The sequence below is a fragment of the Streptomyces sp. NPDC057697 genome, from assembly GCF_042799335.1.
Taxonomy (GTDB): domain Bacteria; phylum Actinomycetota; class Actinomycetes; order Streptomycetales; family Streptomycetaceae; genus Streptomyces.
Window position 1 is genome coordinate 344,417 of record NZ_JBHVJA010000004.1, and the last position, 57,671, is coordinate 402,087.

Here is a 57,671-nt window from a genome sequence, read left to right on the forward strand (position 1 = left end):
GGTACGAGCCGATGTGGCTGGAGAACCTCGGCTTCGCCGACGAGGGCGAGGGCTGGAAGCTCACCGAGTCCGGCGTCACCGAACTCGACGGCGATCTCCCGGTGAATCCCTCGGGCGGGGTGCTCTCCACCAATCCCATCGGCGCCTCCGGCATGATCCGCTTCGCCGAAGCCGCACTCCAGGTACGGGGAAGGGCGGGCGAACACCAGGTGCCGGGAGCCCGTAAGGCGCTCGGCCACGCGTACGGCGGCGGAGCGCAGTTCTTCTCCATGTGGCTGGTCGGGGCCGAGCCCCCCACGCGCTGAGGCCCGGTCGTCCCGGACCACCGCAAGCCCCCTCCGCGCCCTGTCCGGGACCGCCGGGGATGGCTACGCTTCGGCCCGGGACGACCGATGGAAGGAGCCGACGTGGCGGAGCGCACCACGGCCCAACAGCCCTTCGCGGGCTGGGACAAGCCGGACCTCGACCTGAGCGACGCGCAGTGGCGGTCGGGCAGCCGGGGCGCGGGAGACGTCCAGATCGCCTTCGTCGAGGGATTCGTCGCGATGCGCCAGGCGGGCAGACCCGGCAGCCCGTCGCTCGTCTTCACCCCGGCCGAGTGGCGCGCCTTCGTGGTCAACGCCCGCGACGGCGAGTTCGACCTCACCTGAGCGCCGGACGGTGGCGCCCCCGTGCCGGGCGCGTCACCGCACACCGTGGGTAGCGTGGTCGTCGTGGAAGCCGAACGCGATCTCAGAACCCTGCTGGGCGGAATGCGACCGGAGCTGAACCCCGGCCGCTATGTCTTCACGACCGTGCCCGGCGACGCCGTGCCGGCCGGTGTCCGGCCCGTCGTCACGGTCGCCGAGCCCGAGGGGCTGACCCTGGTCCTCCCCGAGTCGGAGGCGGTCTCGGCCGGGCTGGGCCACGACTTCACGGCCGCCTGGATCACCCTGCGTGTCCACTCCGCACTGGACGCGGTCGGGCTGACCGCCGCCGTGGCCCTGGCGCTCACCGACGCGGGGGTGAGCTGCAACGTGGTGGCGGGCTTCCACCACGACCACCTGTTCGTCCCCTGCGACCGGGGTGAGGAGGCCCTCGGCGTCCTGGAGGCGCTGGCCGCGGAATCCGCCCGGGAGCCGGGGCGCGGATCGCGCTGAGCCGGGCGCGCGAAGCCGCCCGGCTCCGGTCCGGGCACCCGTCGGCGCCCCGGCCTGCGCGGACCCGGCTCCGCAACGTGAGCCCGGACACGTAACATGGCTGCATGTCCTTCCTCCGCCGCCGTAGCGCCGCCACACCCGCGGGCCCCGACTTCGACGTCCTGGCCATGGACCCGGGGGACTGGCCCGGAAACCTCGGCGCCGGTCTGCTGCCCGCCCCCGACGGAAGCTGTCAGGGCGTCTTCCTGCGCTACGACCTCTTCGGCGGCCGCGGCCCCGCGATGATCATCGGCAACCTCCCGGAGGGCTCGCCCGCCCGGGAGACGGAGGAGGGCCAGGTCCCCTTCGAGGTCGCCCAGCTGCTGCTCGCGCTGGAGAACGACGAGCCGGTCGAGGTCACCGGCACGGAGGACATGCCCGTGATGCAGGGCGACAACCTGCTGATCGTCCGCCGGGTCAAGCTCTCCGAGAGCCGGATCTCCTGTGTCCAGTTCGACCGCAGCGACGGCGTGCTCGTCACCATCGCCAGCTGGGACCGGCCGATCACCGACGATCTGTACACCCTGCTGAAGCCGCTGCCCGCAGAGCTGTTCCAGCAGGGCTGAAACGGTCCTGCCCGCAGGCCGTCCGCGCGTTCCGGGCGGCCGCGGGGCGTGCGCCCCACAACTGTCCAAGTGCTTGCGGCCTCCGTCCAAGAGGCCGCTTTGTCATGCTCCTTGTCCCGCCAGTCGTCGGACCTTTACCGTCGCCGCATGACTTCCGGGATTACGCGACGCACCACAGTGAAGACAGCGATCGGCGCAACCGGTGCCCTGGCACTGGGAATTCCCACTCTTTCCGGCACGGCGGTCGCCGCCGGTACCTCCGATGAATCAGCGGGCGTCACCCGCTCCAAGCGACAGCTGGAGCCGACGCTCCGGTACGACGCGCCCGCCGCGAGCTGGGAGAGCGAGTCCCTGCCCATCGGCGGCGGCGCACTCGGCGCCAGTGTGTACGGGACGCTCGCCTCCGAGCGGCTCACCTTCAACGAGAAGACGTTGTGGACCGGCGGCCCCGGCTCCGTCCAGGGCTACGACTTCGGGAACTGGACCGCTCCCCGGCCCGGCGCCCTCACGGGCGTCCGACAACGGCTCGACAGCCGGGGCAGCCTCGACCCGGACGCCGTCGCCGCCGAACTGGGCCAGGCACGGCGCGGCTACGGCGCCTACCAGGTCTTCGGCGATCTGCGGCTGGACCTGCCGGACGCGCCGGCCGCCCCCGACGCCTCCTACCGTCGCACCCTCGATCTGCGCAACGCCCTCGCCACCGTCGCCTACACCCATCAAGGGGCCCGCCACACACGGGAGTTCTTCGCCTCCCACCCGGGCCGGGTCATCGCCGGGCGCCTCCGCGCCGACCGCCCGGGACGGGTCTCCTTCACCCTGCGCCACACCTCGCCCCGCAGCGACTGCGCCGTCACCGCCGACCGCGGACGGCTCACCGTCCGCGGTGCGCTGGCCGACAACGGACTGCGCTTCGAGGCCCAGGTGCGCGTGGTGACCAGCGGCGGCACCGTCACCGCAGGGGCGGACGGCACCCTCACCGTCACCGGGGCCGACAGCGCCTGGTTCGTCCTCGCCGCGGGCACCGACTACGCCGACGTCCACCCCACCTACCGGGGCGACGACCCGCACCGGGCGGTCGCCGCCGCCGTGGACTCCGCCGCCCGGACCTCCTACGAGAAGGTCCGCGACACCCACGTACGCGACCACCGCGCCCTCTTCGACCGGGTCGCCCTCGACATCGGCCAGCAACTGCCCGACCTGCCCACCGACCAGTTGCTCGCCCGGTACACCGGAGGCGCGAGCCCCGCCGACCGGGCGCTGGAGGCCCTGTTCTTCCAGTACGGCCGCTATCTGCTGATCGCCTCCTCGCGCGCCGGATCGCTGCCCGCCAACCTCCAGGGCGTCTGGAACAACTCCACCACCCCGCCCTGGTCCGCCGACTACCACAGCAACATCAACCTCCAGATGAACTACTGGCCCGCCGAGGTCACCAACCTCGCCGAGACCACCGCACCGTACGACCGCTGCGTCGAAGCGATGCGCGCCCCCGGGCGGCAGACGGCGAAGGAGATGTTCGGGACCGCGGGCTGGGTGGTGCACAACGAGACCAACCCCTACGGCTTCACCGGCGTCCACGACTGGTCCACCGCCTTCTGGTTCCCGGAAGCGGCGGCCTGGCTGACCCAGCAGATGTACGAGCACTACCGCTTCGGCGGCTCCACCGACTACCTGCGCTCCACCGCCTATCCGGTGATGAAGGAGGCGGCCGAATTCTGGCTGGCCAATCTGCGCACCGACCCGCGCGACGGGCTGCTCGTGGTCACCCCCAGCTACTCACCCGAGCACGGCGACTTCACGGCCGGCGCCGCGATGTCCCAGCAGATCGTCCACGACCTCCTCACCAACACCCTGGAGGCCGCCCGCACCCTGGGTGACGCGCCCGCCTTCCGGGGCCGCCTGGAGAGTGCCCTCGGACGGCTCGACCCCGGGCTGCGGATCGGCTCCTGGGGCCAGCTCCAGGAGTGGAAGGCCGACCGCGACGACCCGGCCGACGACCACCGTCATGTCTCGCACCTCTTCGCCCTGCACCCCGGCCGGCAGATCGAGCCCGGCACCGAGTGGGCCGAGGCGGCCAGGGTCTCGCTCGGCGCACGCGGCGACGGGGGCACCGGCTGGTCCAAGGCGTGGAAGATCAATTTCTGGGCACGGCTGCGCGACGGCGACCACGCCCACAGGATGCTCGCCGAACAGCTGAAGAGCTCCACCCTGCCCAATCTCTGGGACACCCACCCGCCCTTCCAGATCGACGGCAACTTCGGTGCCACCTCGGGCATCGCGGAGATGCTGTTGCAGAGCCAGCACGACACCGTCGACGTCCTCCCGGCCCTCCCGACGGGCTGGCCGGACGGATCGGTACGCGGACTGCGGGCCCGGGGAGGCTTCACCGTCGACATCGAATGGGCCGCGGGGCAGGCCCGCCGTGTGGTGATCACGGCGAGCCGCAGCCGTGAAGTGACCGTCCGCAGCACGCTGTTCGCGAGTGGAGAGAAGGTCTTCAGGGCTCGTGCCGGCAGCCGCTACACGCTGGTCGCCGAGGGCTGAGCGAACAGGGCGGTCACCCGCGCCGCCGAGATACCGAGCCCCGTGGGACCACTGATGTGCCACGGGGCTCCGGTGCCGCGCAACAGGTCCTGTTCGCGGTAGCGCCGACAGCCCCGGTGCCAGATCAGGATGCCCGCCAGCCAGTGCCGGAGCTCCCGAACATATCCGTCCAGCACCTCCCTGGCCTCCGCGTCCAGCCCGAAGTCGTCGTAGAGCACCGGGAGTTCCCGCTCGGCGACATGGAGGAACTGCCGCAGCCGCGACTTCATCAGATCGTGGACGATCGCCACCCCGGTCGGATAGTCCACACCGAAGAAGTTCTGCACGACCAGGACGCCGTTGTGCACCTCGCCCTCGAACTCGATCTCCTTCTGGTAGGAGAACAGGTCGTTGAGCAGACACGCGTAGTCCGCCGCCGCGTTCTCCAGCGAGCGCAGCGGGCCGCTGCGGTAGATCTCCGGAGGAACCTTCCTGCCGTGACCCAGCCGGCACAGGCTCATCGTGAGGTCGGAGCCGAAGGTCATGCGCCGCATCTCGATGTAGTCCACCGGGTCGGGGATACGGTTCTGCACCTGGTTCGCGAGCTCCCACACCCAGCTCGCGGTCATGTCCTCGACCGACTTCCGGAACGCGCGCCGGCCGTCGGCGTCCATCGGGGCCGAGGTCCGCGCCCAGAGATCGCCGAGCCCCCGCTCCAGGGCGTTGACCGGCTCGGGCGTCACGGCCCCGTCCAGGGGCATGAACAGCGACAGCCGCTCATTGGCGCGTTTGGCCCCCGCGAGGTCGCGGGCCCGCCCGTGCACCACGGGGAACCAGTCGTCGCCGTACGTCCCCCAGGTCAGCCACTGCGAGGTGAGGTCCAGTTCCTCCGGTGTCGCGTCCGGGTGCAGACCCGCCGCGCAGAGCGGCAGATCGGCCGCGAGGAGCCGTGCCTCGTCCCAGATGTGCGAACCGGGCACCCCTGGCTGCGCCTCCAGAAGGCCCGTGCGCCGCGACCAGTCGACGATCCGTACCCGGGCCCCGGCCAGATGCGGGCTGAGCGTCGTACCGAAGGGCAGCTCGAAGTCGGGCAGCAGGGAGGGGCCGACGCGCCGGTACGGCGTATGGGAGTGGCTCCGCAGCCGGGCCGTCTCCGAGCGCCGGGTGAACCGGATCGACGCCGCGGCCATGCCGAAGCCCGTCGTGGCCGCCCCGACCGCGCCGTCGTTCATGTAGCGGCTGGAGCGCAGGTGCCACTCGTGACCGCCGGACTGCCAGTCCTGGAGCCCCTTGACGTACGCGAGCACCGCAGCCGTTCCGGCGGGATCGAGCCCCTTCTCCGCGCAGAGCGGCCCGAGTTCGGTGAGGGCGGTGTTCTCGAACTGCTGGAGCCGGGACGTCAGCAGATCGTTCACCGCTTCGGCGGCCTCCTGGGTGGTGCAGCCGAGGAAGTGCTCCAGGACCAGCACACCGTTGCTGTTCTCGCCCTCTTCCTCGACCTCCCGCTGGTACGAGAAGAGGTCGTTGCGCAGGTGCACGGCGTCGGAGAAGGCGTCCCGCAGCACCCGCAGCGCGCGTTCGTCGGCCACCGCCTCGGGGACCTCGGCGTTCGCCGCGTACTCCACGAGCCCCGCCGACCAGGGCGCCCCGCCCACCTTGCGGCGCATCTCGATGTACTCGACGGGGTTGGCGATGCGGCCCTCGTCGATGTTGGCGAGCTCCCACAGGGACTCGTTGAGCAGGTTCTCCGTCGCCACGGCGAACCTGGCCCGCCAGGCGTCGGACATGCTCGGCACCGTCCGCCTCCAGAGGTCGGCCAGCCCCGCCTCGACCGGATTGGCCGGCTCGGGCATCGGGGCCGCGCGGTCCATCGGCATGAAGGCGGGCAGCCGGTCCAGGTACCGCTTGGCGGCCTGGCGGTCGGGGGTGCGTTTGAAGAGCTCCAGGAAGTGGTCGTCGAAGAAGAAGACCCACACGTACCAGTCGGTGACCAGGGAGAGGGCCTCGGCCGAGCAGTCGGGGTGGGTGTACGCGCACAGCAGCGCGTAGTCGTGGGAGTCGATGTCCTTCTCCTCCCAGATCCCCGACCCCTCCACCATCCCCAGGCCGCGGGCCCACCGCTTGGTGTGTACGCGCGCCTCCTCGACGTGGGCGTTGAGCCGTGCCGGATACGGAACGTAGAAGTCCGGCAGGGTGAAGGGCTGAGCCATGTGCGTCCGGCCTTTCCTGGATCTCCGCGCGCATGCCGCGCGGAGGCGAGGGTGTCGGCGCGAGCACTACCCTTCGGCCGTTCGGGGCACGCATATCTCAGATTAGTCAGATAAAAGGTGTATTCATGGGCCGCGCTCCGAAGGGGGGAGGAGGACGCCAGGCCACCCCTCCGAACCCGGGCAACGAGCCGTCGAAGTCGACCGGTTGAATCTTTCCGCCGCAGGTCAGGAACGCTGCCAGTGGTCTGGTCCACTGGCTCGGCCCGCGACCTCCACGGATCCCTTGACGTGCTGTCATCTCAGGTCGGAGAGTGTGCGCGCACAGCGGAACAGCGGAATCGGATCACGCACGGCTCCATCACGCACGGCTCCAAGAAGGGTTGTCATGACGTCCAAGCAGAGGACCGGACTCGCAATCGCGTTGACAGGTGTCGGTGCACTGAGCATGGCGCTGCTCAGTCCCACGGCGCAGGCCGGTGCGGACGGGGTGCGGCCGGAGTGCCCGCGCTCCCTCCGCTGCGACTGGGTCCCGGCGGCCTACCAGCAGACGGGCGACCCGGCCGACAAGGAGACGTACGGGAACTACGACACCGCGGACCGGCCGCACACCAACAAGATCCGATTCATCGTCCTGCACGACACCGAGGAGGACTTCGACACCACCCTGAAGATCTTCCAGAACCCGCTGAAGCAGACCTCCGCCCATTACGTGGTGCGTTCGGCCGACGGCCATGTCACCCAGATGGTCAAGGGCAAGGACGTCGCCTGGCAGGCGGGCAACTGGTACCTCAACAGCCAGTCCATCGGCATCGAGCAGGAGGGCGTCGCCGTCGACGGTGCCAAGTGGTACACCCCCGAGATGTACCGCTCGACCGCCGCGCTGGTGCGCTACCTCGCGGCCAAGTACGACATACCGCTCGACCGCCAGCACATCATCGGCCACGACGGAGTGCCGCCCACCAGCGCGTCCGGGACCAAGAACATGCACTGGGACCCGGGCACCTACTGGGACTGGAACCGCTTCATGGCGCTGCTCGGCAAGCCCACGGTGCCGACCGCCCCCAGGAGCAGCAAGCTGATCACCGTCAGCCCGGACTTCAAGAAGAACCGGCAGGCGTTCCGGGACTGCGAGAAGGGCGTCGACCTGCCGGTCCAGGGCTCCAGCGCCGTACCGCTGCACACCGCGCCGTCCGCCGACGCGCCCCTCTTCTCCGACCCCGGCCTGCACACCGACGGCTCGCCCGGCACGAACTGCGTCGCCGACTGGGGCAGCAAGATCAGCGCCACCCAGCAGGCAGTCGTCGCGGACCACGCCCCGGGCTGGACGGCGATCTGGTGGTACGGCCAGAAGGCCTGGTTCGAGACCCCGGCCCACAGCCGGAACACCACGCCCACCGCCGGGTACGTCGTCAGGCCGAAGCCCGGCCGCGCCGAGGTGCCGGTGTACGGGGTCGCTTACCCGGACGCGTCCGAGTACCCCGCGGACTTCACGGACAAGCGGGTGGGCTCGCCGCTCCAGTACACGATCAAGGCCGGTCAGTCCTACCCCGGCGGCGGCGAGGCGCCGACCGGCTTCTTCTACTCGCCGACGATCGATGCCTCGTACCCGCTCGACCACGCGTACTTCCGTGGCAAGGAGAAGTACGTGACGGTGCAGATCGGCCACCGGATCGCCTTTGTGAAGGCATCCGACGTGGACATCGTGCGCACGCGCTGAGACCGCAGCCGACGGCGGCCGGGCCGTGCGGTACCGGCGCGCGCTCTTCCTGGCGCGCGCCGGTACCGCACACCGGCGCGCTGCGGGGCCGGTGTGTCGGCACCGGACCCGCAGCGCGCGTCCCCCCGGGCAGGGTCAGCGCGTGCCGACCGCGGCACGCACGGCCCTGCGGGCCATCGCACAGTCGTCGTGGAGCCGGCGCAACAACAGCCGCTGCTCCTCGCTCGACGACAGCGCACCCGGACGGTCCTGTCCGGATCCCGATCCCGACGAGTCACGCATGGCCCGCTGCACGGCCGTCTCGTACGTGCGGATCTCCCGGGTCAGCACCAGCATCAGGTTCACCAGGAAGGCGTCCCTCGCGGCCGGTCCGGCGGCCTGCGCCAGCTGGCTGATCTGACGCCGCGCCGCCGGTGCGTCGCCGAGCACCGTCCAGAGCGTCGCCAGGTCGTAGCCCGGCAGGTACCAGCCCGCGTGCTCCCAGTCCACCAGCACCGGGCCCGTGGGCGACAGCAGGATGTTGGAGAGCAGCGCGTCACCGTGGCAGAACTGGCCCATGCCCTGACGGCCGCCCGCGTGCGCCAGGCCGTGCATCAGCTTCTGCAGATCGCCCAGGTCCCGGTCGGTGAACAGCCCCAGCTCGTGATAGCGGGCGACCCGTGAGGCGTAGTCGAGCGGGGCGTCGAAGAGCCCCGGGGCCGGACGCCAGGCGTTGACCCGGCTGATCGCGCCCAGGGCCGCCCGGACGTCGGCCCGGGGCGGAGCCTCCGACGGATGCCTGGTCAACGCGGCCACCCGGCCGGGCATCCGTTCGATCACCAGCGTGCAGTTCTCCGGATCGGCCGCGATCAGCCGCGGCACGCGCACCGGTGGGCGGTGCCGGACGAACGCACGATATGCAGCTATTTCGTGGCGGAACCGCTCCGACCACGCCGGGGAGTGGTCCAGTAAGCACTTGGCGACCGCGGTCGCGCGGCCGGTGGAGCCGACGAGCAGCACCGAACGGCCGCTGCGGCGCAGCACCTGGACCGGGTTGAACTCGGGGCAGATCCGGTGCACCGAGGCGATCGCCATTCTCAGCTGGGCGCCCTGCGCGCCGGACAGGTCCAGCCGGCCGCTGAGCGGCGGGCCCGCGAGACTTCCCGGACGCCGCGGCCGGACCGCGCCGGACGCCGGTGCGGCGGCATGCGGAGCGAGGTACGGTCCGCCGCCGGCCCCCAGGGGACGGAGCGGCCGGGGCGGGGCGGTCACGGAGGACGATGCTGTGTACATGGGCGAGACAGATCCCTTCGCGCGCCGACAAGTTGCGTGCACCGCCCCGGCCGGCGGCCGATCGGCACCCTGGGGAGTACCTAGGGCTGCCGGGCGGGGTGGCGCTTTCCTACCTGACACCGGGCGGCGGGTGGCAGACCATGTGGCGCACCCTGGCGAACCCTGGCGAATTGTCGCAAGGCGTCTGACAGGGGGTTACTGTCAACACAGCCGAGAACCTGGGGGCTTGACGTGACCGGAGAACCCAACACCCGCCTGTCCGACCTGTTCGGCCTCGCCGGCTGGTCCAAGGGCGAACTCGCGAGAATGGTGAACAGGCAGGCGGCGGCCATGGGCCATCCGCAACTGGCCACCGACACCTCGCGGGTGAGGCGTTGGATCGACATGGGGGAGTCCCCCCGCGATCCCGTGCCCAAGGTGCTGGCTGCCCTGTTCACCGAGCGGCTCGGTCGTGTCGTGACCATCGAGGACCTCGGGTTCGGCCGACGCGGGCGTGTGGGGAAGCGGCGGGAGGCCGGGACGCAGGACAATCCCGACGGACTGCCGTGGGCGCCCGAGCGGACGGCAGCGGTCCTCACCGAATTCACGGGAATGGACCTCATGCTCAACCGACGCGGCTTGGTGAGCGCGGGCGCCGCGCTCGCCGCAGGATCGACCATCACCGGCCCCATGCACGACTGGCTGCACTCCGACCCCGTACTGGCGGCCGACGCGCCACGGATCGACGACCCGCTGCACGCGGACCCGGCCGGTTTCGACCGGTACGAGGCCGCGCCCATCGGCTCCGACGAGATCGAGGCGCTCGAACGGTCCGTCGAGGTGTTCCGCGCCTGGGACGCCTCACGGGGCGGCGGACTGCAGCGCAAGGCCGTGGTGGGCCAGCTCAACGAGGTGGGCGGCATGCTCGCCTACCGCCATCCCGACCACCTCCAGCGCAGGCTCTGGGGCGTGGCGGCCAATCTCGCGGTGCTCGCGGGCTGGATGTCCCACGACATCGGCCTCGAACCGACCGCCCAGAAGTACTTCGTCATCGCCGCGCACGCGGCCCGCGAGGGCGGCGACCGCCCCCGCGCGGGCGAGGCGCTCTCCAGGGCGGCCCGCCAGATGGTCCATCTGGGCCGTCCCGACGACGCCCTGGACCTGATGAAGCTCGCCAAGTCCGGCTCCGGCGACATGGTGCTGCCCCGCACCCAGGCGATGCTGTACACCATCGAGGCATGGGCGCAGGCGTCCATGGGCCGGGGCCAGGCGATGCGGCGCACGCTCGGCATGGCCGAGGAGCTCTTCACCTCGGACAAGAGCGATGTGCCGCCCCCCAGTTGGATGCAGATGTTCGACGAGGCGGATATGCACGGCATGCAGGCCCTGGCGTTCCGTACGCTCGCCGAGCACGAGCCGGCGGCGGCGGTCGTGGCCCAGCGCCATGCCAAGCAGGCGCTGGAGCTGCGGGTCGGCGGGCGCCAGCGGTCCAAGATCTTCGACTACATCTCGCTGGCCTCGGCGTGCTTCATCGCCGACGATCCGGAGCAGGCCGACCGCTACGCGCGACTCGCGCTGGTGACGATGGGGGAGACCTCCTCGCACCGCACCTGGGACCGGCTGCGCGAAATGTACCGGCTCACGGGGCAGTTCGCGGGCTACGCGAAGATCGAGGACCTGCGCGAGGAGATCAAGCTGTCCCTGCCGCAGAGCTCCATCATCAAGCAGCCCAGGCGGTCCTCCCAGATCTGAGAAGCGGCCGTCGGCCGTCCGAACACCGTAACCGCAGGCGGGCCGACCCTCCTGCGCAGTAGCGCCGTGTCCGGCGTTCCCCGGGTCCGACCGGCCCTGTACGCATGCCGTCGTGCTGCTATGCCCCGATGCGGGCGACCAGTACGCAGGTGCCGTCCAGGCGTTCGGTGACGCCCGTCTCCGAGACGACGGTCTGCAGGCACTCCTGTGCCGTACGTGCGCGTGCGAGCCGTGGCGCCAGAGCGAGCAGCGCCTCCGGTCCCGTACCCCGGCCGGTGTGGCGGTTCAGCCCGTCCGTGTGCAGGACCAGCACATCGCCGGGCAGCAGGGGCACTTCGTCCTGCTCGTACGCGACCCCGGAGGCCGCGCCGAGCAGGACCCCGTCGGGCGCGGGCAGCGGCCACCCCTCACCGCCGCGGAAGAGCAGCGGCGCGGGGTGGCCGGCCTGTGCCCAGGCGAGGGTGCCGGTGGACGGATCGACGCGACAGCACAGCGCACTGCCCAGAGCCGGTTGGAGGGAGGTTTCCAATAAGCGATCGAGGTGCCCCATCAGCGCACCCGGCTCGACTCCGGCCATGGCCATGCCGCGCAGCGCGCCGAGCAGCATCGCCATGGCGGAGGTGGTCCGGAGGCCCTGGCCGGTCAGATCGCCGACCGTGAGGAACGTTGCGCCGTCCGGCGCCGCCAGGGCGTCGTACCAGTCGCCACCGAGGAGCGAGCTCGACTCGGAGGGGAGGTAGTGGGCCGCGACGTCCAGCGAACCGGGCCCCTCCGCGCGCAGCCGCAGCGGGCCGCGCCGCGGGGGGAGCACGGCCTCCTGCAACTCCACCGCCAGCCGGCGCTCGGCCTGTGCCCGGTCTTCCCGGTGACGCAGTGTGTCCCGGGTCCGGCGCACGGTCTGCTGGCCGCGCCGCAACCGGCTGACGTCGCGCAGGACGGCCCACATGGAGGCGGTGCACCCGTCCGAGTCGAGAACGGGCCCGCCCATCATGTGGAGTGTCCGCATCCTGCCGTCGGACCGCAGGATGCGGAACTCTCCGTCTATCGGCTTTCCGTCCACCAGGCAGCCCGTCACCAGGGCGGTGAGCAGGGACTGGTCCTCGGGAAGGAGCATGGAGGGGAGCTCGTCCAGCGAGAGCGGCCCGGCTTCGGAGGACCTGCCGAAGATCTGGAACAGTTCCTCGGACCAGCTGACCTCGTCGGTGAGCAGATTCCACTCCGCGCTGCCCACCCGGCCGATCAGCGATCCCTGCCGCGGTTCGTCGTACTGCGCCGGGGCGCTCTCCCCGCGTAAGTCGTGCACCGTCTTCTGCGCCGGGACCGCGGCGGGGCGGTCCGGTGGCCGGGGCGACAGGCCCTCCCTGAGCTGCCCCAAGTGTGCGCCGAGATCGTCGAGATGATGGACCGCCAGCTCGCACAGCGCCCGCTGCCAGCGCAGCTGCGGGTCTTCCTCGTTGCTCAGCACCGTGTCCCGTCGCACGGCGTCCACATCGCCCCGGAGCCGCTGGGTCCGGTGGATCAGCGCGTCCACGGCGTCGCGCGCGGGCGGCTGCGGTGCGGGGCGGTCCGCGGAGAGTGGGGGCGGCATCTCGTACTCCGATACAGGCGCGGCACAACCATGTCTGAAGGGTGGACCGGAGACGACTGTCGCACAGCCTGCGGGCGCCCGTAAGGGATTTGGCAACACTCGATCCGTTGTTGCTCCTGGCATATGTCACAGGCTGCGCAGAGCCTTGATCCGTCGAACAGCCTTGCTGTCTGCGGACGTTGACGCAAGTCATCCGGCGCGTGGGGACGGTTGTGCGCCGGTGCACCCCGCTCTCTCCGTGTGCGCCCAGTCGGGGCGCGGGCATATGCCGGGCCTCGCCACGGGTCGGCGGGAATGGGATCGGGGCCCGTCACGTTGCATGGACAGAACGAAAACGAAACCCATTCCCATCCTGGGGAGTGGGGTCGGTGCAGAAGTCTGGAGGCGCCCATGGCCCGCAGTGAGGCCCGCCCTGTCGTGACGCTACGGTCGACGGCCGGAACCGGGCAGAGGTATGTGACCCGCAAGAGTCGCCGGAACACCCCCGACCGGCTCGTGCTGCGCAAGTTCGATCCCGTGGCGGGGCGGCACGTCCCCTTCCGGGAGGAGCGCTGACCGCGGATCTGCCGGAATTCCGCATTCCGTGCTGTGTATCACAGTCCCGGGGATGTGTTTCGGGGAACGGGATGCAGTGGTTTATCGTTCATCTATATGTGGACGTCGCGCACCGCGTCCGCCCCCGAGCCGCCCCGGCTGGATTCCCCCGATCCGGCCGGGGCTTTCCTCTGTCCGGCCCGTGCCGGGGTCAGTCCCCGGACGGCGGTCGGCGCCACATCTCGACGAGGAGCGCGCCCGCCGCCGGAAGCGCGGCGACCACGGCCGCCGCGCCCGGCCAGAGGCGTACGGCCAGAGCGGTCGCGGCCGCGCCCACCACGACCGCGAGCAGCCTGCCGGCCACCCACTGGTCCCGCTCCTCCCAGGAGCGCAGGGCCGCCCGGCCGACGAGGGCCGTGAGCGTGCCGGTGAAGTAGTTGGTGGGCGTCGCGCGGATCCGGCCCTGGATCCCCATGGCCACCGCGATGGGCACCAGCAGCCCCAGCCGGTGCCCGCCGGAGGCGGCCGGATCCACGGCCCACAGCACGGCCCCGGCCGTCAGCAGGGCCACCTCCACCGCCAGCATCACCGGCAGTGACCACCGCAGCCGTACGGTCATCCAGGCACCCCAGCCGACGCCGGCGCCGTAGGCGATCAGTGATGTGATCACCCGCAGCGCGACCCCGTGTTCTCCGCCTCCGGTGGCGGAGATCCCGAGCAGCACGAGATTCCCGGTCATCACTCCGGCGAATACCTGGCCGACGCAGATGAAGGCGAACGCGTCGGCCGCCCCCGAGGCGGCCGACAGGAGCAGCAGGGGCCATTCGCCCCGTGGACCGGGCCCGGGGGCGGTGGTGGCGGGGCGCGCGCGAGTGGACACGCCTGCATTCTCGGCCCGGCCCTCGCCGGGGGACGCCACTCGTGGCCCCTACGGCGTGCCGGGCCGGGCGGCCCCTTTCGCCATCCCCCTCTAGAGTCCTGCGTCGTGGACAGACACATCGAGTTCGAACGACTGCACAACTTCCGTGATGTCGGCGGCTATTCGGCACGGGACGGCCGACGGGTCCGCCCGGGGCGGCTCTACCGGTCCGACTCGCTGGGCAAGCTGCGCGGCGAGGACTGGGACCGGTTCCTGGCCCTGGGGATCGGCACCGTCATCGACCTGCGGTACGACTGGGAGATCGCCGCCAAGGGGCGCGTGCCCGAGGCGCCGGGGCTGGCCTACCACCACCTCGGCATCGAGCACCGCCCCTACGACCAGGCCGCACTGGGGCCGGAGGTGGAGACCGGGCGCTACCTGGCCGACCGGTACGCCGAGGTCGCGCACGACGGGGCCGTCGAGCTCCGCCGTGCCCTGGAAGTGATCGCCGCCGAGGACAGCGGCCCGGTGGTCTTCCACTGCGCCTCCGGCAAGGACCGGACCGGGCTGCTCGCCGCGCTCGTCCTGTCCCTGCTCGGTGTGGCCGAGGACGATGTCGTCGCCGACTTCGTCCTCACCGGGCTCGCCACCGAACGGCTGCTGGCCGACTGGCGGGCGGACCATCCGGGCCAGGAGCCGGTCTGGCCCGACTACGGCAGGGCGCCCGCCGACGTCATGCGGTTCTTCCTCGCCGACCTCTCCGCCGCGCACGGATCCGTCCACGCCTACACCACCGGATTCCTCGGTGTGGGGGAGGACGTGCTGGAGGCGCTGAGCGACCGCCTCCTCGAACCCGCCGACCGGGCGGGAAGGGCGTGACCCGGAGCCGGGTGTGTCACGCCCCGCCCGTGAAAAGCCGTGTCCGGTTCCCCTCGGGCGAGGCATGATCATGCCATGACATGGACAGCACCTGAAGTGAAGCGCTCACCCGGATCCTGCGTGGCCGACGAGCGGGAGACGCTCACGGGGTACCTCGCGTGGTTCCGCCATTCCCTGCTCCACAAGTGCGCGGGCCTGACCGGGGAACAGCTCGCCGAACGGACGGTGCCGCCGTCGAACCTCGCCCTGCTGGGGCTGATCCGCCATATGGCCAAGGTCGAACGCGTCTGGTTCCGGGAGCGGTTCGCCGGGCAGGCGCTCGATCCGATGTACGACCCGGAGAAGGGCAAGGACGCGGACTTCGAGGACCTGGATCCGGCCCGCGCGGCCGAGGACTACGCCCGCCTCGTGGAGGAGTGCCGGCTCGCGGACGAGATCGTCGCCGCCGCCTCGCTGGACGACACCTTCGTCCACAACGGCGAGGAGTACTCGCTGCGGATGCTCCATCTGCACATGATCACGGAGTACGCGCGCCACACCGGCCACGCGGACCTGGTGCGCGAGCGCGTCGACGGCGTGACGGGATCGTGAGAGGGCGCCGCTGAGCGCGGGTGGTGCATGCGAGGCGCGGGGGCGGTCCGTGGCGGGCCGCCCCCGCCCGGCGCGCGCCGTGGCTCCGGTGGGCGGCGGCGCCGTCCGGCCGTGACGGATGTCTTGACGTGGACGCGTCGATCGGTATGGTCTGGTCCAAGTGCAGTGCCCTTGCCGGACGTCCGACAGTCCCGGGCGTACGCGGCAGCGGTTCCTGCCGTGCCCTTCGCACTTCTTGGCCCCCACACTGGAGAGGCCGGTCTGCCACTGCCGGGCCCCCATAGCCCGCTCGTGTGCGGCGACGCCTCATGTGAAGGAGAAGCATGCACACGAAGAGGAAGACGGCCGCGGTCATCGGTGCCTTACTGGCACCCGTGCTGGTACTGACCCTGCCGGTCGGTTCCGCCAGTGCCCACGGATACATCTCGTCGCCACCGAGCCGTCAGGCCCAGTGCGCCGCCGGGACCGTGAGCTGCGGTGAGATCAAGTACGAGCCGCAGAGCGTGGAAGGTCCCAAGGGGCTGACCAGTTGCAGCGGCGGCAACAGCCGGTTCGCCGATCTGGACGACGACTCCAAGGGGTGGCAGGTCACCCCGGTCGGCCGCAGCACGTCCTTCCAGTGGGTGCTGACCGCCCGGCACGCCACGAGCACCTGGCAGTACTTCGCCGGCGGCCGGAAGATCGCGGAGTTCAACGACAACGGCGCGCAGCCCGGCGCCACCGTCACCCACCAGGTCGACTTCGGCGGCCTGACGGGCAGGCAGAAGGTCCTCGCGGTGTGGAACATCGCGGACACCGCCAACGCCTTCTACGCCTGCATCGATGTGAACGTCGGCTGACCCTCGGGTCCGGCCGGTGGTGCGCCGGAGCCCTCGCCCGCGCGTGCGGGCTCCGGCGCACCTCTCGGTGGCACGGCGTCCCGCCCGGTGAGCGGCGCCCGGGGTGCCGCCGGAATCATCCGATGCCTGATGCGAAAACCTGGTTGGCCCGGCTCAACCCCCCTGTGAACATCGATCATTCACTCTGCTTCCTTCTGTTCGATGTTGCAAGAAGGGCAAGACATCCGATCAAAGTCTTTCGCAGGGACCTCAGTTCGCACCATAGTGCTCTCAGCACTGCACCGAGCGTGCACAGAGGGAGCCGAAACGAATGCATCGACGGCGCATACGTAACCGTCCGATCCCCGTGGCCGTCGCCGCCACCGTCCTGTCCCTGCTCGCGGCCGCCGTGCCGTCGGCCGCCGCCGACAGCGGACGGCCCGGCGACCGCGAGACCCAGTACGTCGACTGCTCGGCGGACGCGTCCGCCCAGACCGGATCGTCCGCCTCGCCCTGGCAGAGCCTGGACCGGGTCAACCGCCTCGCGCTCAGGACCGGTTCGCGGATCCTGCTCAAGCGCGGCACCCGCTGCACCGGTACGCTGGCCCCGAACGGGTCGGGCCGACCGGGCAGGCCCATGGTCATCGGGGCGTACGGCACCGGCGCCAAGCCCGTGATCGACGGCGGCGGCAACGCCGAGACGCTGCTGCTGAAGAACACCCAGTGGGTCGAGGCGAGCAACCTGGAGATCACCAACTCCGGTGCCCCGGGACGCAACAAGCGCGGTGTGCGCGTCCAGCTGGACGACTTCGGCACCGGCACCCACTACCGTCTGACCGGCCTCGACATCCATGACGTCCGCGGCGACGACACCAAGGGCACCACGGGATCGGCGGGCATCCTCTTCTCCGTCACCGGCACGAAGAAGCCGACCAGATTCGACGACGTCGAGGTCGCCGGGAACACCGTCACCGGCGTGGACCGCGAGGGCATCTACTTCGCCTCCACCTGGAACAACCGCCCCGTGCACGGCGACTACGACCCCGACGGTCCCGCCTTCCTGCCCTCCACCCGGGTCGTGGTCCGCGGCAACACCCTCAAGGACCTGGGCGGCGACGGCATCGTCATGACCGCCACCGACGGCGCCCTCGTCGAGCACAACCGCCTCGACGGATTCCAGCGCCGCTCGGCCGGCTACAACGCGGGCATGTGGCCCTGGAACGCGGACAACACCGTCTTCCAGTACAACGAGGTGTCCGGTGGCGAGACCACCCGCGACGGCATGGCGTACGACGTCGACGAGGGCACCTTCGGCACCGTCTTCCAGTACAACGTCAGCCACGACAACGCGGGCGGCTTCTTCCTCGTCTGCACCGCCACCGGCACCCTCGGCGACGCGGTCATCCGCTACAACGTCAGCCGCGACGACCACTACCGGGGCATCGAGACCTGTTCGGGTTCCTTCGACGGCGTGCGGGCCCACAACAACACCGTGTACGTGGGCGACGGCGTGAGCCAGACCGTCGTCAACGAGAACACGACGAAGAAGCACGGCCTCGCCTTCACCAACAACATCGTCGTCAAGGAGGGGGCGGGAACGGCCGCCTTCGGCCTGAAGGGCGATGGCGTCACCCTGTCGCACAACACCCTCGTCAACGTCCGCGACGCCCCCGCGAACCCGGGCGGATCCACCGCCGACCCCCGGCTCACCGACCGCACCGGCGCGCTGCCCGGCGGACTGCGGCTGCACACCGGATCCCCGGCGCTCGGGGCCGGTACGGCCGTGGCCGGTGACGTGACCAGGGACCTGTACGGCAACCGCGTACCCGCCCCGCCGAACACCGGCGCGTACCAGGGCCGCGGCGTGGCCGGCGCCGCCCCCGACCCGGTCGCGACCACCCCGGCGGGCCTGGCCAACGGAGGCTTCGAGAAGGGGCTCGCGAACTGGTCGACCCGTAACGCCACGGCGTCCACCGACGCCCGCACCGGATCCGGCGCCCTCCGGCTGGACGCTCCCGCGGGGAACTTCGCCACCGCCGAGCAGACCGTCTCCGGCCTCGAACCCGCCACCGTGTACGAGCTCAGCGGATGGATCCGCAGCGACGGAACCCCGACCGTGCTGGGCGCCAAGGGATACGGCGGCAGCAGCAAGGACAACCAGGTCTCCGCCACCGCCTGGACCCGTACCGCACTGCGGTTCACCACCGGCGCGAAGAGCACCACCGCGACCGTCTACTGCTACCGCGAGAAGCCCGGCCAGGCGTCCTGCGACGACCTGGAGCTGACCGAGTCGGGCCCCAGGGCCGTGCTCACCCCCAAGGTGAAGGTCGGCTTCGGCGGATCCTTCACCACCGCCACCGGATACACGCCCTCCACCGGGGAGACCGTCGACGGCGCACTCGCCCGGATGACCGGCGGCGAGCGGCTCGACGGCGGCGCCGTGACCCTGGGCGGCGGCGGACAGGGCATCACCTACAGCCCGCGCGAGGCGGTCACCGACGGCAGGTACCTCACCGAGAACATCCTCAGCGAGGCACTGGTCCGCCGGACCGAGGGCGCCGAGCTGGACTTCGACACCGTCCTGAGCCTCGCCGGCGGCGGCTACTACCGCTACCGGTCCGGCTCCCAGAGCGTCACCCAGTTCGGCATGTACGGGCCCGAGGCGCCGTGGTACGAGCAGCAGCAGGACGGCCCCGGCCTCCCGTCCGACACGTACACGCACGTGGCACTCGCCTACTCCACGACTGGCACCACCGGACCCGGTGTCGCCCGTCTCACCGCGTACGTCAACGGCTGCCAGGCCGGTACGACCCTGGTGAACCAGGTCGCCGCCGCCGACGCGGCCAAGGGCGTCCTCGCCTTCGGCAACGACGCGGGCACCAGGAACCGGGGGCTGCACGGGAGCCTGGACGGCGTCGCCGTCGCCACCTACACCGGCGCCGTCACCCCGGACGACTTCCAGCTCACCGTCCCGGGATCCGGTTGCGGCGACGGAACCCCCCAGCTGCCGCCGGGCTGCGACACCGACCCGGGCACCTCCGGGCCGGTCACCCCGTCGTCCGTCATCACCGTCGCCGCCTGCGACCGTCCCGACCGGATCGTGGAGAAGGCCGCCCACGTGGTGCCGGACGCCAAGCAGCTCGCCTGGCAACAGAAGGAGCTCACGGCCTTCGTGCACTACGGCATGAACACCTTCACCGACAAGGAGTGGGGCGACGGCACCGAGGCCGAGTCGGTGTACAACCCCACCGGGCTCGACCCGGACCAGTGGATGGCCTCCCTCAAGGCGGGCGGTTTCAAGCAGGTCATCCTCACGGTCAAGCACCACGACGGGTTCCTGCTCTACCCCTCCCGCTACAGCGACCACTCGGTCAAAAACAGCCCCTGGTGGCAGGGGGGCGCCAATCCGAAGGGCGATGTCTTCGGCGCCTTCGTCAAGGCCGCCCGATCCGCCGGGCTCGGCGTCGGCGTCTACCTCTCGCCCGCCGACGGCGCGGAGATCCCGGCCGCGGGGCACCGGGGCAAGGGCCGCTTCGGCAACCACAGCGCCAAGAAGACGGTCACCGTCCCGACGCTCGTCGACGGCGACGACCGCACCCCGGCCACCACGTACACCTACCAGGCCGACGACTACAACGCGTACTTCATGAACCAGCTGTACGAGCTGCTCACCCAGTACGGCCGGATCGACGAGGTCTGGCTCGACGGCGCCAACCCCTGGGCCGGGCAGTACGACCAGCCCTACCAGACCACGGACTGGTACGACCTGATCGGCAAGATCGCCCCCGAGGCCAATGTCGCGATCAACGGTCCCGACATCCGCTGGGTCGGCACCGAGACGGCCTCGGGCCGCGACGACGAGTGGAGCGTCATCCCGTTCAAGGGCGACCCCGCGTCCCGCAACCGCGACGACGACATGGTGGTGCCGCCCGAGGGCGGTGACCTGGCCTCCCGGGACGTCCTGGCCGCCCACCACCCGGACTACCTGGCCTGGTACCCGGCGGAGTCGGACGTCTCGATCCGGCCGGGCTGGTTCTGGCACGCCTCCCAGGACAGCCAGGTGAAGACGCCCGCCCAGCTGCTCGACCTCTACCGCACCTCGGTCGGCCGCAATTCCGTACTGCTGCTGAACGTGCCGCCCGACCGGGCCGGCCGGATCAGCGCTCCGGACACCGCCGCGCTGGCGTCCTTCGGACAGACCGTGCGCGACACCTACGGCACCAACCTGCTGGCACCGTCCGGCGGTTCCCCCCTGACGGACGAAGAGCTGACCTCCGCGTGGAGCCCCGCGGACGACGCGCACTCGGGGGAGACGGTCCTGGAGTCCCCGCGGCCGGTCACCTTCGACCGGGTCGTCCTCCAGGAGGACATCACCCGCGGCCAGCGCGTGGAGTCCTTCGCCGTGGACGTCTGGGACGGCACGGCGTGGAAGACCGTCGTGCGGGCGGGAACCATCGGGTACAAGCGCATCGAGTACCTGAGCACACCCGTCACCGCGACCAAGGTCCGGCTGCGCGTCCTCGGCGCCCGAGCCAACCCGCACGTGGCGAAGCTGGGTCTGTACAGGGCTTCCTGACCCGGACCTTCCCGGCGCGGCGCGCCGGGCGGTCTCCCGGCGCCGGGCGGAGCGGACGACGGACGTTCCGCCCGGCACGCCGCGCGCACCGGGGGCGACCGGCCGGCTCACCCGGGCGGATCCAGGGGGCGCACCCACGTGGTGCGATCCCCCTGGTCGTCGGAGCGCCGGGCCTGCGGAACACCCGGACGGGCCGCCGGAGCGCTGCGGGCGGCCTGCTCGGTGCGGGGATCGTCGTCGTGCGAAGGGGCGTCCGTCCAGTAGATGCTGAGCATCGTGCGCAGTGTCGTCGGGTGCTGGCCGGGGCCGGTCGGCACGGTCAGCCGGTCGAGGTGCTGCCACAGCTCGTGGTCCACCTGCTCGGCGCCGCCCCCGTTGCGGGCGTGCACCGCCTGGTGGCGCTGGACGGCGACGGCGAGCTCGCGCAGGGTCTCCCGGCTCTGCTGACCGGCGTTGTGGCTCTGTGCCCGGTTCACATTGCGCTGTTCCTGGCCCAGTTCGGTGATGGCCCGCTGCACGCGCTGATGGAAGTTGGCGGTGCGGCGGCGCAGGGACTCGAAATCGGCCCGGGTGGCGAACCATTCGCGTTTGCCGGCCTCGCCCCGGGCGAAGCACTCGATGCGGAACTCCTCGCGCTCGGTCTTGCGGCGGCGCAGGACGCTCGCGGTCCGCTCGTGGACATGGGTGAGGATCTTCCGGGCTCGCGGCAGATTGTCGGGGTGGATGATCGCGGCCCACGTTCTGGCGTCACGCGTGGGCGGGTGGATGTTCGAGGTGAGCATCTGCTCGAACTCTTTGTCTTCGAGCTGCGCGAGATCCTGGGCGTCCACTACTGGCCTCCAAGCCGGTGTTGGGCGGTATGCGACCAGCGTGGCGTATGTCACTGACAAGCAGGTAGAAATCCGGAAATAGAACGCGTCTGAGCCGATGGCGGCAACCGGTCCATTCATGACGACGAGTCAGCGGAAGATGCCCGGCAGTGCGGCGTACATGCCACGGATATGTCGCGTTCACCGGGTGCGGAGGAGTGAACAGACCGCCACAGAAAAGTGGCAAAGACCCTTCCGCCTGTCCGAAAATGCATGCCACCGCAGACCCTCCGAGGGCGTTCAACAGGCATTTTGTCTCCTGCCGCGTGCTGCGCCGCGGCGAACGCGGTGAGATCCGTCGGGGGAGCCGTGGCTAGGCTGCCGCCCATGACTCGAAGCCCTGTCGAACTGGTGATCTTCGACTGTGACGGTGTTCTCGTCGACAGCGAGCGGATATGCGTCAAGGTGGACGCGATGATCATGGCTGATCTGGGCTGTCCATTCACCGAGGCCGAGATCATCGAGCGGTTCGTGGGCTCGTCCGAGGAGGTCTACACGGCGGCCGTGGAGGAACGGCTCGGCCGGCGCCTGGAGAAGAACTGGCAACGGGCGTACGAGCACCTGTACCGCCAGGCCTTCGACGCCGAACTCACCGCCGTCGAAGGCATCGTGGAGGCCCTGGACAAGATCGCCGTCCCCGTCTGCGTCTTCTCGAACGGCGGTCACGACGGCATCGGACGCAATCTGGAGATCGTCGAACTGGCCGACCGCTTCGCGGGGAAGGTCTTCAGCGCCCAGGACGTCACGACCGGCAAGCCCGCCCCCGACCTCTTCCTGCACGCCGCCCGTTCCATGGGAGCGGACCCGGAGCGCTGCGCGGTGGTCGAGGACAGCGCGTACGGCGTCCGGGCGGCGCGCGCCGCCGGGATGCGGGCCTTCGGCTACTGCGGCGGGCTCACCCCGGCCGCACGGCTCGAAGGACCGCGCACCACCGTCTTCGACGACATGTGCGAACTGCCGGCGCTACTGGCGGCCGTCCCGCACTGACGCGCGGGCGGAGCCCTGGGGAGCGGACGGCCCGGCGGCCCAGGAGCGCCACAACGGGGCGCGTACCGTGTCGTCCTCGGAGACTTTGCAGTTGAGGCCGTTGACCACCTCGTCCCCCTTGATGTCCCAGCCGACGACACCGTTGCCCTGACGCCCCAGCTCCACGAGACGGGCGCGTTCCCCGCCCCGTCCGGTGTCGACGTCGCACTCGACGACGCTGGTCCAGGAACGGCCGTCCACCGCCCCGACCAGCGCGATCACGGGCAGCACCACAGCGGCCAGCAGCAGCGCGGCCACCCCCGCGCCGTCCGCGGCGTGCTCGATCCAGCCGGAGGGCGAGGTGCCGGTACGCCTGCCGCTGCCGCGCTCGCGACGCCCGGTCCGGTACTCGGCGATCACACCGAGCCGCAGCGCGTAGGAGACCAGGGCCACCGCGACGCCCCACCACGGCCCGTGGAAGGCGCCGACCACCAGCGCGAAGGTGAGCGGGACGACGAGTGCCTGCCCGAGCACGTGCGCGGTGGGGGTGTCCGCGTGCACCCGGGCCCCTCCCTTGGCGGCGAAGTACGCGTACGACGTGCGCGAGACCACGACCGCGAGCACCGACGCGAGCAGCGCGGTGTCGAGGAGCATCCCGATCAGGACGTCGGGCCAGTTGGACGGCTCCATGGCGACGAGCGCCTCGCTCGCCTCGCCCCCGCCGCCCAGCGTCCAGGCCAGCTTGAGGACGGGAACGGCGAAGACGACCGCCAGCAGCACGATGTGGCCCGGCCCGCCCTTGAGGTCCTGCGACCTCTCCCTGTTGCTCATGGCCCAAGTCTTGGCGGAATCCGGACGGGCGGCGAGGCGGCCACCCGACAGGACCGGCCCGGCCCCGGGCGTCTCCTCGGCCGCCCGCGCCCCGCCACACCCGACGACAGCGGTGCGTACGCGTCGGGCACGGGCGGCAGGCCGGCACCGCCCTCACCCGATCGGCGTACTCGCGAAGGACCGGTCACCGGGCCGGGACGTCCGTGACGCCGTGGTGCGCGCAGCTCGCGGACGAGGGGCGGGACTCCGCGCCGTTGCGTGCCGGGGTATGCGTTGGTCTAGTGAAATCACCTGCCCACGAGGGGTTACGGGACGAGTCCGACGACCCGCGAGCCCCGGGCACCCCACGTCCGTGTCCGGAGCGGGGCGATCCCGGCCGGGCACCTTCGCGCGCCCCCACCCGCACTCACTGGACGGTGACCATGACCATGTCCTCCTTCGGCTCCTTCGGCGGCCCGGATCCGTTCTCGGAAATGCTCAACCGGTTCTTCGGGATGTCCCCGGCATCCTCACCGCCCCAGGTGCAGCGGGTCCCCATCGGGCGGCTGCTGACCGAGTCGGCCCGCGAACTGATAGGCCGGGCGACCACACGCGCGACCGACGACGGCAGCCGGGACCTGGACACCGAGCACCTGCTGTGGGCCGCCACCCAGGTGGACCCGGCCCGCACCCTGCTCGCCCAGGCCGGCGCGGACCCGGACGAGCTGGGCAAACGGATCGCCGAGATCCTGCCGGGGGAGAGCGCCACCCCGTCCTCGGAGCCGAGTCTGACGCCCGCCGCCAAACGCGTACTGCTCCAGGCCTACGAGCGTTCCCAGGCGGCCGGGGTCTCCTACATCGGGCCGGAGCACATCCTCGGCGCGCTGCTGGACGCGCAGGACTCCGGGGCGGCCAAGCTCCTCGGCGCCTACGGCACGGACACCGGCAAGCTGCGGCGCGAGGCCGACAAGGCGGCACGCGCCGACGGCGCCCCGGCAAGCGGCGCCAGCGGGACCCCGACACTCGACGAGTACGGACGCGACCTGACCGAGGAGGCCAGGGCCGGGAAACTCGATCCCGTGGTCGGCCGGGCCGAGGAGATCGAGCAGACCGTGGAGGTCCTCTCCCGGCGCTCCAAGAACAACCCCGTGCTGATCGGCGAGCCCGGTGTCGGCAAGACCGCCATCGTGGAGGGCATCGCCCAGCGCATCGTGGCCGGAGACGTCCCGCGCACCCTCAAGGACAAGCGGGTGATCGCCCTGGACCTCTCCGGCCTGGTGGCGGGCTCCCAATACCGCGGCCAGTTCGAGGAACGGCTCAAGAACGTCATCGAGGAGGTCAGCGCCGCGGCCGACTCGACGATCCTCTTCATCGACGAACTGCACACCGTGGTCGGTGCCGGAGCCTCCGGCGAGGGGGCGATGGACGCGGGCAACATGCTGAAACCCGCACTGGCGCGCGGCGAACTGCATGTCGTGGGAGCCACGACCATCGACGAGTACCGCAAGCACATCGAGAAGGACGCCGCCCTGGAACGCCGGTTCCAGCCCGTCATGGTGCCCGAGCCGACGGTCGAGGAGACCATCCAGATCCTGGAGGGCCTGCGCGACTCCTACGAGGCCCACCACCAGGTCCGCTTCGCCGACGACGCCCTGGTGGCGGCCGCGGAGCTGTCCGACCGCTACATCAGCGACCGCTTCCTGCCCGACAAGGCGATCGACCTGGTGGACCAGGCGGGCGCCAGGGTCCGGCTGCGGTCGCTCGGCAGATCCACCGAAGTCGTCTCCCGCGAGGACCGGCTCGCCAAGCTGAAGCGGGAGAAGGACGAGGCGGTCGCCTCCGAGGACTTCGAGAAGGCATCCGGGCTGAAGGCGCGGATCGCGGAGACCGAGGCCGAACTCGCGGGCATCGAGGAACGCCGCGAGGGTGTCATGGACGTCACCACCGCCGACATCGCCGACGTCGTCTCCCGGCGCACCGGCATCCCGGTCACACAGCTCACCGCCAGCGAGAAGGAGAAGCTCCTCAAGCTGGAGGACGCCCTGCACTCCCGGGTGGTCGGCCAGGACGAGGCGGTCACCGCGATCGCGCAGGCGGTGCGCCGCAACCGGGCCGGAATGGGCGACCCCGGCCGCCCCGTCGGTTCCTTCCTCTTCCTCGGACCCACCGGCGTGGGCAAGACCGAACTCGCCAAGGCGATGGCCGAGTTGCTGTTCGGTGACGAGAACCGCATGGCCCGCTTCGACATGAGCGAGTTCCAGGAGAAGCACACCGTCTCGCGGCTCGTCGGCGCACCGCCCGGATACGTCGGCCACGAGGAGGCCGGCCAGCTCACGGAGAAGGTGCGGCGCCAGCCCTACAGCGTCCTCCTGTTCGACGAGGTGGAGAAGGCCCACCCCGACGTCTTCAACACACTGCTGCAAGTCCTCGACGACGGACGCCTGACCGACGCGCAGGGGCGGACGGTGGACTTCCGGCACACCGTCGTCATCATGACGTCCAACATCGGCGCCCAGCGCATCCTCGCCCACAAGGGCGACGTCTCCGAGATCCGCGAGGACCTCATGGGCGACCTGCGGGGGCACTTCCCGCCGGAGTTCCTCAACCGCGTCGACGAGACGATCATCTTCCACGGCCTCGACAAGGAGGATCTCGGGCACATCGTCGATCTCATGCTGGACGGCAGCAAACGCCGCGTCCGGGCCCAGGACATGGAGCTGGAGGTCACCGAGGCGGCGAAGAAGCTCCTGGTCGCCCACGGCCACCAGCCGGAGTTCGGCGCCCGCCCGCTGCGCCGCACGATCCAGACCGAACTCGACAACAGGATCGCCTCCCTGCTGCTGAGCGGTGAGGCGGAGCCGGGCGACACCATCGTGGCGGACGTCCAGGACAATTCGCTGGTCTGCTCGGTCAGCCGCCCGGAGACCTCCGCCGAGGTGGCGGCCGGGGCCGGGAAGGGCACGGCCGGATAGGGCCCGCCGTGCCGTACGGCGGCGGACCGGCGCGAGCTGATCCGACGTTCATGGAACCCCCGCTCCCGTCGCCCCGTCCTCCTCCACATGACGTGCGGCGACCGGCCGCGCGAGGTGTCCCGGGGGGACCACATGCTCACGTTCGACCGACGTACCGCGGCCGCCGCACTGGCCGCCTCCGTGCTCGCCGCGGCCGCTCTCGCAGCCACCGCGGCACCGGCCGCCGCCGTCCACGGCGGCCAGAACACCACCGTGGTGGACCATCCGTACGCGATGCTCATCGAGACACCGGACGGTGCGCAGTACTGCGGCGGCACCCTGGTGGCGCCGACCAAGGTGCTCACCGCCGCACACTGCGTCAAGGACGCCGCCGAGCCCCGCGACCTCCTGGTGATCGGCGGGCGTACCGACCTGAGCAGCGGCAAGGGGACGGTCCGGCACGTGGCCTCGGTCAAGGTCCACCCCAAGTTCGACATGGCCACGCTCACGTACGACGCGGCGGTGATCACTCTCGCCAAGCCGATGCCGTACGCACCGGTCAAGGCCGCGGGCCCGAAGGACTCGGCCCTCTACACCACCGGGAAGACCGCGAAGGCCGTGGGCTGGGGGATGACCGCCACCGACACCCCCGGGAAGCGGCTGAAGTCGGTCACCCTGACCCTGGCGCCGCTCAAGGGGTGCGCGCCCTTCACCGAGCCGGGAGAGTCCGCCGCGCTGAAGGTGTGCGGGACACCGGCCAAGGGGACCCGGGACAGCATCTGCCGCGGTGACTCCGGGGGACCGCTGGTCGCCGGCGGGAAGGTGATCGGTGTGGTCTCCACGGGCAACAAGTACTGCGACGACCAGTACCCGGTCTCCGTCTTCACCCGGGTCAGCGCGATCGCCGCAGGGCTCGGCCTCCCGGTCGTGTGACCCGGTGACGGGCCGCCAGGACGGCCGGATCCCGGCGGCCCGGCGCGGGCGGGGGCGAACGAGCGGACGCCCCTCGCCGGAGTGCCGTGAAGGATCCTCCGCACCCGTGGGGTTCCTGAACGGTCCCGCTCCGTCCGGGCCGCTCCGCGCGCCGAGCCCGGCGGCCCCTCGGTCGCAGGGGCCTCCCGGGTGGGGCCGGGGAACACCGCGCCGCGCCCCGCCCGCACGGGGCCCGGTCCTTCCCCACCCGGGGCCGCCCCGGCACGCGCGGGGCGCGGCGGCGATCGGCCCCGCCCTCACATCCGCACCGGCGCCACCGGGCCACAACTCCTCCCGGAAAATAGGAAACGCGTTCCGATGGTGAACCTCGCTACTCGAACGGGTGGTTGACCCCTCCGGCGGCGCGACGCCGCGTCGGAGCCCGGCTATCTCTGCTGCTTGTGATCCAGAACCTGCTGCGTACCGCCACGGCGGTCGCCCTCACCGCCCTGCCCCTCACCATGGCGAGCCCGGCGCTCGCCGGTGCACACCCCTTCACCCCGCGGGCGAGCCCCTGCGCCGCCGTCGTCGTGCCTGCCGGGCAGTTCTGCGTGCCCTCGCCGAAGCAGTGCTTCACGACCCCGTGCCCTCAGTACGACCTCGTCGCCGTCCCGTTCCACCCGCTGTCCCCGGACGGAGCGGCGGCGGCTCCCCGGGGAGCCGCCGGCACCCCCTGACGGCCGCCCGGGGCACGGCGCGGCCGCACCCGCGCGTCGCGCCCCGGAAGCCCGTGCGCACACCGGACCCCGCCCCTTTGTCCGAGGCCCGCCGCGGGGCGGCCGCACCTCCACGACCAGGCGTTGTCAGTGGTCGCGGATAAGTTCGCTCGTGTCCTGCCGTCGTGGCGCGGAAGTCGCCCTGGTGAACATGGGAGTGGTGCGTTGTCAGTCTGGGAGAGGTCGAGCACGGCGCGGGTGACAGCACCCGCACGAGCACGCAAGCTGGCCAAGGTCCCGTTCGTCGAACTGGCCGACGGACGCCTCCAGGGTGTGGTGTCCAGCGGCTCGGACATCGGGCGGGTCTATGTGTCGTCGGTGGCCGTCAGGACCTATGCGTTCGCCTGCAGCACCAACAACAACCGGCCCTGCGGCGGCGCCCGCGGGTCGTTCTGCAATCACATCCGGGCCCTGATCAACGAGGCGGTGCTGCAGTACGGCGCCGAGCGCGTCGCCCGCTATCTCGGAGTCGATACGCCGGACGGGGAGCCGGGCGCGCAGTCCATCACCGCCTTCATGAGCGGCGCGTGTCCGCAGCAGGGGGACGCCAAGGCCGCCGCACCCGTCTTCAGCCGGTTCCTGCGCCACCTCGCCTACCTCGAACTCGCTCCGGTCACCGCTCCCTTGCCGGAGATGCAGTGGTTCCCGCCGACGAGGGCGGTGGCATGATGCGCGCCGACCTGCTCGCGGAGACCATCACCGGGCTCGACGAGGCACTGGCCGCCGTCGACGCCTTCGACCAGATGCTCGTCACCGGACTCCTCCGTCCGCAGCCCGCCCGGACCGCCGGTCCGACCGCACTCGCCCACGCGGTCGCCGGAACGCCGCTCGCCGCCCGGGTCGCCGAGGCGGCCGAGAAGACGGCGGGCGGAGCCGCGGGCGAGGACCATTTCATCGCCCTCGCCGCCGCCCGCACCGCGCTCCTCGGCTCCGCCCACGACGCGCTGATGGCGCGCGTCGAGGAGGCGACCGGCCGGTCCCGCAGCGAGGCGCCCGTACCGCCGCCCGCCGGGCAGCAGCCGGTCAACCTCCTCGCCGCCGCCCGCTCCTGGCTGTCCGACCTGGCCCGCTCCGGATGGCAGGGAATCGACCACGACGTGGTCTCCGGGGCCGCGCCCGTCGTCTCCGCGATGCTCCAGGACCCCGCCCTGCGCCGGCCGGCGGTGCTCCTCGACGGCTTCGCCGCCGAACTGGCCGCCTCCTGCCCCGGTGCGTCCCTGGAGCGGATACCCGCCCGCCGCTGGGCCGACCTGTGGTCACGCGCGCTGCTGCTGACGCTGCCCGGTGCCGCCCACACGCCCGTGACCGGCACGATCACCGGCCGCCTGCTGCCCCTCGGCGTCGACGTCCACGAGCACGCGACCGCCGTACAGGCCCAGGTCCACGCGGTGTTCGAGCCCGCCGACGGCGCCGCGCCCCGACTGGTGCGTGCCGGGGTGGCCGCGCCCAAGCCCGACACGGTCGTCGGAGCGGGCCTCTGGCAACTGCTCCGCCCGCACATGTCGCTGCTGGCGGCCGCGGGGGAGGGCCGCTCCATGGACCTCACGGACATGCCGGTCACCGCCGAGGGCGACCTGGTCTGGAGCGACGAGCACGCGCGCCGCGGAGAGCCCGCCGACGCCTTCACCACCGCCCGTGTCGCCCTGCCCGCCGCCACCGACCCGGCGACCGCACCCCTGGACCGGCACCCCGCGCGCATCGCCGTCCCCGTGTTCCTGGAGGGCTACACCACCCGGAAGGACGACGGCGCGCTGACGTTCACCCTCGCCGGAGCGCCGCTGGCCGTCGACGTCGACCGCGTCCCGACCGCCGGTCCCCTCACCCCCGGGGCCGTCGCGGCGTCCGGCGCGTGCATCGGACTGCTCCGCTGGGACGCCGGGACGTACCGCGTCCAGCCCCTGGCCGTGGAGACGACCGTGCGCAAGAAGGCCGTCGCGATCCACGCCGGGGGCTGGGCCGGGGGCACGACCGACAAGGCCGGTGCCAAGGCGGAGAAGGCGGCCACCGACGCCGTGTCCGCCCTGCGGGAGCGCGCGGGAAGGCTGCTGCGGAAATGACCGAGCCCACGACGGAACGAACAACGGGGAGCCCGGCCCCCGGAACCCCGGAGGCGGACCCCCTGGAGAACCGCCGCCAGGTGATGTACTGGCGCCTCCTCGCCCGGCTCTTCGACCCCGAGGAACAAGCCGCGCTGGAATCCGCGAGCCTCGCCGTCGTCGAGGACATCGGCCTGCCCTCCGCGCTGCTGGACCCACAGGCCTCGGTGGACTCGATCGTGCAGCGCCACCCCGCGCTCGCCGCCGAGTTCGACGGGCTGATGACGCCCGGCCCCGACAGCGACGAGGCACGCGACCGGGCCGCCGAGGTACGACGGGCGGCGCTGGTGTCCAAGGTGCTGCTCAACGTCTTCGCCACCGGCTCGGGAACGGTCACGGCCGCACAGCTGGCGCGCTGGCAGTCCGACGCGGGCTGGCTGGAACGCGCGCTCGGCTGCGGCCCCGGCGAACTGCGCGGCGGCCGGGGCGCGGCACCGGGCGCAGGCGCGACCGGCACCGGCGGTCGCGGAACCACCCCCGACCTCGGCCGGCTGATTCCGGAGATCGGCCCCGAGCTCGGCGCCATCGAGGCCGGACTCGTCAAGCGGATGCGGCTGCGCGAGGTGCTGGCCGATCCCGGGCTCGCCGCACAGCTGACCCCGAGCATGTCGCTGATCGAACAGCTGCTCAGGGACAAGGACAATCTCTCGGGCGTGGCCCTGGCCAATGCCAAGAGCCTGATCCGCCGCTTCGTCGACGAGGTCGCCGAAGTGCTGCGCACCCAGGTCGAGAAGGCCACGGTCGGCGCCCTGGACCGTTCCGTACCGCCGAAGCGGGTGTTCCGGAACCTCGACCTCGACCGCACGATCTGGAAGAACCTCACCAACTGGAGCCCGGAGGAGGAGCGGCTGTACGTGGACCGCCTCTACTACCGGCACACGGTCCGCCGTACGACACCCCAGCGGCTGATCGTCGTCGTGGACCAGTCGGGGTCGATGGTCGACTCGATGGTGAACTGCACGACCCTGGCGTCGATCTTCGCCGGGCTGCCGAAGGTGGATGTCCACCTCGTCGCGTACGACACCCAGGCACTCGACCTCACGCCGTGGGTGCACGACCCCTTCGAGACCCTGCTGCGGACCAATCTCGGCGGCGGCACCGACGGCACGGTGGCCATGGCACTGGCCCAGCCGAAGATCGCCGAACCCCGCAACACCGTCGTGGTGTGGATCTCCGACTTCTACGAATGGCGGGCCGAGCCGCTGTTCGAGAGCATGGTCGCCGTCCACCGTTCGGGAGCCAGGTTCATCCCGGTCGGTTCGGTCACCAGCTCCGGCCGCGGCAGTGTCAACCCGTGGTTCCGCGAACGCTTCAAGGACCTCGGTACGCCGGTGCTCTCCGGCCACATCCGCAAGCTCGTCCACGAGCTCAAGACCTTCCTCACCTAGGGCGCGGATCGAAAGTCCCGTCCGACCACGCCCATACCCAGAAAGGCCCTGCCATGTCCGACCTGTTGCGCGCCCCCGCCGAGATCAAGTACGCCGAGGAACTGGAGTGGCTGGAGTCCGTCGACGACGGCCCCAAGCCCTTCTCCTGGCGGCTCTCCCCGAAGATGGTCCGCCTGTTCATCCTCGGCTCCGAGCGGTCCGACGGCCTGGACCGGGAGATCTCGCAGAAGTGGTACGGCGACCGCAGCTTCGTCGAACGGTCCATCGTCACACTCGCCTCCGACCGCGGCCTGCTGCTCATAGGCGACCCCGGCACAGGCAAGAGCTGGCTGGCCGAACTGCTGTCCGCCGCGATCTGCCGCAACTCCACACTGGTGGTCCAGGGCACCGCCGGCACCACCGAGGACCACATCAAGTACTCCTGGAACGTGTCGATGGTCATCGCCAAGGGCCAGTCGCGGGAGTCGATGATCCCCTCGCCGATCATGACCGCGATGGAGTCCGGCGCCATCGGCCGCTTCGAGGAACTCACCCGGTCCACCAGCGATGTGCAGGACGCCCTGATCTCGATCCTGTCCGAGAAGTACATCTCGGTCCCCGAACTGGACAGCGAAGGCATCGTCTTCGCCAAGCCCGGTTTCTCCGTCATCGCCACCGCGAACAGCCGCGACCGGGGCGTCAACGACCTCTCCTCGGCGCTCAAGCGCCGCTTCAACTTCGTCCGCATCCCGGTGGTGACCAACAAGAAGAGCGAGGTGGAGATCGTCCGCTTCCGCACCGAGGAGCTCCTGCGTCGGCACCGGATCGAACTGGAAGTACCGCCGACGCTCCTCGACGTACTGCTGCAGAGCTTCGCCGACCTGCGCGCCTCGGCGGCCGCGGCCGGCAGCGACGACGAGAAGCTGGAGTCCGCGCTGTCCACCGCCGAGCAGATCGGCGTGCTGGAGGACGCGGTGCTGCACAGCAACTTCTTCGGCGAACGCGCCCTGACCGCCCGGACACTGGCCTCCTCGCTCGTCGGGTCGCTCGCCCGGCGCGAACCCGAGGACCTGGCCATCCTCAACAAGTACCTGCACGGCGTGGTCGAGCCGCGCAGCAAGGAAGAGGGCGGATCCTGGCCGGAGTTCCTGGAGGGCGGCCGCGACGCGATCGCCACCCTGTCATGAGCGGCACCCACGAAGGCACCTTCCAAGGGCTGCGGGCCCAGTTGCAGGAGGCCGCCGCGACCTTCGCCGACGGACCGGACGCCCTGGAGGGCATCCTCCTCGGCATCGTCGACGACGTCGACCGCGCGGTCCGCGAACCGCTGGAGATCTTCCCCGTCTGCCACCACTCGCCCGCCTCCGCGATCGCGATGGCCCGCCGTCTGAGGGAGAAGCGGCCCAAGGTCGTGTACCTGGAGCTGTGCGAGGACATGGCGCCGCTCCTGACCGAACTGCGCAACTGCAAGCTCCCGGTGGCCGTCCAGTCCTTCGCCACCGAGGTCGACGGCTTTCCGGCCGAGTGGTCCCCGCTGTCGGTGGTCGCGCCGATCACCGAGGCGTCCGCCGAGTACCAGGCGATCGCCTACGCGCTGGACACACCGGGCGTCGAGCTGGTCCTCGTCGACCGCTCCTCGGACCACGTCTTCCAGTGGGACGCGCGCGGCGCGGAACCCGCCGAGCCCGCCGATCCGTCGGCGCCCGCGCCCGAGGAGGAGGCCGCGCTGCACGGCGACGCGGTCGGCGTGGACATCGGCGACCTGCGACCGCGCTTCGCCGAACTGGAGGAGTACCTGCTGCGCCACGGGAAGGTGCGGCACTGGTCGGAATGGTGGCACCAGTACGTCGAGCTGCCGCTCGGCGACAGCGACCACGACACCTACCGCCAGGTCATGCTGCTGATCGGAAGCCTCTTCCGGCGGCTCGCCCCCGGCGACCCCCACCGGGTCCGCGTGGACGAGGACCGTGAACGCCACATGTGGACCAGGATGCGCGCACACCTGGCCGCGGCCGACGCCGATCCCGCCGACTGTCTCTATGTCTGCGGCGCCTTCCACGCGGCCAGCCGCGTCGCGGAGTTCGGTGTCCACGGCACGGACACCTTCGAGATCAGCCCTACCACGGCCACCACGTGGCAGCACGGCCTGATTCCGTCCAGCCACGCCGCGATCGAGGCGCAGTTCGGCCTCGCCGCGGGCTCCGTGTCGATCGCCGCCACGGTCTGGGCGAAGAACCTCGGACGCACCCGCGTGGAGCCGTTCCGTCTGGTGGGACAGGCGGGCGCGAAGAAGTCGAGGGCCAGGAAGGCCACGGCCGTGCCGGAGCCCGTACCGGCTCTCCCACCCTCGGACAAACTGACCGGTTTCCTGGGGCGGCCCCCCGCCCTGGACCGGTTGGACGAGGCCGAACTGCTGGGCTGGTCGGTGGAGATCGTGCGCGCCGCCCGCCGCAACGGCTACCTCGCCTCCACCGCCGATGCCATCGCCGTGTTCGAGACATCGATCCTGCTGGCAGGGATGCGCGACCGGACCAGGCCCACGCCGTACGACTTCCAGGACGCGGCCGTCACCTGCATCGAGAAGGACACCGTGCCCGGCCGGCGCGATGTGCGGCGCCTCGTGGAGATCATGATGGGCGGCGACCGGGTCGGCCAGGTCGGCTACGACGCGCTGCCCCCGCTCGCCCGCGACGTGCACGACCGCCTCGCGCCGCTGGGCCTGAAGCTCCAGCAGTCCGGGGTGCGGCGGGCATTGCTGGACATCGCCTCCCAGCCCGAACTGGAGCGGTGCTCCGATGTGTTGTGGATGCTGCGCTATCTGATGCCGCAGGGGGCCGCCCGCCCGATCATGGGCGAACGGAAGCTGGGGGAGCGGCCGATCCAGGAGTCGTGGGACCTCGCGCTCGGCACGTACCAGCGTGCGCTGATCGAGCTCGGCTACGAGGGCGTCAGCATCGAGCAGGTCCTTGAGCAGCGTCTCCGCCGTCTGGCCTACGACCGGCGGGCCACCACGGCGACCGTCCTGGAGGCGGTCGAGGACGCCACGCTGTACCTGCGCAGCCGCCGCCTCGCCGACGAGCTGGGGACCCACGCCCTGGAGGTGCTGTCGGCCGAACGCAGCGTGGACGGCGCCCCGGAGGTACTGCGCCGTGTACGGAGGCTGCTGGCGCACTACCGCACCAGTGAGGCGGTGCTGCCGCCCTGGATCGAGTCCTTCGTCAAGACCGGATACGCCCACTACTGCACCCTGCTGCCGACGGCCTTCACCGACGACGACGCCACCGTCCGCCAGGTGGCGGCCATGCTGGGCTTCCTGTTCAGCATGGAGGGCCTCGCGCTGTCACTGGGGTGCGACCGGACCCAACTGGAGCTGGCGGTGGTCCAGTCGCATCCGGAGGAGCCGTCGAGGACGGCGCTGCTGTGGGCGGCCCAGGTGCACCTCGGGCGTCTCTCCCGCGCGGAACTCCGGGCCAGGTGCGACGAGCTGCTCGCCAACCCCCTGGTGGTGCCCGCCTATCCGCGCTACCTCAGCGGCTTCGTGCACGCGCTGGATCCCGTCCCCGGACTCACCGACTTCGTGGTGGAGGCCGTGTCGAACGCCTTCGGCCGACTGCCCGACCCGGTGCTCCTCCCCTGGCTGCCGACCCTGATCACCACACTGCGATCGGGCGGTTCGGAGCCGGCTCCGCTGCTGATCCGGGAGGCAGGACGGACCTTCCCCGGCCGGCTCGCGGCACTGGACACCTGGGTGCCGCCGTGGCGGGCCCAGCCCGAAGCCGTACCCCAGGCGCGTTCCGCGGAGGACGTTCGAGGCTGCGCCCTGCTTGCCGCGCATCCCGCGACGTGCGACGCGGTGGCGAGCCTGCTGGGCTGCGAGGGGACGTGGGAGACGGCGGATCCCGGCCCGGTGGGCGTGGCGCTCGCCGGTCGCCACCCCGATACGGCGGTCGCGCTGGAGGCGCTGCTGGCCGACGCGTGACCCGGGCCGTGGCCCTCGCGAGGGCCACGGCCCGGGTCACACCGTCCGGGCGTCCACAGGGCCGCGCCCGGACGGTGTGACCACGGTGCCGGGACGGACATACGGCCGGTCCGCGGTGTCCGCCCCGCCGGGCGGCGACGCGCTCACGGGGTCACCGGGGCCGCACCACGAACCGGTGGACCGTGGAATCGCGGACCTGGAAACCCAGACGCTCGTACAGCCGGTTCGCCGCCCGACGGGACGGCCGCGACGTGAGGTCGACCGTCCGGACCCCGGCCGCCCCGGCCAGGCGCAGCGCCTCCTCCGTCAGCGCCGCACCCACACCGTGGCCCCGGGCCGCCTCGTCGACCACGACGTCCTCGATGCGGCCCCGGGCGCCCGAGAGCAGCGGGAACACGATCAGCGTCAGCATGCCGACCACGCGGCCCTCGACCCTGGCCACCAGCAGGGTGGTGGCGTCACCGCGCAACAGCCGGGCCACCGACTCCCGGTCGGGCGTACGCGCCGTCCTCGAAAGCTGGGGCAGAAGGCCGGAGACCGCTTCGATCACTTCGTCGGTCGCCTCGCGGACGACCTCCACCTCGACACTCATGGGCGCGACCCTACCCCCGGACCGCGTCCGCGAGGCCGTGCCGACAAGCCCCGCGCATGCGCCGGCCGACAGTCCGCACGGGGCGGCGGATCCCTCACGAAGCGCCTGTTCAGGGGCTGTTCACACGGTCATCGGGCGTCCCTGGACGCGGTGTCGCGCCGCGTGGTTCGATGCCTGGATGACATCGTTCTGGAAGGGACAGCGGATACGCCTGCGCGGGATCGAACCCGACGACTGGGCCGCGTTCATGCGGTTCGCCGAGGACGAGGAGGGGCTGGGCGACCTGCTGAATCCGCCCCGCTCCGCGGCGGGACACCGTGCCTGGGCACAGGAACAGGCCACTGCGGGCCCCGACGGGGACCGCTGCAGGCTGGTGATCGAAGCCGCGGACACGGGGGAGGCCGTCGGGGCGGTGGGCGTGTCCCACGCGGATCCCCGGTCGGGCTGGTTCGAGTACGGCATCACGATCGGGGCCGACCACCGGCGCAACGGCTACGCGTCGGAGGCCGTACTGCTGTTGCTGCGCTTCATGTTCGCCGAGCGGCGGTTCCACAGGTGCCAGGCTCGGATCCTCGCGTACAACGAGGCGTCGCTGACGCTTCACCGGCGACTGGGCTTCGTCGAGGAGGGCCGCCTCCGGGACCACGCGTACGTCGCCGGACGCCACCAGGACCTCGTGATGGTGGGCATGCTCGCCGACGAGTTCGCCCGGCTGCACCCGCCGGGCGAGCCCCGGGACCACCCCGGCACGCCGCGTCGGCACCCGGAGGAGCCGGGTCACGGGCGCCAGTAGAGCGACGGATCGGGGTGGTCGGTGAAGCCGAGCCTGCGGTAGAGCGGTTCGCCCCCGGAGGACGCGTAGAGATCGACCCGGGCCACGCCGCTGGACCGGAACCAGTCGAGCAGTTCCCGCATGATCGAGTGGCTGTGACCACGCCGACGGTACGCCGGGTCGGTGACCACCCCGATCACCTGCCCGATCCGGCCATTGCGCAGATGGGGGCCGGGCAGCCGCTGTTCGATCGTGCCGACGCCGCAGGCGGCGAGGCCGCGTTCGCCGTCCACGACCAGGATGCGTACGGTCTCCGCGTCCACCTGGGCCTTCAGCACCACGGCCAGTTCGTCCAGCCAGCCGCCGTCCCCCGAGGCGGGATCGAAGAAGTCGCCGCCGAGGTTCTCGAACAGCATCGCCCGCAGACGGACGAGTTCCGCGATGTCGTCCGCCACCGCCCGCCGAGGACCGGCGTCGTTTCCCATGGGTGATCTCATGCCGATCAGACTGATGTAATGCCCTTGTGCATCTCAACCCTTACTGCGAGGACGTCGTCAACCTGGCCGCGGATCTGGCCAACCGGCGCCCGGCGAGCGCCGAGGAACTCGCGGACCGGTGCCGCGCCGCGGGCCTGGTGCTGGATCTCCCGGTCACGCCGCAGGACCTCGACCGCACCCAGGACCTCCTGGACGCGTGGGAGATGGCCGTCGACGCCGACGACGAGCACGAGCGCGCCGAGCTGCTCAACCGGATGCTGGCGGCCGCCGCCGCGTATCCGAGGCTGACCGACCACGCGGGAGACGGCTGGCACCTGCACTACCGCGACGACGACCGCCCCCTCGGCCCCCTGCTGTCCGCGCTGATCTCCGTCGGCACCGCACTGCATCTGACGGGACGGGGCATGCACCGGCTGCGGAGATGCGCCGTGAGCGAGTGCACCACGATCTTCGCCGACACCTCCCGGACCGGGCGGCGGCGCTACTGCTCCCCGCGGTGTGCCAACCGTGACGCGGTACGCCGGCACCGGGCCCGGGGCGCGGCACCGGGGCGGACGAGCCCGGCGTGATCCGGACGAGGGGCCTGGCCGCGCCGTGACCTTCCGGGGCGCGCCGAGATCCGGTGGTCCGGCTGGGCACGGCCTTCGAACGGGAACGCCCGGACGCGCGAGGCGCGGTGGGCGGGGCGCAGGCCCGGCTGTTCGGCCTGCCCGAAGACTTCTCCCACGCCGAGGGCCGACTGCCCGATCACCGCCCGCGCACCCCCGCGCGCTGATCGCGACGGCCCTGGCCGCAGGCGTCGCACGGCCTTTCGTCGCAGGTGGAGGGCGCTTCGGACGGTCCCGGCGCGGGATCGGGCGCGGAAGGCTCCGTGCTGAGGTGCGGGGGAGCGGCCCGGGGTACACCGTGGGATGACGAACTCGGCCCTGCCCACGGCACAGCCCCGTCACCGGTGAGCGCGCACCGTGCGACAGCCGGTCACGGGGACCGGACGGGAGCGGGGACGAGAGCGCGGGTGCGGCCCGTTCCCACCCCGATGTGCTGCTCTTCAGGGAACGGGCCGGCTCCGACGAACCGGAGGTGACAGAGGGCCGCGGGCCGGGTGGGCCCGTCCGCGCCGTGGAACAGAGCCGTGGAGCAGAGCCTGGAACACCGGGCCCGAACCGGTGGCCACGGGCAAGGGGTGGCATCGCCATGCGCGGCCGACCACCGCGACCCGGAGGAATCGTTCGTACGGATCGAGGGGCGGTACCGGGCCGTCCCCGGGCGGCGGGAGACCCGGAGGTGCAGCCGTCCGTGGCGGCGGGAGACCCGAAGGAGCATCTGATGGCGGCCCTCGGAAGGATCAGGCCCGTGGACGGAGCTCCCTGCTGGGTCAGTCTGCTGGTCCGCGATCTGCGCGCGGCCCAGGGCTTCTACCGCGACGTAATGGGCTGGGAATTCGTCGCCGGCACCCTCGGCGGCACCTTCTCCGTCGCCATGGCGCACGGCCACCCCGTCGCCGGGATCGGAAGCTGCTCTCCCGCCCCCGGCCTTCCCGCCGTGTGGACCCCGTACTTCGCGGTGGACGACGCGGACGAGACCGCGGACCGGATCAGGGAGCGCGGCGCCACGCTCGCCGTCGGCCCCGTGAAAGTGGGCGAGGGCCGGGCGGCGATCGCCGCCGACCGCGACGGGGCCGTCTTCGGCTTCTGGGAAGGCACCGCCCCGGCCTGGTCGGTGGGACGGGGCAGCGCCCCCGCACGGCTGGACCTGCAGACCCGGCACGCCTTCGAGGCCGCCATCTTCTACGCCGAGGTCTTCGGCTGGGCCGAACAGCCCGGCGGCTGCACCGTCGACTACGCGCAGGACCACGTCCGCGTCGCACTGGAGGGGCGTACGGTCGCCACACTGCGCGGAGGAGGCGTCGAGACCGCCGCGGACCCCAGGATCCGGCCCCGGTGGATCGTCGACTTCCGCGTCGAGGACAGCGCACGGGCCGCGGCCACCGCCGTCGACGACGGCGGCGAGTCGTCATGGGTGCCCGTGTGCGACGGCCCCCCGAAGGACGCCTACATCGTCCGTGACCCTGACGGCGCGCTCTTCACCGTGTCCGGACCATGATCCCGGCCAACACGTGGCGCCGGCGGCCATGGGAACGGCCCCGGAGCAGCGAGGTGCTCCGGGGCCGGACGTCGGGGTGCGGGTGGCTCACCCCCGGGCGGTCCTCTTCCGGCGGAGGAGGAACACCGCGCCCCCGCCGAGCACGACGAGTGCGGCGGCGACGGCGGCGATCACCGGGGTGGCGCTGGAGCCGCCGGTCTCGGCGAGGTCCCCGCCCGTGGTGGAACCGGCCGAACCGGCGGCGTCCACGGCAGGGCCCTCGGTCGTCGCGGGGGACGGCTCGGCGGACGGTGCCTGTGTCGGCTTGGTGCCGGGGGCGGCCGTCTTGCAGTCGAGGACTCCGTGGAAGGTCTTCTCGAAGCCGTTCGGACCGGTGACGGTGAAGTCGTACGCCGCGTCCTCCGCGACGGGCACCGTCACGGTCCTGGTCTCACCGGGGGCGACGGTGTGCTTCACACCCTTGAGGTCGAATGTCCAGGCTTCGTCACCCTCGTTGGAGGCCGTGACGTCCACCCCGCCCTTTGCGCAGTTGTGGGCGGTGGTGACGGCGGGCACGGCGCCCTTCCCGGCCCAGGAGGCGGACGCCTTGGCCGAGACGGCGGAGGGGGTGGAACCGGCGAGGATCAGCGTCTGGCTGGGGCCGTCGGTGCTGACGAAGGCACGGCCGAGCGGAACGCCCGTGGTGGCGCGGGCGGTCAGTTCCGCCGAGCCGTCCGGGGTCCCGGCGGGGACGTCCACGAAGACCTGGTCGCCGTTCTTGGCGTCCTTGAGGGGTGCGCCGTCCTTGTCCACGATCCGGGCGCCGGCCGGGGCGCCCGGGGCGAGCGACAGGGCGGCGGTCGGCGCGTCGGTGCCGACCGTGACCGGACCGAGCCGGCCGCCGGACCTGCCCGCGACGGACGACGGGGTGAGGGTGAGGGACGCCTTCGGCTCCTGGAGGCTCTCCGCCCCGCCCAGGAGGTATTCGGTCAGCAGCTTGGCATCGGGATCGGCCGGTGTGGCCGTGACCTTGTCCGAGAAGTGCCAGATCGCCGCCTGGGTCGCCGCGGCGGCGTCATTCCGGTCGAGCCCCTTGGCACCGGCCTTCCCGGCCAGATCCGCCACCGCGACCTTCGGGTAGGAGTGCTCCAGGACCCAGAGGATCTTCCCGGCGTCCGCGTTGTCATGGAGGGAGGACTGGTCCCAGCCGACTTCCTTGTAGTGGTAGTCCTGTCTGGCCCCGGTCCGCAGGTCGATGCAGTACGTCGCGAGCTTGCCGCCCTGCGCGGTCCGCATCTCGAACAGGCCCGCCGTCTCGACGGACCAGCGGCTCCCGTCCTTCTCCTCGATGGTCACCCGGCCGTATTCGGTCACACCGCCGAGCTGCGCGGTGGCGCCTCCCGCGCTGTGATCGCCTTCGTCGGCCGCCGCGGGACCCGCGAAGGCCATCGCCCCCGCTGCGACGAGTCCCGGCGCCAGGGACACGACGGCCAGGCGGGCGAGGCCACGCCTGAAGAAAGAAAGCATTGAATTCCCCTCGAAAGCAGGCCGCTCCGCGTTGTCGGTCGATATACGCGGGGGAAAGTGCCTGCGGCAGATGTACGGACTCGTGCGGGAGCTGACGCGCCGTCCGAGTACACGGGGATCCTAGGTACGGAAATCACGCGGATTCCCGTCCATATGACTCCGATAAGGCTAGCGAGTCGCAATCGTTACCGGTCGTGCCCAACAGCGCGACGGGCGTGGTCGGAAGAGGCGGGAAAGGGGGGTGCGCAGGCCGTGTTCGCCGTCCCGGTCCAGAACATTTCGGTCCTTGGTGATCACAACCTGAGGTACTCCTTAAGGCATCCATAAGAATGGCCCTTCGGCGTTCTCACCGCCGGGTCGGCGGGTTGTCCGGGGTTAGGTTGCTGATCGCCGGGCCACGGAGACGGCGTGCCGAACACGGCTGCCCCGTAGGCCCGTTCCCCCCGGACATCATCGTTGGTGAGGAGCTCTATCCATGACCGTTCGCCGCAAGGCCGCCGTGTGTACCGCCGCGGGTGCCGCATCGCTTGTCATCGCTGTTTCGTCGACTGCCCCGGCGTCGGCCCACGGGTCGATGACGGATCCGGTCAGCCGCGTGGCCGCCTGTTACGCGGAGGGCGTGGAGTCGCCGCAGTCCGCGGCGTGCAAGGCCGCCGTCGCGGCCAGCGGCAAGCAGGCCTTCTACGACTGGAACGCGGTCAACATCGCGAACGCGGCCGGGAAGTCGAAGCAGATCATTCCCGACGGCAAGCTGTGCAGCGCCAACAACGAGAAGTACCGCGGACTCGACCTGCCGCGGGCCGACTGGCCGTCCACGAAGATGACCGCCGGCAGCCACACCTTCCGCTACAAGGGCACCGCCCCGCACAAGGGTTCCTTCGAGCTGTACGTCACGAAGGACTCGTACGACCCGACGCGGCCGCTCAAGTGGTCGGACCTGGAGGCGAAGCCCTTCGTGACGGTCGCCGACCCCCCGATGGACAACGGCGACTACGTGTTCAAGGGGCAGGTGCCCACGCGGTCCGGGCGCCACCTCATCTACTCGATCTGGCAGCGCTCCGACTCGCCCGAAGCGTTCTACACCTGCTCGGACGTCGTCTTCGGCAAGGACACCGGGGGCGGCGGTGGCGGCAAGGGCGGCAAGAGCAGCGGATCCGGTGCTCCGGCACCCGCCGCGTCCGCCCCCACCGACCAGAAGATCGCGGAGGGCGCCGGGAAGTCCTCCGTGCAGCACCAGGGCCACGGCACCGCCGCCGCCCCGTCGGGCGCCTCCGCCGTCCCGCCGGCGTCCGGCAGCGGCTCCACCACGGGCACCGCCGGCGAACCCGAGGTCAAGGGCGTTGCCGAGCAGTCCGAGGGCACCACGCTCGCCGAGACCGGAGGCAACAGCACCACCCCCTACATCGCGATGGCCGGAGCCGGAGTCCTGGCCGTCGGCGCGACGGCCCTGTTCGCCCTCGGCCGGCGCCGCTCGGCGGCAGGCGGCCGCTGACGTCCCCCGCCCCGGTGGACCCGCCGGGGCACACCACGGGGCAGCGCGGCGGGCCGAACGGCCCGACGCCGCGCGCTCGTACGGGTGTGCCGTCGCCGCCCATGCCGCGACAGCGCACCCGCACGGGCGGGCCCGCACCCAACAGCACTCACCCGCCCGTGCCCCGGCCTGGCAGGAAGCCACCGGTCCCGGTGGTGCCGGCAGGCAGGACGTGATGGTTCAGGAAGGAAGCGCCGTCGTGAACAACAGCCCATCCCGAGGTACCGGCGGCCTCACGGCCCCGTGTGACGCCCTCCCCGACGGCCTCGTGCTCGTGAACGGCAACGGCACCGTCGTCGACGCCAACACCACGGCCCTCGCCATGTTCGAGAGGCCCGGCACCGCGCTCGTGGGCCGCGGGCTGTTCGACCTGCTGCCCGGCTTCGACCCCCGTCTCCTGCCGGGCTCGATCCCCCGGCCCGACGGCGGCGCCGGACCGGACCGCACGGCACCGGAGCGCATGACCGTCCGGCGCGCGGACGGGAGCGAGTTCGCCGCCGAGGTCACCGGCGTCCACCTGGACGAGCGGTGCGAGGTCTACGCCCCGACCGCGGGCCCCAGCGGTGACGGACTGCTCATGCTCGTGCTCCGGGACCTCGCGGGCACCCTCGACGCCGAGGGCGAACTGGCCCGCTCGCAGAAGCAGTTGGAGATGGTCCTGCGCGCCGCGTCCGAAGGCGTCATCGGTACGGACACCGCCGGACGGGTCGTGCTGGTCAACCCCGCCGCGGCACAGATCCTCGGCTACCGGGCCGGCGAGCTCGGCGGCCGGCAGCTCCACTCGCTGATCCTGCACTCACGGGCGGACGGCGAGCCCCGACCGTACGAGGAGTCGCCGCTCGCGGACACCCTCGCCTCGGGCCGCAAGCACCGCGTCCGCGGGCAGGTCCTGTGGGCGCGGGACGGCACACGCATTCCCGTCGACATCACGACCGCACCCGTACGCGACGGGGCCCAACTCGTCGGGGCGGTCATGACGTTCACCGACCGGCGCCCGTACGAGGAGCTGGAGCGCGGACACGAGGCCGAGCTCGCCGACCAGGTCGCCCGCCACGACGCCGAACTGGACCGGCACAAGGAGCGGTACGCGGCCCTGGCAGCCCGGCACGCCCAGCTGACGGCCGTCCTCGACGGCGTCCTGCACGGCACCCTGGAGGAGCTGCGCACCCAACTCGTCGCCCTGGCGGCCGACGACGGCGTCCAGCTGTGGCCGGAGGCCAACTGGCTCCTGCACCGTCTGGCCGCCGGATACGCCAGGACGGCCGCCCTCGTCGACAATGTGCTCGGCTACCAACGGCTCGACGCGGGCACGGACGGTCTGGACAGGAACGCCGTGCTGCTCGACCGGGTCGTGGACGACGGCATCGACGGGGCCGTCGAGCTGATCGGCCCCGCGCGCCTCCGGTTCTCCGTGGACACCCCGCCGGTCGACGCGGAGGTCGACGCGGAACGGCTCGCGACCGCGCTCGCCCACCTCGTCGCGGATGTCGCGGGCGTCGGCCCGGCCGGCGGAACGGGTGCGCTGTGCGGTGCGGGGGAGGGGAGCGCCGACCCGACGATCACGGTCGCGGTCGCGCGACGGGGCGACCTCGCCCGGATCGAGGTGCGGGGACCCCACGCGGGCGGCGATCCCGTGCACCAGCCCCTCGTGCGGGGCATCGTCGGCGCGCACGGCGGGGTGGTGAGCACGCGCGAGGTGCCGGAGACGGGCGGCAGCGCGTATGTCCTCGACATACCGCTCGTGGCGGGCCGGGACACCGGCGGCGCGTCGGAGCCCGACCGGCGCACCTTCGGCGGCGCACTCCCGGGCGCTGCGGCAGTTCCTTCGCGCAACGGCTCCGGAGCGACCGGACGCCGCCGGGGACGCCCCGCCGAAGGGGTCGTGGTGACCGCCGCCGAGGGCACACGCAGGCATGCCGCCCCCGGGGAAGCGGTGCGGCCGCAACGGATGCCCGACGACGCGCCGTCTCCCGCGTGGACGGACGACCCCGGGCCCTCGGCACCGCGACCGGCCACGGCCGGACGGCACGCGCTGGTGACCGACCAGGAGTGGGACGACGCGGCCGAGGCCGTGCCCTGGTCCCGGTTCGGGCTGACACCGGCCGACGTCGAGGGCGCCCCCGGGCCGGTTCCCGCCCCCGTGCACTGGCCCGAACCCGGGGCCGTGGCCCTGCCGTTGCACGACGGGGCCGGAATCCGGGCGGCCCTGCCCGGACCCTACGGCGACCGCGCGGTTCCCGAGCCGCGCGCGCTCTCCGCGCGGCAGGTGACGGTCGCGAACGGTGCCGAGAGATGAGGCCGCCGCTTTCCTGTCCGGCCCGGCGCATTCCCGGAAGGTACGGCGAATTCCCGGCGGGTGCAGGGCGTGGGTGAGATTCCCTGCCGCCGACTTCCTCCATTCCATTGCCGGACCGCCGGTCACTGATGCACAAGGAGATGGTGCGTCGATGCTTAGTCGACCCGGAAGCGGAACTCAAGAGAACCTTAAGGATGCCCGGGGAAGCCTTCGACGGCATTTTCACCGGAACCGAGCCGCTACGTTCATTTCTGTGGAAACTCGGGATCCTCGTCAATCCGGTACGACACTCTCCGCCGCGCGGCCGACGGCTGCTCCGGCCGGCCGGCGCCGCACCTCACGCACCGCACCCTCGTCCCCCGGGCCGGTTCCGGGCCGACGGCACGCCGCGGGCCGGACCGCACCTGCGGCACGCATACGGACGAGGCACCGGGAGAAGCCCGAACGGTCGCTTCGCGCCCTGCCGGCACGGGTGGTGGAAGGGGCCCTCACCGCCCGCGACCGGCTGTCGGCTCCCGCGCGGATCTCTCCGGCATCCCTGCGGGGCGGGCTGATCGCGGGCGCCGTCTGGGTCCTGGCCCTGTGGGCCGTCGGTATGCGGCCGACGGCCCGGCTCGACGAGCTGTTCACGACGTTCGCGCATCTCACCGGCCTGCTCGCCGGGTACGGCGCCCTCGGCATGTTCTTCCTGATGGCGCGGGTCCCCGCCGTCGAGCACGGTGTCGGTGCCGACCGGCTCGCCCGGTGGCATTCCTGGGGCGGGCGTTGGGTGCTGTTGTTGTGTCTGGGACACGCGCTGCTCGCCCTGTGCGGATCCGCCGCACGCGACGGGCACGACCTGCTGACCTCGGCGGTGCGGATGCTCGGCCGGACACCACTCGCGGTCGCCGCGCTCGGCCTGGTGCTGCTCTGCGCGGCCGGTGCCGTGTCGGCCCGTGCGATACGCGGCCGGATCCCGCACGAGACCTGGCGGGCGGTGCATCTGCTCACCTACCTGGGCGCCGCACTCGGCGTCGCGCACCAGCTGACCGGGCCGGACCTCGCCGCCAACTCCTGCGCCCTGTGGCTGTGGCTGCTGCTGCACACCGCGGTCGTCGTGCTGCTCGTCCGGTACCGCCTCGTCGTCCCCGTGCGACAGGCGCTGAGACACAACCTGCGGGTGGTGGAGGTCAAGGCCGAGGGGCCCGATGTGTTCTCCGTCGTGATGCGGGGCGACGGGCTCGACGAACTCGCCGCGGAGGCAGGGCAGTTCTTCCGGTGGCGGTTCCTCCAGCGCCGGGTCTGGCACTCGGCGCTTCCCTTCTCGCTCTCCGCACCCGTACGGGACGACAAGCTCAGGATCACGGTGAAGGCGGTCGGGAACCACACCCGGCGGATCCGACGACTCAGACCGGGCACACGGGTGCTGGCCACCGGGCCCTTCGGCGCCATGACCGCCCACCGCCGCAAGCGGCGCAAGGTGCTGCTGCTCGCGGGCGGCGTGGGGATCACGCCGATGCGGGCCCTCTTCGAGACGCTGCCGGGCGGTCCCGGTGACATCACCCTGCTCTACCGGGCGGGCAGCGAGGACCAGTTGGTGCTGCGGGAGGAGCTGGAGGCCATCGCCGCGGACCGCCGCGCGGGGCTCCACTACCTGCTCGGCCCGTCCGACGCCTCCTTCAACCCGCTCGCCCCGCAGACACTGCGCGGTCTGGTCCCCGACCTCGCCCGGCGCGACGTCTATCTCTGCGGGCCGCACGGCATGACCGTCGCGGCGGTCGCCGCGCTCGTCCAGGCCGGAGTGCCGCAGAAGCGCATCCACACCGAGAGCTTCGCCCTCTGAACACGGCGTCGCGCCCGCTGCCGGACGGTGCGGGCGCGCGGCCCGCCGGGGAAAGCCACTCCCGTGCCCGCCGCCGACTCACCGCGCGGACGCGGGAGGCGACGCGCGGAACCCCGCGCCCCCTTGTCGCCCCCGCACACCGGATGCCCCGAACCCTCACAGCATCCGTACATCCCCCCGTACCCTGACAACACTCCGAAGTCACACATCTACACTGTGCTGACACCTCGCGAAGGGGCGAGGTACCTGAGCATCACGGGGGCCCCATGGGATTCGGCTTCGGGCAGCGGCGCAGTGGCCAACCACCCGCCGAGCGGACCAGTTTCGTCGGACGTGCCGAGGAGATCGCGCTGATCCAGGAAGCCCTCCACGAGGCTCGGCTCGTCACCCTGGTGGGGCCCGGCGGCGTGGGCAAGAGCCGCACCGCCCTGCGCGCGACGGAGGGACTGCGGGAACGGTTCCCGGACGGGGTCTGGCTGGCCGAGCTGTCGGCGCTCTCCGACCCCGAACTGGTGCCCGCGACGCTGGCCACCGTCCTGGGTGTCCCGGAGCACGCCGGAATGGAACACCTGGACGCGGTCGTCGCCCACGTCCAGGAACGACGGCTGCTCATCGTGCTCGACACCTGCGAGCACATGGTCGACGCCTGCGCCGCACTGTGCGACGTGCTCCTGCGCGAGGCCCCCGAGGTCCGTGTCCTGGCCACCAGCCGGCAGCCCCTCGACGTGCCCGACGAACAGACGATGGCCATCGCCCCGCTCGGAGTGGACGACGCCCTGGAGCTCTTCGCGCAGCGGGCGGCCCGTGTCCTGCCGGGCTGGACCGTCACCGAATCCAACCGCACCCAGACACTGGCGCTCGTGGAACGTCTCGACCGGATCCCGCTCGCCCTCGAACTGGCCGCCGTACGCCTGCGGGTCGCCCCGCTGGGTGAGCTGGTGGCCCGGCTCGACCGCCGGTTCGAGGTCTTCACCGGAGGCCGGCGCGCCGCCTGCGCCCGCCACCAGACACTGCGGACGACCATCGGCTGGTCGTACGAGCACTGCACCCCGGCGGAGCGCCTGCTCTGGGCCCGCCTCTCCGTCTTCGCCGGACCCTTCGAACTGTCGGCCGCGGAACGGGTGGGCGCAGGCGACGGACTGCGTTCCGACGCCGTACTGGAGGCCCTGTTCGGCCTGGTGGACAAGTCGGTCGTGCAGCGCGTCGGCGAGGACGGGGCGCGCTACCGGCTGCTGGACACGATCCGTGAGTACGGTGCCGAACGCCTGGACGAGCAGAGCGGCGCGGCCGCCGTACGCGAGCGCCACTTCGCCCACCACCGCGACACGGCCCGTCGTCTGTGGGACGAGCTGATCACCCCCGCCCAGACGGAACTGCACCGGGCGGTGCGCGGCCAGATCGCCGACATCCGGGCCGCCATGAAGTACGCGTTCACTGCCGCGGACCGCGCGGCGGAAGGACTGAGTCTCGCCGTGCAGCTCGCCCCGCACTGGAGGGCGACCGGCACCCTGTCGGAGGGGCGGTACTGGATCGGCAAGGGGCTCCAACTGGTGCCCGAGGACTGCGAGGAACGGGCCTGGGGCCTGTTCATGACCGGGGTGATCGCCACCTGGACCGCCGATCTCGCCGAGGCGCCGACCTTCTTCCAGCAGGCGCGGGAGACGGCTCTGAACTGCGACGAACAGCGCGTGGCACTGTTCACCGAGCCGTACCTCGGAGCGATGCGGGCGCTCTGCGGCGAGATCGACGAGGGACTGGCCGACCTGGAACAGGGGCGCCGGCGGATCGTCGCCGTGGGCGACTCACTGGGCATCAGCATGGTCCATTACGAGGGGGCCCTGCTGCGCGCGGTGCTCGGGGACACCGAAGGAGCCCTGGAACTGTGCGAGATGGGCCTGGAGCATCTGCACGGCACGGGCGACCGGCAGTTCTACGGTTCCACGCTCATGGCCCAGGGCCTCGTCCGCTGGCTCGCCGGGCGCCACGAGGAGGGTGCGGACGTGCTGCGTCAGGCCCTGGACGCCATGAGCGAGATCGGCGACGTGCTGGTCGCCGCGCTCTGCTGCCTGGGCCTCTCCTGGCATGCCGCACAGCAGGGACGCCATGTCAGGGCGGCGTGGCTGCTGGGCTACGCGGAAGGCGCGCGGCGGCTGAGCGGCGACCCGGTGGCCATGCTGACGTCCGTGCTGGAACAGCAGGAGGCGACCCGTGACGCCGTGCGGGAGGCGCTGGGAGACGCGGAGTACGCGCGCTGGCACGACGTGGGGGCGCGGCTCTCCGGGACGGAGATCCTGGAGGCGGTGCGGGCGGACGCCGACCGGCCGACGGGGGTGCGGCGCCTGCCCCGCAGCCGGTCGGAGCCCGGGGCGGCGGCCGAGCCGCTCACCCCGCGGGAACGCGAGGTCGCCACACTGGTCGCGCGAGGACTGTCCAACCGCGAGGTCGCCGAGCACCTGGTGATCTCCAAGCGGACCGCGGACACCCACGTCGAGCGCATCCTCACCAAGCTCGACATCGTTTCCCGCACCGAGATCGCGTCGGTGCTGGACGCCTGAGGCCGTCCCGCGATCCCGGGCGGGCGTGCGGCGTGGGACGCCCGCCCATCAAGGGCTGTGGGCCCGCCCCAGCCGCGGCGAGCGAGCCCCCGGGCCGGAGGCGCCGGTACGGCCGTACGTATGCCCACTGCGCCCCCGGTACGTATGCCGACGCCAGGCGGGTGACCGGGGCCGGGAGCGCAGATACGTGTACCGACCCGCGATTCAACGTCCGCCGGGGGCCGGTGTCGTGCGGCAGGCTGGGCGTGCCGCTGGGAACGCGGAGTATCTGCGCAGCATCGTGGACGCGGCTGTGGCAGGCCCGAGTGCTCCCGCTCCCCAGCGGCGCCGGAACCATGTGCCTGCGCCGTCGGCGGTGCAGGCGCATGATTCCGGCCACCCGCCCGGTTCCCCGGCTACCGGCGGCGGACCTCGACCATGAAGCAGCCGAACTCCACCGCGCGGACGTGCACCAGTGCCACGTCCGGATCGGCGAAGACCTCGTCCAGTGCGTGATCCACTTCGGCGGCCCGGTCCTTGGGGATCTCGATCAGCTTCCCGCCGAGGATGTTCCCCCGGGCCCCGTAGGCACGCAGCACCCGGCGAGCTCCGTGCAGCGCGACCGGGTAGCCGGGGCCGGGGGCCGGCCCGTCGCACTCCTCGGCGTGGATGAACACCGGGCCGCACTCGTCGTACGGGCCGGGCTCGGCGCCTGTCTCCGCCGCCCAGCGGCGCAGCGGCGCGTAAGAGACCAGGGCGATCCGCTCACCCGCCTCGCTGTGCCGCAGACAGCAGCGCAGCGGGGCACCGCCCTCCCGGTCGGTGACGGGTTCCCGTGCACGACCGGCGTCGTCCCGTTCCCGCAGCTGCTTCAGTACGGCGGGATCGATGGCCCGCGCCTCATGAGTCGTCGTCATGGCTCCAGCTTCCGCGTCGACCCGTACCGGCGCTGGCGGGAATCGGACGTCGCCCTGGACGGCCCCGGCCTCCGCGGGGCGTCGCGGGCCGCCCGCGGACTTCTTCGCCCGCCTCGTACCAGCTCCGTTCCGGCGCGAGCGGCCGCTCACGGTACCCCTTCCGCGAGCGGCGGCCGGGGTCGTCGCCCGGCACCGCCGAGACGATCGCCGGTGACCCGCCGTCGACCGCGCGCCACAGCGGCGCGGTTCCGTCCGGCAGCGGCCGGTCGGGGTCCGCGCCGCCCGCCACCGGCGCGGCTGCGACACGCGCGTCGTACGCGGCCACGGCCGCGCACGGGACCGGCAGCCCGGTCGTGGCGACCGTGTCCGGACCGGAACCGCTCCAGCAGGGCCCGCACCGCACGTTCGCCGCCCGCGCGTACCGCCGCCGCGAGATCCGTCGCCTCCGCATGCACGATTGCTCCGCGTGGTTCGACTGGTGCGCGTAGCGTGCATCCTCTCCCATGGGAGTACGCGCGGACATGGGAGGCGCCGCCGGAAGGGCTTCGCGACCGGCCCGCCGGGACCTCCGGGCTCCGGCCGCGCACCGACCGCAAGGACCACAGGGAGAGAACGTCGTGACGGACCAGCAGACCGGGGAGCCCGACAACACGGCCGTGCGGGTCGCCCTCTGGCGGGCGATGCACGTCCAGGCCGACCCGCCGCCCCATGTGTTCGAGGACGAGACCGGCCTGCGGCTGGCGGACCCGGGGGACGACTGGCGTCTGCGCCCGGACATGGACCCGCTTGTCACCAGCGGGTTCCGGGCGTCCGTCGTGGCCCGCGCCCGCTTCATCGAGGACCTGGTCACCGAGCAGGCCGACCGGGGCGTCGGCCAGTACGTGGTCCTGGGGGCCGGACTCGACACCTTCGCCCAGCGCAGACCGGACCTCGCCGCCCGCCTGCGGATCTTCGAGGTCGACCGGCCCGGCCCCCAGGCCTGGAAACGCCGCCGCCTGATCGAGCTGGGCTACGGAATCCCCGACCGGCTGCGACTCGTACCGGTCGATTTCGAGTCCGGTGAATCCTGGACGGAGCAGCTGGCCGCCGTCGGCTTCGACCCCGGCCGGCCGGCGGTCGTCGTCTCCACCGGCGTCACGATGTATCTCACCAGGGAGGCCACCGAGGCCACCCTGCGGAAGGTCGCGTCGCTCGCTCCAGGCTCGACCCTCGCCATGACGTTCCTGCTGCCGCCCGAACTCCTCGACGACGCCGACCGCCCGGCTCTCCAGGAGTCGGAGAAGGGCGCCCGAGCCTCCGGGACCCCGTTCGTCAGCTTCTACACCCCGCAGGACATGCTGGCACTGGCCCGCGAGGCGGGCATCGCGGACGTCCGGCACGTACCGGGCGCGCTGCTCGCCGAACGGTACTTCGCCGGCCGGACCGATGGACTCCGCCCGTCGAGCGGAGAGGATCTGCTGGTGGCCACCACCTGACCCGCCCGTCCCGGAACGGGGACGGACGGCTGCCGCCGGGAGCGGGAGCGGCCGTGCGGGAGGCGCGTTCCGGCGTCCGCCGCACCCGCCCCGCCCATGGTCCCGGCCGCGGCAAGGGCCGAGCCGTACGGGGCTCCGGCCTCCGTGGTGTCGCCGCCGGCCCCCGCGGCGGATAACCTCGCACCGGACCGGTCCGACCGGTCACGGTCGCGGGAGGCCATGCCATGCCGGAGATCGGACTGAGCGCCGGAACCATCGACTACACCGACACCGGGAAGGGCACGGGCGGGACCGTGGTGCTCGTCCACGGGCTCGCTTTCGACGACTCCGTCTGGGACGCCGTCGTGGCGGATCTGCGCGGGGACTTCCGCGTGGTGGTCCCCGTCCTGCCGCTCGGCAGCCACCGCCGCCCGATGCGGCCGTCCGCGGACCTGTCGGCCCAGGGCGTGGCGGATCTGCTCGCCGAGTTCCTGGAACGGCTGGACCTGCACGAGGTCACGCTGGTGCAGAACGACGCGGGTACGGCCCAGCTCCTGCCCGGCGTACGCGACGAACGCATCGCCCGGCTGGTGCTCACCTCCTGCGAGGCGCTCGACAACTACCCGCCGGGCATCCAGGGCCGCACCCTGGTGGCCGCGAGCCGGCTGCCGGGTGGCCTCTTCCTGCTCCTCCAGTCCTTCCGGGTGCCCTTCCTGGTGGCGATGGGCAGCTCGCTGGGCGGCATGACGGCGCGCGGCATCCCGTACGAGCGGGTGCGCCGCTGGTACCGGCCACTGCTGACCGACCGGGCGATCCGCCGGGACCTCGCCCGCTTCCTGCGCTCCACGCGGAAGGACACCTATCTGCGGGCCGCCGAACGGCTGCGGCACTTCGACCGGCCCGCGCTGGTGGCCTGGGGAGCGGAGGACCGGATGATGCCGCCCGCGACCGGCCGGCGTCTCGCCGGACTGCTGCCGCAGGGGCGGTACGTGGAGATCCCCGGCGCGGGCACGCTGGTCCCTCTCGACAACCCGGCGGCACTCGCCCGCGAACTGCGCCGGTTCATCCGGGAGAGCGGCTGAGGGGCCCCTGAGCCCGCGCCCGTCAGGGATCGCGGGACAGCCCTTAGGCTGTACGGAGCGACATCGTGCGGGGGAGGGGCTGCCGCTCCGCGTCGAGCCAGTGCCCGACGTGGTCCGGGACCGTCGCACGTGCTCCGCCGACCCGCCCCAGTCCGAAATGAGGAAGCACCGTGTCCTTCGCTCCCCTCGGCCGGTACAACGGCGAGCACAGCGACCACTGCAAAACCAGTCTGTGCTGCCGCTGCCAGCAGCGGAGCTGGACGACCCAGCAGGGCAACGAGCGGCTCTGCGGCCGGTGCGCGGCCTGCTGCCGGGAATGCGGCAGGGCACCGGCACCGCAGCTGGAGGGGCTCAAGGACGGGATCTGCCTGGACTGCCGAGGACAGTGCACGCGCTGCCACGGCGAGCTGCCCGACGGAGGCGTCTGCCACTGCCGGCAGTGGAGGCAGAGTCCGGGCAACGACCCGATGCGCTTCATCATGCAGGGCTTTCCCCAGCCGCTGCTCCAGGCCCTCGGACACCGGGTGCCACGCACTCTCCCCGACATCCTGTTCGAGGAGCTCACGCACCGCACGGCCGCCCAGCTCCTCGACCGCGTCGAGAGGCGCTGGAGCAACCGCTGGTCCCACGCGATCCACGAACGCGACGAGGAGAACCGCCGACGCTGGGCGCCCCAGGAGATCGCCGAAGCGCTGGTGAGCCCCGGCGCCTGCTCGAACCGGGCGTGCGAGGACGGCTATCTCCTCGCCGACGGCGCGCCCTGCCCGTACTGCCGGCAGCCGGCCCACCGCTTCGTACCCGCCTCCGCCGACGCGATCTCCACCTCGGACCACGCGCGGGCGACCGCCGCCCAGATCCGGCAGGCGCTCATCAGCAACCGTTCCGCCGGGCGCAAGCCCCGGCGCGCGGCGGCGCCGGGAGCCTGGCCGACCGCTTCCGGCGGCTGACAGCGGGGAAGCGGCCGACACCGGAGAGGCGGCTGACACCGGAGAAGGAGTGCGGCCGCCGGAGAAAGAGCGCGGCCGCCGTGCGCGGCACGTCCTCACGCGTGCGCCTCGTGTGCGCTTGCGCGGAGTCCGGCCGTGCACGGCGGCCTGCGTCCTGCTCTTCGGGCTCTTCGGTCCCTCCGGGCTCAGTGCGCCGGGGCGCCCGGAGACTTCGCCGCGGCGGCGTTCTCCTCCGCGAGCCGTTCCATGCCGCTCTGCGTCCTGAGCGGCTTCTCCTTGATGAACAGCACCGCGATCAGGGCGAGGAACGCGAAGGGGGCTCCGATCAGGAAGACGTCCGCGGTGGCGATCCCGTACGCGTGCTCGACGATCTCGCGGGCCGGCTCGGGAAGCTTGGAGAGATCGGGGACGCCGTGGCCGGCACCCCCGTTGTCCGCCGCCCCGCCGAAGCCCTTCGCCATCTCGCTCGCCACCCGGTGGCTGAGCACGGCGCCGAGCGCGCTCGTGCCGATCGCCCCGCCGAGGCTGCGGAAGAACGACAGCACCGAGGTCGCGGCGCCGAGCTCCGAGGCGGGCACGTCGTTCTGGGCCGCCAGCACCAGGTTCTGCATCAGCATGCCGACACCCACGCCGAGCACCACCATGTAGACGCTGAGCAGGCCGAACGAGGAGTCCGCGCTGATCGTGGACAGCAGGCCCATGCCCGCGGTCATGATGACGCCGCCCGCGATCAGGAAGCCCTTCCACTTGCCCCGGGCGGAGATGATCTGCCCGGCGACGGTCGTGGAGATCATCAGGCCGAGGATCATCGGCAGGCTCATCAGACCCGCGATCGTCGGCGACTTGCCGAGCGAGATCTGGAAGTACTGGGAGAGGAACACCGTTCCGCCGAACATGGCCACGCCGACCAGCAGGCTCGCCACCGTCGTCAGTGCCACGGTGCGGTTGCGGAAGATGTCCAGCGGGATGATCGGTTCCTGGACCTTGGACTCGACCAGCACCGCGGCGGTCAGCAGGACCACACCGGCGGAGACCAGGGCGGCCGTCTGCCACGACGCCCAGTCGAAGCGGTTGCCCGCGAGGGTCACCCACAGCAGCAGGGCGCTGACCCCGCTCATGATGAGGACCGCGCCGAGATAGTCGATCCTGACTTCCCTGCGCACCGTGGGCAGTTTCAGCGTCAGCTGGAGCAGGACGATCGCCAGCAGCGCGAACGGCACCCCGATGAAGAAGCACCAGCGCCACCCCAGCCAGGAGGTGTCCACGAGCACACCGCCGATGAGCGGACCCGCGACGGTGCCGACGGCGAACACGGCGCCGAAGATGCCGGAGTAGCGGCCGAGTTCACGCGGCGGAATGATCGCCGCCATCACGACCTGGGCGAGCGCCGTGAGGCCGCCGGCGCCGATGCCCTGCACCACGCGGCTCACGATGAGCAGGCCGACGCTGTGCGAGAAACCGGCCACGAGCGAGCCGATGATGAACATCGAGAGGGACAGCTGGATGAGCAGCTTCTTGTCGTAGAGGTCGGACAGCTTGCCCCAGATCGGGACGGTCGCCGTCATCGCCAGAAGCTCGGCGGTGACCACCCAGGTGTACGAGGACTGGCTGCCGTGCAGATCGGCGATGATCCGGGGCAGTGCGTTGGAGACCACGGTGGAGGCCAGGATGGCCACGAACATGCCGGCCATCAGCCCCGACATGGCCTGGAGTATGTGACGACGCGTCATGGCTGGTGCGGCCTCGGCGGGCGCACCGGCCGTACCGGTTTCGGGTGTGACGGCAGCGCTCATCGGCTGGCGTTCCTCATTCTCTGGTTCTTCGGATTCTCGGGTGAGAGCCCCGGTGGGGCTTCGCAGGTGCTTCGGGAGTTCGGTCGAGCTTCGGCTGTGCGGCAGCCGTGCTTCAGGCGTTCAGGCCGACGGCCAGCGCGGTGAACGCCTCGCGGTAGATGCTCTGGAACGTACGGGTGCGGCCGGAGGCCACCCAGAGCTCCACGGCGGCGCGCACGGCGGCGATCGCCACATGTGCGAGAAGCCGGGGGTAGAGGTCGGACTCGGGGTCCTGGCCGAGGCGTTCGGCCACGGCGGCGATCAGGGCGCGTTCGTCCGCGCCCCGGGCGGCCAGGAACCGGGACAGCAGTGAAGGGCTCGCCCGGAGCACCGCCATCTGGAGTTCCCAGCGCTCGTGGTCCTCCTCGATGTGCGCGAGTTCCTGGCCGATCGCCTCGCGCAGGGCGTTGAGCGCGGTGAGTTCCTTCGGTGCGTTGAGCACCGCCCGACGGGTCCGCTCGGCGTTGTCCTGGTCGGGGCGGGTGATCGCGTCTTCGAGACACGGGAAGTAGTTGAAGAACGTGCGCACGGACACGCCGACCGTGTCGGTGACCGCTTCCACGGTCACGTTCTCGATCCCGCGGTCCGCGGCCATGCGCAGCGCCACGTCCGCGAGGGCGTCACGCGTCGCGCGCTTCTTGCGCTCACGCAGCCCGAGGGGCATGTCGGCGGCACTCATGAAGTGCATGCTATGCAAGTTTGCGCGTTGTGCAAAATTCTGCGACGGAAGGGGACGCCCTCGCCACCCGGCGAGCCCCCGGCGAGGCCCCGGGCGAGCAGCGGCCCGCCGCCCGCCGGGCGTGTCCCGGCTCGGGACGGGGCCGCCCCCGTATCCCGCCCCACCGCGGCCGGTCCGGAACGCCCGGCGTCGGATCGCGCCGTGAACCGTGCGGCGGTCACGCGTCTCATCACGGGGACGGGGGCCCCGCGCGCCTCACTCCAGGGTCTTTTCGAGGAGCGTGAACGACTTGGGTACGCCGCCGGGCTGGTGCTTGCCCGCCTTGTGGCCGACGCGCCGATAGCCGTCGGCCAGGTAGTAGGCGTTCAGGCGTGTGTTCGTGGCCAGGCAGTCCAGGCGGACGAACGCCCGCCCCGCCCCGGCCACGCGGCGCTCCGCCGCCCGCAGCAGCAACCGTCCCGTCCCCGGCCGGGCGCTGCCGTGGTCCACCATCAGCCGGTGCACATAGCCGGCCACCGGCGGCTGCGGCCCCCAGGCGTCCTCGTCCGCCCACCACAACTCCCAGGCCCCGGCCGTGCGGTCACGGTCCTCGGCGATCCACACCTCGCCACTCGCCATGATCCGGCGGAAGTGGTCCTCGCCCAGCTCGCCGGGCTGCCACTGGCCGGTGATGCCCTGGGCGAGCATCCAGCGGGCGGCGTCGTCGCGCAGGCGGACGAGGGCGGCGAGGTCGCCTTCACCGGCGAGGCGGATGCGCAGATCGTTCACGCCGCGATCCTCGCACGCGCCGGCACGGGCCGAGCTCATCGGTGGAACGAGTGGACCAGCTGGATCTCGCCGACGATATGGGCGTTGAAGTCGTCGAGCTCCCCGGCCGGAACCCACAGTTCGAGGATCGTGCGCCCACCGGCCTGCTGTACGGGGTAGCGGCGCAGGAACTCCGCATCGACCTCGAACCGCGTGACGAACCCGGCTCCGTCGTGCCGTACGTTCCAGTCCCTCGCGATCATGATCGCGTAGTCCTCGTCGAGGACCGGGTAGAAGATCGGCTGCTCGGGCAGCCGGGGCGGCCACGCACGCCAGTTCAGCTCCCGGACCAGATCCAGCTCCTGGGGGCCGGTCGGGCGCCACAGGGTCGTCGTCGCTTGCCGGGTGATCATGGGAACAGCTCTCTCTGGACGTCGAAGGCCACGAAACGGTTGGCCGGAGCCCGGACGCTACCCGTACGGCACACCGGTCGGCCACGACGTTTCCGTTCCCGGTGCCGTATGCGGGGCAGCCGGGCGAGGCACGCTCCTGCCGGGGCCGACCGCGGTTCGGCGCTCCGACGCGCCGCCGTTAC

General features: G+C 71.9%; 45 protein-coding genes and 1 pseudogene (2 of these 46 running past the window's edge). 31 read left to right on the forward strand and 15 right to left on the reverse strand.

Annotated elements, in window-relative coordinates:
- From ACFVFH_RS14710 to ACFVFH_RS14730, 5 genes are all read left to right on the forward strand, one after another.
- Positions 1 to 305: the 3' end of a thiolase domain-containing protein gene (locus ACFVFH_RS14710; protein WP_383767566.1), read on the forward strand. It extends 862 nt beyond the left edge of the window; 305 of the gene's 1,167 nt are visible here — the last part of the coding sequence; its start codon lies off the left edge, out of view; its stop codon occupies positions 303 to 305.
- Between the two features lie 102 nt (positions 306 to 407).
- On the forward strand, positions 408 to 650 hold the full coding sequence (locus tag ACFVFH_RS14715) for a DUF397 domain-containing protein (protein ID WP_383767569.1): 243 nt from the start codon (positions 408 to 410) through the stop codon (positions 648 to 650).
- Positions 651 to 713: 63 nt separating this feature from the next.
- Positions 714 to 1,139, forward strand: a complete 426-nt coding sequence (locus ACFVFH_RS14720) for an ACT domain-containing protein (RefSeq protein ID WP_383768028.1) — start codon at positions 714 to 716, stop codon at positions 1,137 to 1,139.
- Positions 1,140 to 1,243: 104 nt separating this feature from the next.
- Complete coding sequence (locus ACFVFH_RS14725) at positions 1,244 to 1,744, forward strand: hypothetical protein (protein WP_018550733.1); 501 nt, start codon at positions 1,244 to 1,246, stop codon at positions 1,742 to 1,744.
- Positions 1,745 to 1,891: 147 nt separating this feature from the next.
- Entirely contained in the window at positions 1,892 to 4,285 is a 2,394-nt protein-coding gene (locus tag ACFVFH_RS14730) for a glycoside hydrolase N-terminal domain-containing protein (protein WP_383767572.1), read from the forward strand.
- Here ACFVFH_RS14730 and ACFVFH_RS14735 read toward each other — a convergent pair.
- Entirely contained in the window at positions 4,261 to 6,474 is a 2,214-nt protein-coding gene (locus tag ACFVFH_RS14735) for a germacradienol/geosmin synthase (RefSeq protein ID WP_383767575.1), read from the reverse strand. The genes ACFVFH_RS14730 and ACFVFH_RS14735 overlap by 25 nt on opposite strands.
- Before the next feature lie 385 nt (positions 6,475 to 6,859).
- Between ACFVFH_RS14735 and ACFVFH_RS14740 the strand changes: the two genes are divergently transcribed.
- Complete coding sequence (locus ACFVFH_RS14740; protein ID WP_383767578.1) at positions 6,860 to 8,191, forward strand: N-acetylmuramoyl-L-alanine amidase; 1,332 nt, start codon at positions 6,860 to 6,862, stop codon at positions 8,189 to 8,191.
- A gap of 135 nt (positions 8,192 to 8,326) precedes the next feature.
- Here the strand turns inward: ACFVFH_RS14740 and ACFVFH_RS14745 are convergent, their stop codons facing one another.
- Positions 8,327 to 9,463, reverse strand: a complete 1,137-nt coding sequence (locus ACFVFH_RS14745; RefSeq protein ID WP_383767581.1) for an aminoglycoside phosphotransferase family protein — start codon at positions 9,461 to 9,463, stop codon at positions 8,327 to 8,329.
- A gap of 231 nt (positions 9,464 to 9,694) precedes the next feature.
- Between ACFVFH_RS14745 and ACFVFH_RS14750 the strand changes: the two genes are divergently transcribed.
- Positions 9,695 to 11,194: a hypothetical protein gene (locus ACFVFH_RS14750; protein WP_383767584.1), complete on the forward strand. Its 1,500-nt coding sequence runs from the start codon at positions 9,695 to 9,697 to the stop codon at positions 11,192 to 11,194.
- Between the two features lie 118 nt (positions 11,195 to 11,312).
- Here ACFVFH_RS14750 and ACFVFH_RS14755 read toward each other — a convergent pair whose 3' ends face one another.
- Positions 11,313 to 12,782 (reverse strand): PP2C family protein-serine/threonine phosphatase, encoded by a 1,470-nt coding sequence (locus ACFVFH_RS14755; protein ID WP_383767587.1) that lies wholly within the window; start codon positions 12,780 to 12,782, stop codon positions 11,313 to 11,315.
- A gap of 390 nt (positions 12,783 to 13,172) precedes the next feature.
- On the opposite strand from ACFVFH_RS14755, the gene rpmG reads away from it, so the two are divergent.
- Positions 13,173 to 13,337 (forward strand): 50S ribosomal protein L33, encoded by a 165-nt coding sequence (gene rpmG / locus ACFVFH_RS14760; RefSeq protein ID WP_383767590.1) that lies wholly within the window; start codon positions 13,173 to 13,175, stop codon positions 13,335 to 13,337.
- A gap of 88 nt (positions 13,338 to 13,425) precedes the next feature.
- On the opposite strand, the pseudogene ACFVFH_RS14765 reads toward rpmG, so the two are convergent.
- Positions 13,426 to 14,130: pseudogene (locus ACFVFH_RS14765) on the reverse strand (YoaK family protein).
- A 171-nt stretch (positions 14,131 to 14,301) separates the two neighbouring features.
- On the opposite strand from ACFVFH_RS14765, the gene ACFVFH_RS14770 reads away from it, so the two are divergent.
- From ACFVFH_RS14770 to ACFVFH_RS14785, 4 genes are all read left to right on the forward strand, one after another.
- Positions 14,302 to 15,054: a tyrosine-protein phosphatase gene (locus ACFVFH_RS14770; protein WP_383767593.1), complete on the forward strand. Its 753-nt coding sequence runs from the start codon at positions 14,302 to 14,304 to the stop codon at positions 15,052 to 15,054.
- A gap of 75 nt (positions 15,055 to 15,129) precedes the next feature.
- On the forward strand, positions 15,130 to 15,645 hold the full coding sequence (locus ACFVFH_RS14775) for a DinB family protein (protein WP_383767596.1): 516 nt from the start codon (positions 15,130 to 15,132) through the stop codon (positions 15,643 to 15,645).
- A 323-nt stretch (positions 15,646 to 15,968) separates the two neighbouring features.
- Positions 15,969 to 16,484 carry a lytic polysaccharide monooxygenase auxiliary activity family 9 protein gene (locus ACFVFH_RS14780; protein WP_383767598.1) on the forward strand — a complete coding sequence of 172 codons (516 nt, stop codon included), beginning with the start codon at positions 15,969 to 15,971 and terminating at the stop codon, positions 16,482 to 16,484.
- 346 nt (positions 16,485 to 16,830) lie between these two features.
- Positions 16,831 to 21,039, forward strand: coding sequence for an alpha-L-fucosidase (locus tag ACFVFH_RS14785; RefSeq protein WP_383767601.1), 4,209 nt, complete (start codon positions 16,831 to 16,833; stop codon positions 21,037 to 21,039).
- Between the two features lie 107 nt (positions 21,040 to 21,146).
- Here ACFVFH_RS14785 and ACFVFH_RS14790 read toward each other — a convergent pair whose 3' ends face one another.
- Positions 21,147 to 21,869: a hypothetical protein gene (locus ACFVFH_RS14790; protein ID WP_383767604.1), complete on the reverse strand. Its 723-nt coding sequence runs from the start codon at positions 21,867 to 21,869 to the stop codon at positions 21,147 to 21,149.
- Between the two features lie 366 nt (positions 21,870 to 22,235).
- Between ACFVFH_RS14790 and ACFVFH_RS14795 the strand changes: the two genes are divergently transcribed.
- Positions 22,236 to 22,895: an HAD-IA family hydrolase gene (locus tag ACFVFH_RS14795; RefSeq protein WP_383767607.1), complete on the forward strand. Its 660-nt coding sequence runs from the start codon at positions 22,236 to 22,238 to the stop codon at positions 22,893 to 22,895.
- Here the strand turns inward: ACFVFH_RS14795 and ACFVFH_RS14800 are convergent.
- A complete protein-coding gene (locus ACFVFH_RS14800; protein ID WP_383767610.1) occupies positions 22,872 to 23,705 on the reverse strand; it encodes a hypothetical protein in 834 nt (277 codons plus the stop codon). The two genes, ACFVFH_RS14795 and ACFVFH_RS14800, sit on opposite strands and share 24 nt — an antisense overlap.
- 422 nt (positions 23,706 to 24,127) lie before the next feature.
- On the opposite strand from ACFVFH_RS14800, the gene ACFVFH_RS14805 reads away from it, so the two are divergent.
- The 8 genes from ACFVFH_RS14805 (at position 24,128) to ACFVFH_RS14840 (ending at position 35,765) form a co-directional block, all read left to right on the forward strand.
- The gene (locus ACFVFH_RS14805; protein ID WP_383767613.1) at positions 24,128 to 26,656 is read left to right on the forward strand and encodes an ATP-dependent Clp protease ATP-binding subunit; all 2,529 of its coding nucleotides are present in this window, start codon (positions 24,128 to 24,130) and stop codon (positions 26,654 to 26,656) included.
- Between the two features lie 132 nt (positions 26,657 to 26,788).
- Positions 26,789 to 27,568, forward strand: a complete 780-nt coding sequence (locus ACFVFH_RS14810) for a S1 family peptidase (protein WP_383767615.1) — start codon at positions 26,789 to 26,791, stop codon at positions 27,566 to 27,568.
- A gap of 440 nt (positions 27,569 to 28,008) precedes the next feature.
- Positions 28,009 to 28,284: a hypothetical protein gene (locus ACFVFH_RS14815; protein ID WP_383767618.1), complete on the forward strand. Its 276-nt coding sequence runs from the start codon at positions 28,009 to 28,011 to the stop codon at positions 28,282 to 28,284.
- Positions 28,285 to 28,488: 204 nt separating this feature from the next.
- Positions 28,489 to 28,992 carry a hypothetical protein gene (locus tag ACFVFH_RS14820; RefSeq protein WP_383767621.1) on the forward strand — a complete coding sequence of 168 codons (504 nt, stop codon included), beginning with the start codon at positions 28,489 to 28,491 and terminating at the stop codon, positions 28,990 to 28,992.
- Positions 28,962 to 30,380 (forward strand): hypothetical protein, encoded by a 1,419-nt coding sequence (locus ACFVFH_RS14825; RefSeq protein WP_383767624.1) that lies wholly within the window; start codon positions 28,962 to 28,964, stop codon positions 30,378 to 30,380. Before ACFVFH_RS14820 ends, ACFVFH_RS14825 begins: the two co-directional genes overlap by 31 nt.
- Positions 30,377 to 31,807: a VWA domain-containing protein gene (locus ACFVFH_RS14830; RefSeq protein WP_383767626.1), complete on the forward strand. Its 1,431-nt coding sequence runs from the start codon at positions 30,377 to 30,379 to the stop codon at positions 31,805 to 31,807. The genes ACFVFH_RS14825 and ACFVFH_RS14830 overlap by 4 nt, the downstream gene beginning before the upstream one ends.
- Positions 31,808 to 31,860: 53 nt before the next feature.
- Positions 31,861 to 32,973, forward strand: a complete 1,113-nt coding sequence (locus ACFVFH_RS14835) for an AAA family ATPase (protein WP_383767629.1) — start codon at positions 31,861 to 31,863, stop codon at positions 32,971 to 32,973.
- Positions 32,970 to 35,765 carry a hypothetical protein gene (locus ACFVFH_RS14840; protein ID WP_383767632.1) on the forward strand — a complete coding sequence of 932 codons (2,796 nt, stop codon included), beginning with the start codon at positions 32,970 to 32,972 and terminating at the stop codon, positions 35,763 to 35,765. The genes ACFVFH_RS14835 and ACFVFH_RS14840 overlap by 4 nt, the downstream gene beginning before the upstream one ends.
- A gap of 151 nt (positions 35,766 to 35,916) precedes the next feature.
- Here ACFVFH_RS14840 and ACFVFH_RS14845 read toward each other — a convergent pair whose 3' ends face one another.
- Entirely contained in the window at positions 35,917 to 36,429 is a 513-nt protein-coding gene (locus ACFVFH_RS14845) for a GNAT family N-acetyltransferase (RefSeq protein ID WP_383768030.1), read from the reverse strand.
- Between the two features lie 106 nt (positions 36,430 to 36,535).
- Here ACFVFH_RS14845 and ACFVFH_RS14850 point away from each other — a divergent pair, with 106 nt between their 5' ends.
- Positions 36,536 to 37,150: a GNAT family N-acetyltransferase gene (locus tag ACFVFH_RS14850; protein WP_383767634.1), complete on the forward strand. Its 615-nt coding sequence runs from the start codon at positions 36,536 to 36,538 to the stop codon at positions 37,148 to 37,150.
- Here the strand turns inward: ACFVFH_RS14850 and ACFVFH_RS14855 are convergent.
- Complete coding sequence (locus ACFVFH_RS14855) at positions 37,135 to 37,626, reverse strand: GNAT family N-acetyltransferase (protein WP_383767636.1); 492 nt, start codon at positions 37,624 to 37,626, stop codon at positions 37,135 to 37,137. The two genes, ACFVFH_RS14850 and ACFVFH_RS14855, sit on opposite strands and share 16 nt — an antisense overlap.
- Before the next feature lie 26 nt (positions 37,627 to 37,652).
- Between ACFVFH_RS14855 and ACFVFH_RS14860 the strand changes: the two genes are divergently transcribed.
- Positions 37,653 to 38,195 carry a CGNR zinc finger domain-containing protein gene (locus ACFVFH_RS14860; RefSeq protein ID WP_383767639.1) on the forward strand — a complete coding sequence of 181 codons (543 nt, stop codon included), beginning with the start codon at positions 37,653 to 37,655 and terminating at the stop codon, positions 38,193 to 38,195.
- A gap of 757 nt (positions 38,196 to 38,952) precedes the next feature.
- On the forward strand, positions 38,953 to 39,729 hold the full coding sequence (locus ACFVFH_RS14865) for a VOC family protein (RefSeq protein WP_383767641.1): 777 nt from the start codon (positions 38,953 to 38,955) through the stop codon (positions 39,727 to 39,729).
- Between the two features lie 87 nt (positions 39,730 to 39,816).
- Here the strand turns inward: ACFVFH_RS14865 and ACFVFH_RS14870 are convergent, their stop codons facing one another.
- Positions 39,817 to 41,235 (reverse strand): Cys-Gln thioester bond-forming surface protein, encoded by a 1,419-nt coding sequence (locus tag ACFVFH_RS14870; protein ID WP_383767644.1) that lies wholly within the window; start codon positions 41,233 to 41,235, stop codon positions 39,817 to 39,819.
- A 475-nt stretch (positions 41,236 to 41,710) separates the two neighbouring features.
- On the opposite strand from ACFVFH_RS14870, the gene ACFVFH_RS14875 reads away from it, so the two are divergent.
- From ACFVFH_RS14875 to ACFVFH_RS14890, 4 genes are all read left to right on the forward strand, one after another.
- Positions 41,711 to 42,727 (forward strand): lytic polysaccharide monooxygenase, encoded by a 1,017-nt coding sequence (locus ACFVFH_RS14875; protein WP_383767646.1) that lies wholly within the window; start codon positions 41,711 to 41,713, stop codon positions 42,725 to 42,727.
- A gap of 238 nt (positions 42,728 to 42,965) precedes the next feature.
- Positions 42,966 to 45,062, forward strand: a complete 2,097-nt coding sequence (locus tag ACFVFH_RS14880) for a PAS domain-containing protein (RefSeq protein ID WP_383767649.1) — start codon at positions 42,966 to 42,968, stop codon at positions 45,060 to 45,062.
- Between the two features lie 472 nt (positions 45,063 to 45,534).
- Positions 45,535 to 46,884, forward strand: coding sequence for a ferric reductase-like transmembrane domain-containing protein (locus ACFVFH_RS14885; RefSeq protein ID WP_383767652.1), 1,350 nt, complete (start codon positions 45,535 to 45,537; stop codon positions 46,882 to 46,884).
- Between the two features lie 266 nt (positions 46,885 to 47,150).
- On the forward strand, positions 47,151 to 49,439 hold the full coding sequence (locus ACFVFH_RS14890) for a LuxR C-terminal-related transcriptional regulator (protein WP_383767655.1): 2,289 nt from the start codon (positions 47,151 to 47,153) through the stop codon (positions 49,437 to 49,439).
- A 395-nt stretch (positions 49,440 to 49,834) separates the two neighbouring features.
- Here the strand turns inward: ACFVFH_RS14890 and ACFVFH_RS14895 are convergent, their stop codons facing one another.
- Positions 49,835 to 50,335 (reverse strand): DUF1203 domain-containing protein, encoded by a 501-nt coding sequence (locus tag ACFVFH_RS14895; protein WP_383767658.1) that lies wholly within the window; start codon positions 50,333 to 50,335, stop codon positions 49,835 to 49,837.
- A gap of 617 nt (positions 50,336 to 50,952) precedes the next feature.
- Here ACFVFH_RS14895 and ACFVFH_RS14900 point away from each other — a divergent pair.
- The 3 genes from ACFVFH_RS14900 (at position 50,953) to ACFVFH_RS14910 (ending at position 53,818) form a co-directional block, all read left to right on the forward strand.
- Positions 50,953 to 51,810 (forward strand): class I SAM-dependent methyltransferase, encoded by an 858-nt coding sequence (locus tag ACFVFH_RS14900; RefSeq protein ID WP_383767661.1) that lies wholly within the window; start codon positions 50,953 to 50,955, stop codon positions 51,808 to 51,810.
- Positions 51,811 to 52,034: 224 nt separating this feature from the next.
- Positions 52,035 to 52,871, forward strand: a complete 837-nt coding sequence (locus tag ACFVFH_RS14905) for an alpha/beta fold hydrolase (protein ID WP_383767664.1) — start codon at positions 52,035 to 52,037, stop codon at positions 52,869 to 52,871.
- Between the two features lie 170 nt (positions 52,872 to 53,041).
- Positions 53,042 to 53,818 carry a hypothetical protein gene (locus tag ACFVFH_RS14910; protein ID WP_383767667.1) on the forward strand — a complete coding sequence of 259 codons (777 nt, stop codon included), beginning with the start codon at positions 53,042 to 53,044 and terminating at the stop codon, positions 53,816 to 53,818.
- Positions 53,819 to 54,003: 185 nt separating this feature from the next.
- On the opposite strand, the gene ACFVFH_RS14915 is transcribed toward ACFVFH_RS14910, so the two are convergent.
- The 5 genes from ACFVFH_RS14915 to ACFVFH_RS14935 form a co-directional block, all read right to left on the reverse strand.
- Complete coding sequence (locus tag ACFVFH_RS14915) at positions 54,004 to 55,611, reverse strand: MDR family MFS transporter (protein WP_383767669.1); 1,608 nt, start codon at positions 55,609 to 55,611, stop codon at positions 54,004 to 54,006.
- 112 nt (positions 55,612 to 55,723) lie between these two features.
- Complete coding sequence (locus tag ACFVFH_RS14920; protein WP_383767672.1) at positions 55,724 to 56,329, reverse strand: TetR family transcriptional regulator; 606 nt, start codon at positions 56,327 to 56,329, stop codon at positions 55,724 to 55,726.
- A gap of 255 nt (positions 56,330 to 56,584) precedes the next feature.
- On the reverse strand, positions 56,585 to 57,136 hold the full coding sequence (locus ACFVFH_RS14925) for a GNAT family N-acetyltransferase (protein ID WP_383767675.1): 552 nt from the start codon (positions 57,134 to 57,136) through the stop codon (positions 56,585 to 56,587).
- Entirely contained in the window at positions 57,133 to 57,489 is a 357-nt protein-coding gene (locus ACFVFH_RS14930) for a hypothetical protein (protein WP_383767678.1), read from the reverse strand. Before ACFVFH_RS14930 ends, ACFVFH_RS14925 begins: the two co-directional genes overlap by 4 nt.
- Before the next feature lie 178 nt (positions 57,490 to 57,667).
- A protein-coding gene (locus ACFVFH_RS14935) for a dihydrofolate reductase family protein (protein WP_383767680.1) crosses the window boundary here: on the reverse strand, positions 57,668 to 57,671 show its 3' end. It continues 599 nt past the right edge of the window; 4 of the gene's 603 nt are visible here — the last part of the coding sequence; its start codon lies off the right edge, out of view; it ends in the stop codon at positions 57,668 to 57,670.

Bases quoted from the DNA above. Each gene is read 5' to 3' on its own strand.
- ACFVFH_RS14920 (WP_383767672.1), bottom strand. From the start codon at position 56,329: ATGAGTGCCGCCGACATGCCCCTCGGGCTGCGTGAGCGCAAGAAGCGC.
- ACFVFH_RS14725 (WP_018550733.1), top strand. From the start codon at position 1,244: ATGTCCTTCCTCCGCCGCCGTAGCGCCGCCACACCCGCGGGCCCCGAC.
- ACFVFH_RS14895 (WP_383767658.1), bottom strand. From the start codon at position 50,335: ATGACGACGACTCATGAGGCGCGGGCCATCGATCCCGCCGTACTGAAG.
- ACFVFH_RS14730 (WP_383767572.1), top strand. From the start codon at position 1,892: ATGACTTCCGGGATTACGCGACGCACCACAGTGAAGACAGCGATCGGC.
- ACFVFH_RS14800 (WP_383767610.1), bottom strand. From the start codon at position 23,705: ATGAGCAACAGGGAGAGGTCGCAGGACCTCAAGGGCGGGCCGGGCCAC.
- ACFVFH_RS14915 (WP_383767669.1), bottom strand. From the start codon at position 55,611: ATGAGCGCTGCCGTCACACCCGAAACCGGTACGGCCGGTGCGCCCGCC.
- ACFVFH_RS14865 (WP_383767641.1), top strand. From the start codon at position 38,953: ATGGCGGCCCTCGGAAGGATCAGGCCCGTGGACGGAGCTCCCTGCTGG.
- rpmG (WP_383767590.1), top strand. From the start codon at position 13,173: ATGGCCCGCAGTGAGGCCCGCCCTGTCGTGACGCTACGGTCGACGGCC.
- ACFVFH_RS14925 (WP_383767675.1), bottom strand. From the start codon at position 57,136: ATGAGCTCGGCCCGTGCCGGCGCGTGCGAGGATCGCGGCGTGAACGAT.
- ACFVFH_RS14795 (WP_383767607.1), top strand. From the start codon at position 22,236: ATGACTCGAAGCCCTGTCGAACTGGTGATCTTCGACTGTGACGGTGTT.
- ACFVFH_RS14780 (WP_383767598.1), top strand. From the start codon at position 15,969: ATGCACACGAAGAGGAAGACGGCCGCGGTCATCGGTGCCTTACTGGCA.
- ACFVFH_RS14740 (WP_383767578.1), top strand. From the start codon at position 6,860: ATGACGTCCAAGCAGAGGACCGGACTCGCAATCGCGTTGACAGGTGTC.
- ACFVFH_RS14745 (WP_383767581.1), bottom strand. From the start codon at position 9,463: ATGTACACAGCATCGTCCTCCGTGACCGCCCCGCCCCGGCCGCTCCGT.
- ACFVFH_RS14875 (WP_383767646.1), top strand. From the start codon at position 41,711: ATGACCGTTCGCCGCAAGGCCGCCGTGTGTACCGCCGCGGGTGCCGCA.
- ACFVFH_RS14870 (WP_383767644.1), bottom strand. From the start codon at position 41,235: ATGCTTTCTTTCTTCAGGCGTGGCCTCGCCCGCCTGGCCGTCGTGTCC.
- ACFVFH_RS14930 (WP_383767678.1), bottom strand. From the start codon at position 57,489: ATGATCACCCGGCAAGCGACGACGACCCTGTGGCGCCCGACCGGCCCC.
- ACFVFH_RS14775 (WP_383767596.1), top strand. From the start codon at position 15,130: ATGACATGGACAGCACCTGAAGTGAAGCGCTCACCCGGATCCTGCGTG.
- ACFVFH_RS14850 (WP_383767634.1), top strand. From the start codon at position 36,536: ATGACATCGTTCTGGAAGGGACAGCGGATACGCCTGCGCGGGATCGAA.
- ACFVFH_RS14855 (WP_383767636.1), bottom strand. From the start codon at position 37,626: ATGAGATCACCCATGGGAAACGACGCCGGTCCTCGGCGGGCGGTGGCG.
- ACFVFH_RS14810 (WP_383767615.1), top strand. From the start codon at position 26,789: ATGCTCACGTTCGACCGACGTACCGCGGCCGCCGCACTGGCCGCCTCC.
- ACFVFH_RS14830 (WP_383767626.1), top strand. From the start codon at position 30,377: ATGACCGAGCCCACGACGGAACGAACAACGGGGAGCCCGGCCCCCGGA.
- ACFVFH_RS14805 (WP_383767613.1), top strand. From the start codon at position 24,128: ATGACCATGTCCTCCTTCGGCTCCTTCGGCGGCCCGGATCCGTTCTCG.
- ACFVFH_RS14735 (WP_383767575.1), bottom strand. From the start codon at position 6,474: ATGGCTCAGCCCTTCACCCTGCCGGACTTCTACGTTCCGTATCCGGCA.
- ACFVFH_RS14755 (WP_383767587.1), bottom strand. From the start codon at position 12,782: ATGCCGCCCCCACTCTCCGCGGACCGCCCCGCACCGCAGCCGCCCGCG.
- ACFVFH_RS14835 (WP_383767629.1), top strand. From the start codon at position 31,861: ATGTCCGACCTGTTGCGCGCCCCCGCCGAGATCAAGTACGCCGAGGAA.
- ACFVFH_RS14840 (WP_383767632.1), top strand. From the start codon at position 32,970: ATGAGCGGCACCCACGAAGGCACCTTCCAAGGGCTGCGGGCCCAGTTG.
- ACFVFH_RS14905 (WP_383767664.1), top strand. From the start codon at position 52,035: ATGCCGGAGATCGGACTGAGCGCCGGAACCATCGACTACACCGACACC.
- ACFVFH_RS14890 (WP_383767655.1), top strand. From the start codon at position 47,151: ATGGGATTCGGCTTCGGGCAGCGGCGCAGTGGCCAACCACCCGCCGAG.